We start from the raw sequence: 57,671 nt of genomic DNA on the forward strand, positions 1-57,671 counted from the left end.
GTGGTCGTCAGGAACGCGGGCGGCGGGGTCGAGGTGTCGGTCGTCAACGAGGCGCCGCGCGCGGAGGCGCGCTCGCAGGGCGGGACCAGCAGCGGGCTGGTGGGCTGCCAGGAGCGGGTCTCGCTGCTCGGCGGGACCTTCGAGGCGGGGGCGCTGCCCGGCGGCGGGTTCCGGGTGGCGGCATGGCTGCCCGCGGAGGGCACACGGACGCCCGTCGAGCCGGGCGGCGGCCAGGGGACATGGGCCCCGGCGCCGGACCAGGTGCTGACCTGGCCCCGCGTCCTGGGCTCGGGGTGCCTGGCGGTGACGGTGGTGCTGCCGACCGTGGCGTTCCTGGTGATCCTGCTCGTGGCCGAGGTCGTCAGGTGAGCGCCAACTCCCTTCCACCGCACGGGTTCTCCTAGACTGAGCCGATGATCCGAGTCCTGATCGCCGACGACGAGGCGCTGATGCGGGCCGGCATCCGGCTGATCCTGGAGAACGCCGACGACGTCAAGGTCGTCGCCGAGGCCGGTGACGGCCGCGAGGCCGCCGAGGCGTGCCGCGTCCAGGAGATCGACGTGGCCCTCCTCGACATCCAGATGCCGGGCCGCGACGGCATCGCTGCGGCCGAGGACATCGTCCGCCTCTCGCCCCGCACCCACGTCGTCATGCTGACCGCGTTCGGCGAGGAGGCGAGCGTCACCCGCGCCCTGCGGGCCGGCGCGAGCGGCTTCCTCCTCAAGGACACCGGCCCCGCCGACCTGATCCGCGCGGTGCAGCTCGCGGCGCGCGGCGAACCCGTCCTGGCGCCCCGCATCACCCGCCGGCTCCTCGACCGGCACGTCCGCACGGGCCGCGACACCGAGGCCGCCCGGCGCCGCCTCGCCGGCCTGACACCCGCCGAACTCGACGTCCTGCGCCTGCTCGCCGAGGGCCTGTCCAACGCCGAGATCGCCGGCCGGCTCCACCTCAGCGCCGGCACCGTCAAGGCCCACATCAGCCGCATCCTCACCCGCACCGACTGCGCGAACCGCGTCCAGGCGGCCGTCCTCGCCCACGACGCGGGCCTGGTCGACGAGGACTGAACCCAGAACGCTGCCGAGAAAGCTATCCACCGAGCGATGGTCTACAGTGCGGAGGGTGACGACGACACCCGACCCCGTGGACACCTGGATCGACGGATGGCGCACGGAACTGCCCGAGTCCGTGTTCGCCTCGACGGAACTCACGAAACGCATCCTGTTCCTCTCCGCCGAACTGGAGTCGGCCATGCGGCGCAGGCTCGCCGACTTCCAGCTCACGCCCGCCGAGTTCGACGTCCTCACCGCGCTGCGCCGCACCGGTGACCCCTACCGGATGAAGCCCAACCGCCTCGCCCGCGCCCTCATGCTCTCCAGCGGCGGCACCACCAACGTCACCCACCGCCTCGTCGCCCGCGGCCTCGTCGTGCGCGAGGCCGACCCCGAGGACGCCCGCAGCACCTGGCTGCGCCTGACCCCCGAGGGCGTCGACACCGCCGAACGCGCCGTCGTCAGCGTCGGCGAGGCCACCCAGAGCGACCTCTTCGACGGCGCCCCGACCGACCTGGTCGAGAAGACCACCGCCGCCCTGCGCGAACTGTTCGCCGCCGCCCCGCGCCTGCGCAGATAGCTCACACCCGCCACCCGTACCGCCGCTCCGGCCGCCCCGTCACCCCGTACCGCAGGGACACGGTGGCGCTGCCCGCCGTGTGGAAGTACTCCAGGTAGCGCCGCGCGCTCACCCGGGAGATCCCCGTCAGGGCCGCGCACTCCGAGGCCGACAGCACCCCGTCGGCCTCCCGCAGGGTCCGCTCCACCAGCTCGGCCGTCTCCACGCTCATCCCCTTCGGCAGCGTGGCGCTGCCGGCCGCGCCGGTCCCCGCGAGGACCCGGTCCACGTCCGCCTGACCGCGCACGACGGTCGCGAGGAGCCGGGAGCGCCGGGCCGCGTACCGCTCCAGGCGGGCCCGCAGGTCCTCGTACTCGAACGGCTTGAGCAGGTAGTCCACCACCCCCTGCCGCACCGCCCCGCGCACCGTGTCCGCCTCCCGGGCCGCGCTGATGACCAGCACGTCGCAGTCGTGCCCCGCCGCCCGCAGCCGCGAGACGACGTCCAGGCCGAACACGTCCGGCAGATACAGATCCAGCAGCACCAGGTCCGGGCGCAGCCGGGCCACCGCGCGGATCGCCTCCTCCCCGCTGCCGACCGCGCCGACCACCCGGAACGGCCCGACCCGCTCGACGAACGTGCGGTGGACCTTCGCCACCATGAAGTCGTCGTCCACCACGAGAACATCGATGTCCCGGCTCACCGGCCCGCTCCCTTCGCCGCCCTGACCGTCATACGGGCCGTGAACACCGCCCCGTCGACCTGGATCTCACCGCCGTGCCGCTCGCACACCAGCCGCGTCAGCGCGAGCCCGATCCCGCGCTCGCCGCCCTCGGCGGCCTTCGTCGTGAACCCGTGCGTGAACACCTCGCGCGCCAGCTCCGGCGCCACCCCGGGCCCCGAGTCACGCACCACGATCTCCACCCCGGTCGCGTCCTGCCGCACCTCGACCTCCACCCACGCCCCGTCACCGCCCGAGGCCGCCGCGTCCACCGCGTTGTCCACGAGATTCCCGACGACCGTGGCGACATCCGCCGCGTCCTCCGGCGCCAGCCGCTCCAGCGAGGTCCGCTCCGACACCCGCAGCGTCACCTTCCGTTCGGCCGCCAGCGACGCCTTCGCCGTCAGCAGCGCCGCGACGGCCGTGTCCCGCACCCGCCGGCTCAACGTCACGTCCAGCGACTGCCGGCGCTTGTTGAGCGCCCGGATGTAGTGGACGACCTCCTCCTGCTCCCCGATCTGGATCAGCCCCGAGATGGTGTGCAACTGGTTCGCGAACTCGTGGGCCTGCGCCCGCAGCAGCTCCGACGTACTGCGGAACGCCCCGATCTCCCGCTCCAGGCGCGCCAGTTCCGTCCGGTCCCGCAGCGTCGTCACCGACCCCAGCAGCCGCCCGTCCTTCGCGACCGCCATCCGGTTCAGCACCAGCACCCGCCCCCGGCGCACCACGACCTCGTCGCGCCGCTCGGCGCCCTCCGCGAGGACGTCCCGCAGCCGCCCCTCCACGCCCAGCTCGGCCAGGCTCTGGCCCACACAGTCCTCCGGGAGGTCCAGCAGCCGCCGCCCCACCTCGTTGACCAGCGTCAGCCGGGCCTGCGGATCCAGCGCCACGACGCCCTCCGCGATCCCGTACAGCATCGCCTCCCGGTGCTCGGCGAGCCCCGCGATCTCCCGGGGTTCGAGCCCCAGCGTCTGTCGCTTGACGCGCCGCGCCAGCAGCCACGACCCGGCGAGCCCCAGCACCCCGGCGACCCCCAGATAGGCCAGCAGGTACGACGACGCGCCGCTCAGGCGCTGCCACACCGTCGGCGACACCTCCCCGATCATGACCGTCCCCACCTGCTCGCCGACACTGCCGCTCGCCTCCGACAGCACCGGCGCCCGCGCCACCAGCTCCCGGCTGCCGTCCAGCGTCACCGAACCCGACCAGCCCCGCCCCTGCCCGCCGCCCCGCGGCAGCGGCCGGCCCACCAGCGTCGGGTTCGTCGCGGCGACGACCCGCCCGCCCGCGTCGGCGACCGTCACCGACGACACCCCCGACTGCGCCTGCGTCGAGTGCACCAGCGGCGCCAGCGCCTCCTGCGGCGCGGGCCGCGTGAGCCGGCTGCGCACCAGCGGGTTCGCGGCCAGCTGCTCGGCGAGCGCGCCGACCCGGCGGCCCTCCACCCGGTGGAACGTCACCTCCGACTGGCGCAGCGAGATCGCGGCCACCGCCACCAGCACGACCACCACGATCGCCGTCTGGAGCACCAGCATCTCGCCCGCGAGGGTGTGGCGACGAAACGTGGTACCCACCGTCCACTCGATCTCCGCGGCTGCTGTGGCGCACAATCATGGCGCCCACCGGGCGGTTTGCGGAAGAGAGGTGCCATGAGGAATCGGCTGCGGCTGGCCCTGCCCGCGCTCCTGCTGGCGGGCGCCTGCGCGGACGGTTCCCGCGACGGGCTGCGGATCATGGTCCCCAACACGCCGGGCGGCGGCTACGACACCACCGCCCGCGTCATGGCCCGCGTCATGGACAGGGCCGGCATCGCCGCCGACGTCCAGGTCTTCAACCTGCCCGGCGCGGGCGGCACCGTCGGACTGCGGCGCACTGTCAATGAGCACGGCAACGGGCGCCTCGCCCTCCAGATGGGCCTCGGCGTCGTCGGCGCCTCCCACCTCACCCGGCCCGAGGCGACCGTCGCCGACACCACCCCGCTCGCCCGCCTCATGGCGGAGGCCAGCGCCGTCGTCGTCCCCGGCGCCTCGCCCTACCGGAGCGTCGGCGACCTCGTCGACGCCTGGCGCGCCGACCCCGACCGGGTCACCGTCGGCGGCGGCTCCTCGCCCGGCGGCCCCGACCACCTGCTGCCGATGCGCCTCGCGAAGACGGTCGGGATCGTGCCCCGCCGGGTGCGGTACGTGGCCTACGACGGAGGCGGCGGCGAACTCCTGCCCGCCCTGCTCGACGGCAAGGTGACGTTCGCAACCAGCGGGTTCGGGGAGTTCGTCGACCAGATCGACGCCGGACAACTGCGGGTCCTCGCGGTCACCGGCTCCGCGCCCGTCCCGGCCCTGCCCGGCGTCCCCACCCTCACCTCCGCGGGGATCGACCTGGAGTTCACCAACTGGCGCGGCGTCGTCGCCCCGCCCGGCATCAGCACCGCCGACCGTGAGCGCTGGACGAAAGCGCTGACCGCGCTGCACGAGACACCCCAGTGGCGGACGGAACTGGCCCGCCGGGGATGGACCGACGCGTTCCTGACCGGGGACGCGTTCGGGGAGTTCCTGGAGGAGCAGGACGCGTTCGTCGCCGGGCTGGTGACCCAACTCGACCTGGCCCGACCACAAAGACCGAAACCTCCACTGCTTCCGCAAGCGCGACACACCCCCGGCACGCGGGCACCCTGAGGGCACTCCCGCACCCCGCACACATCGGACAGGTGGTGGCACCCGTGCGCCTGCGCACCCCGCTCGCCCTGCTCGGCGCGGCGATCCTGCTGCTCCTCGGCCCACCGCTGCTGGCCACCGGCAGCGGCGCCGAGACCGGCACCCAGATCCCCGGCCTGCGCTTCATGGTCCCCAACACCCCCGGCGGCGGCTACGACATCACCGCCCGCACCGCCGCCCGCAACGCCGAGGACACCGAACTCACCCGCAACATCGAGGTGTTCAACCTCCCCGGCGCCGGCGGCACCGTCGGCCTCGCCCGCCTGGTCAGCGAACACGGCAACGGCAGGCTCGCCATGTCCATGGGCCTCGGCGTCGTCGGCGCCGTCCGCTCCAACCACGCGCCCAAGACCCTCGCCGACACGACCCCCGTCGCCCGCCTCACCGAGGAACAGGACGTCGTCGTGGTCGCCGCCGACTCCCCGTACAAAACCATCGGCGACCTCATCGACGCCTGGCGCGAGCACCCCGCCAAACTCCCCGTCGGCGGCGGCTCCGCGCCCGGCGGACCCGACCACCTCGCCCCGATGCTGATGGCCCGGGCCGCCGGCATCACCCCCAAGCAGGTCAACTACATCCCCTTCGACGGCGGCGGCGAACTCCTCGCCTCCATCCTCGGCAGCAAGGTCGCCTTCGGCGTCTCCGGCGTCGGCGAATACCTCGACCAGATCACGTCCGGCGAACTGCGCCTCCTCGCCGTCACCGGCACAAAACGCGTCCCCGGCCTCGACGCCCCCACCCTCAAAGAGGCCGGCTACGACGTCGAGTTCACCAACTGGCGCGGCATCGTCGCCCCGCCCGGCCTCGACGACGACGAACGCGACCGGCTCATCGCCCTCTTCGAGGAACTGCACGCCTCCCCCGCATGGCAGGACTCCCTCGAGCGCAACGGCTGGGACGACGCCTTCCTCACCGGCGACGCCTTCGGGACCTTCCTCGACGAGCAGGACGCGCGCGTCGTGTCCGTACTGAAGGAGCTGGGCCTGTGAACCGCACCTGGCTGCGCGAACACTCCGAACTCGGCGTCTGCGCCCTCCTGCTGGCGCTCGGTGTCCTCGTCCTCACCGACGCCGTCACCATGGACGTCGCCATCGCCCAGCGCGGACCCGTCGGCCCGCGCACCGTGCCGATCGCCGTCGGCGCCGGACTGCTGCTGATCGCCGTCCTGCTCGCCGTCGACGTGCTGCGCGGCGGACGCGGCGAGGCGGAGTCCGGCGAGGACATCGACCTGACCGAACCCGCCGACTGGCGCACCGTGCTGGGCCTGGCCGGGGTGTTCCTCGCCGCCGCCGTCCTCATCGACCCCGTCGGATTCCCGATCGCCGGGGCCCTGCTGTTCTGGGGAGCCGCGTTCGTCCTCGGCAGCAGGCGCTTCGACCGCGACCCGCTGATCGCCGCCGGACTCTCCTTCGCCACCTACGTCCTCTTCGACCACCTGCTCGGCGTGCCGCTGCCCGGCGGCCCCCTCATGGGAGTGCTGTGACATGGATTCCCTCACCTCCCTCATGGACGGCTTCGGCACCGCCCTCACCCCCGTCAACCTCCTGTGGGCCGCCCTCGGCGTGCTGCTGGGCACCGCGATCGGCGTCCTGCCCGGCATCGGCCCCGCGATGGCCGTCGCCCTGCTCCTGCCGGTGACGTACGGGCTGGAGCCGACCGGCGCGTTCATCATGTTCGCCGGGATCTACTACGGCGCGATGTTCGGCGGCTCCACGACCTCCATCCTCCTCAACACGCCCGGCGAGAGCGCCGCCGTCGTCGCCGCCATGGAAGGCAACCCCATGGCCAAGTCAGGGCGCGGCGCCCAGGCCCTCGCCGCCGCCGCGGTCGGCCACTTCGCGGGCGGCATGATCGGCACGATCCTCCTCGTGGTCCTCGCGCCCACGGTCGCCGACCTCGCCGTCGACATCGGCGCGCCCGACTACTTCGCCCTCATGGTCCTTGCGTTCATCGCCGTGACCTCCGTCCTCGGCGCCTCCCGGCTGCGCGGCCTCGCCTCCCTCCTCATCGGCCTCACCCTCGGCCTCGTCGGCCTCGACCAGATGACCGGCCAGCAGCGTCTCACCTTCGGCTCCCTGCAACTGGCCGACGGCATCGACGTCGTCATCGTCGCCGTCGGCCTCTTCGCCATCGGCGAGGCCCTGTGGGTCGCCGCCCACCTCAGACGCACGACCGGCAAGGCCATCCCCGTCGGACGGCCCTGGCTCGGCCGCGACGACGTCAAGCGGACCTGGAAGTCCTGGCTGCGCGGGCCGTTCATCGGGTTCCCCTTCGGCGCGATCCCCGCCGGCGGCGCCGAGATCCCGACCTTCCTGTCCTACGTCACCGAGAAACGCCTCTCCAAGCACCAGGACGAGTGGGGCAAGGGCGCCATCGAGGGCGTCGCCGGGCCCGAGTCGGCGGCGTCCGCGTCGGCGGCCGGGACGCTGGTGTCCATGCTGACGCTGGGGCTGCCGACCACCGCCGTCGCGGCCGTCATGCTCGCCGCGTTCCAGCAGTACGGCATCCAGCCGGGGCCCCTGCTCTTCGAGAACGAACCCGACCTCGTCTGGGGGCTCATCGCGTCCCTGTTCGTCGGGATGGTGCTCCTGCTCGCCCTGAACCTGCCGCTCGCACCGGTGTGGGCCAAGCTCCTGCAGATCCCCCGGCCCTACCTCTACGCGGGCATCCTCTTCTTCGCCGCCGTCGGCGCGTACGCGGTCGGCGGGGAGGTCGTCGACCTCGTGATCCTGCTGGTCATCGGGCTGATCGGGTTCGGGATGCGGCGCTACGGGCTGCCGGTGCTGCCCGCCGTGATCGGCGTGATCCTCGGGCCCAACGCCGAGCAACAGCTGCGGCGGGCGCTGCAGATCAGCGACGGGAGCGTGTCCGGGCTGGTGAACACGCCGTTCTCGGTGACCGTGTACGCGGTCGTGCTGGGCGTGCTGCTGTGGCCGGTGCTCAAGAGGGTGCGGCGTTAGCCGAACCGGCGGGCAGGGCTTTCACGGCCCTGCCCGCCGCAGGCGTCAGCGCTTCGTGTAGATGAAGCCGACCTTGTCCAGCTCGTCGTCCGCGCGGCCGTGGAAGCCGGCGATCTGCCAGCCCGCCGGGGCGGTGCGGGTCACGCAGTCGGAGGTGGTGGTGCCGCCCGCGAGGGTACGGCCGAGGCTGGTGGTGAACTTCAGGGAGAAGACCCGGGTGTGGTCGTCCTTCGACCCCTGGCAGACGACCGCCGACGCCACGTACTCGCCGGACGCCAGGGTGAGGGAGGACGCCGTGCCGCCCGTACCGCCGTGCGTCAGGGTCGTGCCGTCCGAGAGGGTGAGGCCGACCTGGTCCACGCGGGTACCGGCGCGCAGGGAGATCGCGGTGGCGCGGGCGCCCGCCGCGACCTTCGGGAGGTCCTGGTAGTAGTCCCCGTGCGGGCCGCCGAACTGCTCACTGAGCTGGAAGTCGGGGTTCTGCGACCAGGAGAAGCCGACGGCGATCGGGTCGTGGTCGGAGAGCATCTTGCCGTCCGAGGTGAGGAACTTGGCGTGCTCGTTGTTGTACGACGTCGCGTTGAGGGTCACCAGCTTGCTGCCCCGGTACAGGACCTTGTCGACGACCTCGCACGTGTTCGGGACGGTCGTGCCGGTCTGGTCGCACACCAGCGCGTCGCTGCCCTTCGCCGGCGGGGTGCCGCCGCGCACGAGCTTCACCCACGCGTCGGTGAGGCCGTTGGCGGTGGCGAACTCGCGGATCGTGTCGGCGGCGCGCGTGTACCGGGTGTTCGTGTCGCCCATCACGACGACCGCGTTGCCCGCGGAGTGGCTGTTGATGAACGAGGTGAGCTGGCTCAGGTTGTCCGCGCGGGACGCCTGGTCACCGTCGTTGGTGCCCGCGTTGGTGTGCAGGTTGTAGAAGTCGACGTACACCCCCTCGGCGAGCCGCTCCCGCATGAAGGTGAAGCCCTTCGGGGTCAGGCAGTCACCCGAGTCGAGCTGGCAGGAGTTCCACCGGCCCCGCTCGAAGTCGTCGCCGTCCCACGCGAAGTTCGAGACGGTGTTCAGCCCGCTGCCGATGCCGGCGCCCCCGCTGGTCGCCGTGCGGAACGGGTGCGTGTCCGTCTCGTACAGGCGGGCGTGGTAGTTGAAGTCCTCCTGCACGTTCACGATGTCGTACGGCGCGATCCGCCGGCCGATCTCGGCCGTGCTCGGGTCACGCGGCGTCGGGGCGCTGGACAGCGACTCCGGGAGCCCGGCGACGTTGTACGTGAGCACGCTGAAGCTGCCCGAAGCGGCGGCCGACGCCGGGGTGGTGGTCGCCGTGAGCGCGCCCACGGCCGCGGCGGCGGTCGCGAGACAGGCGAGGAGTCTGCGCATGGGGAAAAGCCTCCTGGGGGGGTGATCGACTGCGACAGTGTCGAGGTCATGTCAGAACGGGGGGTGTCGTGCAGGTCTGATGTCCGTGAAGCGGAGGTTTCCGGATGGACGGCTGTGACGGAAGAGGCACGGCACACCAATATGGAGAAGCGGCACGCCAATGCGGAGAAAAGAAGGGGCCCGCCCCCTCCACGGGGGCGGGCCAGGCGGTGTGAGGAAGTGTCAGCCGACCGTGTAGGCGTACGGGATCCCGGCCAGCACGGACCCGGTCTTCTCACCGGACGCCGGCGTGTACGTCTCGACGTACAGCGTGCCCCGCACCACCGCGCCGACCGGCGCGGACGGCGTGACCGTCGCCGTGAGGGTGACGCTCCCGCCCGCCGCGACGAACACCGGGGTGACGGTGGAGCCGGGCTGCCAGAAGTCACCGGTCGTGGAGGACACGGCGGTGTCGAAGGACTTGGTGCGCGCCGTGAGGGTGACGTGCCCGGTGCCCGTGGGAGCTGGCGCGGCACCGAACGGCCCGGCGGGCGTCAGCTCGGTGTACCAGTCGCCCGGCGTGACCCCGGCCGCCGACAGCGAGGCCGTCACGGTGTTCCCGGCCCGCGCGAACCCGACGACGTCCGGGGCGACCGTGGTGTGCGCCATCTCCAGGTCGACCGGCGAATCGGCGGTGCCGACGGCGGTCAGCACACTGGTGTGCCGGGGCACCCGCCAGGTCGCCGAATCGGGGAAGGGCAACTGAGCGGTGGCCGAGCCGCCCGTCGGCGTCAGCGCGAGGTCGGTGTCCGTGGCGAGCCGGGGATCGAGGAACAGGTAACGCCCGGCGGGACCGGTGTTGCGCACCCGCACCGTGACCTCCTGTTTGGCGCCGCGCGCCAGCCGGTGCGCCTGCTCGGCGGGCAGCCCCGACGCCGTCACGTCGACCGTGTCGTAGCGGACGTGCCCGGTGACCTGGTCGGCGAAGTCCTTGCCGCTGACCGGGTTCGGCAGGACCACCAGCACACGCCAGCGCCCGGCGGCGGGGGAGACGGCGGTGAGGCTCGCGACGCCCGTGGGCGTCTTGCCGTCCGTGCCGGTGAGGTTGGTGTCGCTCGCGGCGATCTGCCCCTGCGGGTCGACGAGGTAGAACGCGAGCGTGGTGCCGGGGTCCTGGGCGGCGAGGTCGACGCTCAGGTCACGGTGGCCCGCGGGCACGTCGAGGTCGTAGCCGGTGACCTGGCCGACGAGCCGGCCCACGCCCCCGGTGACCGTCGTGGTGAACGAGTCGCCGAGCAGCGTCCGCCGGGCGACGGGCACCGACAGGTGGGTGCCGTCCGCCGCGTCGAACTGGAGGGACGCGGGCGCGTCACCGGCCTCGGCCGGCAGCGGCACCTGGACGTCGAAGTCGGCCGTGGCACCCGGCGCGATGGTGCGGGTGCGCTGCGGCACCCCGGCGGAGGCGAACGCGTGCCCGGTGAACCGGAGCTTCACCGGGCCCCGGTAGGAGCCGGGCTTGATGGGCGGGTCCGCGAGGTGGGCGCGCCCGTTGTTCCACACGACCTTCGCCGTCCAGGTCCCGGCGACCGGGTGGTGGACGCCGACGTGCTGGTAGTCGGTGTAGTTGCCGTACCCGTCGTAGTCGTACGACATCTGCGTGAGCCGGCCCTCGGGGTCGACGAGGAACAGGGACAGCGTCCCGGAGTCCTTGGTGCCGGGCCACACCATCTCGGCGTCCAGCAGCGGCGTGCCGGACGGCACGTCGAAGGTGACCGGCGCCGCCGCGAGCGCGCCCTCGGGGGCACCGGTGTCCAGGGGGTCGCCGACGGTGGCGGTGCGGTCGGTGCGGAACGTCTCGGCGCCGACCGCGCGCGAGGTCATGGTGACCTGACGGGCCTGGGAACCGGTGTTGGTGAGGGAGACCGTGGCGGCCTGGACACCGCCGCCCGTACCGGTGACGTTCACCTGGCTCACGGAGGGCACCAGCCCGCCGTCGCCCTGCGCGGCCCGCACCGCGGCCTCGGTGTCGAGGAGCCCGGCACCCTGTTCGTCGGCGGGGGAGTCCAGGTCGGTGGCGGTCCCGGTGAGGAGCCGCTTGACGAGACCGGGCGCGGGGCGCGCGCCGCCGTGGGCGTGCTCGTACGCCTCGATCACCAGCGCCGCCGCGCCCGCGACGAACGGGCCCGCCTGACTGGTGCCGCCCCACACGAGGGTGTCGCTCGTGCAGCCCGTGTAGTGCGGATCGACCGTGCACGGCGCCATGCCCGCCTGCGCGGGGGCGACCAGGTCGACGAGCTTGCCGCCCTGCGTGGTCCCGCCGGAGGAGAGCGCCGCGATGTCCCCGCTGGTGTACGCCGGGTAGCCGTACGCCTGGGCGAGCAGCCGGAAGGAGTTGGTGCCGCCGACCGTGATCGCGTCGGGGTCGCTGGCCGGCGCGGAGATGGTGCCGGAGGTCCCGGAGTCGCCGCTGGCGTGCACCACGGTCACCCCGGCGGCGACGGCCGCGCGGATCGCGAGGCGCAGCGGGTCGGCGGCCGTGTCGGGAAGCGCCCCGTAGTCGGTCGACACGTTGATGACGTCGGCCTTCACGTTCCAGACGGCGTCGTCGATGGCCCGCGCCATCTGCGACAGCCAGCCACCGGAGTGCTCGCCCCACACCTTCAGGGCGACCAGATCGGCGTCCGGCGCGAAGCCCCGGATGCGGAACGTGCACCCCTTGGGCAGCCCGGAGTGCGGCAGCTCCGTCGCCAGGTCGTAGGTGCGCGCGCCCTGCGCGGCGATGGCTCCCGCGTCCCCGAACGCCTCACCGCCGTCGGTGTGGTCCTGGGTGCCGTCACCGGTGAAGTCCCGGACGGCGGAGATGACGTGGGAGCCGTCGGGGCGCACGAACTCCGGGTTGGCGACGTCGATGCCGTCGCTGAAGAACGCCACCTTCACGCCCTTGCCGGTGGCGAGCCGCTGCGCCGCATCAGCCCTGGTGAGGTGCAGCGCCTCGGGTTCCACGAGGGGCCGGGCGGGATCCGCCGGGCACAGCCCGGACGCCGCCGCGGCCCTGGGGGCGGCCTCGGCGGCGCTCGCGGCGCGGCGGGGGGCGGGGATCCAGCGGTCCGGGACGACGGAGGCGACGGCGGGATCGGCCGCCAGCCGGGACCGCTCGGCCGGGGACACGGTCGCCGCGACGGCGTTGACCGCGCTGAGCCGGTGCAGGTTCTTCGCGCCGCTGTCCTTCAGGGCGCGCACCAGGGGGAGTTGGTCGTGGTCGAGGGCGTCGGCGCGCCGGGCCGACTCGGCGCGGGGCAGCAGCCCCGCGTGCTGGTCGCGCATCACGACGATGACGCGCTGCGACGGGGTGACGGAGGCGAGCGCCTGCGCCGATGTGGGGGGTATCACGCCGCCTGCCGACAGGCAGGACAAGACGGCAGCCAGAGCGGCGCCGCCGGCGAGTGCGGTTTTCTTGCTCACCTGACGATCTTTGATCGGCAAGGTGAAGATCGTCCCACCGCGGCGTCAGTTTTCCGCAAAGACAGGAAAGGAAGGTGATGGGCATCCTCAGGCGGGCGCCGCCGGACCGGGCACGGCCGCGGCGGAGCGCACCTGAGGAGGCCAGCACCCGGGGACGAGGATGCCCAGCGCGTAGGCGCGCGCGACGAGCGCCGGACGGTTCGGGGCGTTCAGCTTCCGCAGCATGCTGCCGACGTGGTACTCGATGCCGTGGCTGCTCAGCCCCAGCCGCGAGGCGAGCTGCTGGGTGGACAGGCCCGCCGCGAGCCCTTCGAGGACGTGCGAAGGAACCCCGGTGAGCGCCGGGGGCGCCGGAAGCAGCGGGACCGGGACGCCGTACGGGGTGTCGGGGCGGACCGTGGCGACCGCGACGCACTCGGCGCCGGACAGGCGGACGCCCTCGGACAACCTGACGCAGGTGACGAGGCAGTCGACCACCTCTCCGTCGGCGTCCACCATCGGCAGCAGGGCGCTGAACTGCGGCCGGGTACCGGAAAGGAGCCGGTCGAAGTGCTCGCGCAGCGACGGCCGGGCCGCCTCCTGGAACAACAGGGGAAACGGTGTGCCGGCCACGTCCGGCGAGGCGCGCAGGAACCGGTCGCGGAACGCCTCGTCGGCCCCGACGACACACAGCCGGCCGTCGACGTGGACCACGCCCAGCGGGGGACCGGCGGGCGTCGGGCGCGGTGCGGGCAAGGCGGTACCTCTCTCGCGGCGGAGAACACATGTCCGGTGGGCCGGTATGTTCGCACGGCCGACCCGCACGCCAGAAGGTCCGGCAGGCGATCCCCGGCTGGTCTTTTCACTGAGTGGAATGAACTTCCCGAAAACGCTCCCCGCCCGCGCGACACCGCACAAGCGGAACGGCCACCAGGCAGCCGGCACACGGCCGGCCCGCAACTGACGCGTTCCCCTCTCACCCGAACGTCCCCGACCGGTGCGAGAGTTGGCCCGTCACCGCGCAGGGACCGGGGGTTGCCGATGCTCGACGAGCTGCTGCGCGGTCACCGGCGCAGACTGGGCCTGTCCCAGGAGGAACTGGCACAGTGGTCGGGCGTCAGCGTCCGCACGATCAGCCACGTCGAGACCGGCCGCATCACCAGGCCACGCCCCGCGACGGTACGGCAGCTCGCCGACGCGCTGGGCCTGCGAGGACAGCCCCGCGAGGAGTTCCGTGCGGCCGCGACCGGAACCGCCCCGGCACCCGTACCGAGCCAGCTCCCGCCCCCACCGCCCGCGTTCACCGGCCGCACCCGGCACCTGCGGCAGCTCGACGCGCTCCTCGACGACGCGGACCACCCGGGAACGGTTTCGGCCATCGTCGGCACAGCCGGCGTCGGCAAGACCGCCCTCGCCGTGCACTGGGCCCACAGCGTCACCGCCCGCTTCCCCGACGGCCGGCTGTACGTGAACCTGCGGGGCTTCCACCCGACGGCCCCCGCCGTGACCCCCGAGGAGGCGGTCCGGGGATTCCTGACCGCCCTCGGCATCCCCGCCGAACGCGTCGACCGCGACCCCGGCGCCCGCACCGGCCTCTACCGCAGCCTCCTCGCCGGCCGCCGCGTCCTCGTCCTGCTGGACAACGCCCGCGACGCCGAACAGGTCAGACCGCTCCTGCCGGGCGCCCCGGGCTGCCTCACCCTCGTCACCAGCCGCGACCGCCTCACCGGACTCGTCGCCGCCGACGGCGCCCGCCCCCTCGTCCTCGGGCTGCCCGCCGAGGACGAGGCCCGCCACCTCCTCGCCCGCCGCCTCGGCGCCGCCCGGGTGCTGGACGCGCCCGACGCGCTGGGGGAGATCGTCACCCGGTGCGCCCGCCTCCCGCTGGCGCTCGCGGTCGTCGCCGCCCGCGCCGCGATGACCCCGCAGTTCCCGCTCGCCGCCTACGCCCGCGAACTGCGCGAGGCGGGCGCCCGCCTGGACCCGTTCACCGCGGACGACCCCGCGACCGACGTCCGCGCGGTCCTGTCCTGGTCGTACCGCAGGATCAGCCCCGAAGCCGCCCGCCTGTTCCGCCTCTTCGGCCTGCACCCCGGCCCCGACCTGTCCGCGCCCGCCGCCGCGAGCCTGGCCGGCACCCGCCCCGACACCGCCCGCGCCCTGCTCGCCGAACTGACCCGCGCCCACCTCCTCGACCAGCCCGCCCCCGACCGCTGCACCGCCCACGACCTGCTGCGCGCCTACGCGGCCGAACTGACCCGCGCCCACGACCCGGACGACGACACACGCGCGGCGCTGCACCGGCTCCTCGACCACTACCTGCGCAGCGCGACCACCGCCTCCGAAGCGATCAGCTGGTACCGCGACCCCGCCCCCCTGCCCGCCCCCGACCCGGCCGTCACCCCCGAGACCTTCACCGGACACAGTCAGGCGCTCGCCTGGTTCACGACGGAACTGCCGAACCTGACGGCCGCCGTCCACACCGCCGCCCGCACCGGCTTCGAGACCCACGCCTGGCAGCTCGCCTGGGCCCTGGTCGCCTTCTTCGACCTCGCCGGACACTGGACCGAATGGGCCGCCACCCACGAGACGGCCCTGCGGGCGGCCCACGCGATCGGCGACACCGTCGGCGAGGCCCGCACCTGCCGCAACCTCGGCCGCGTCCGCTCCCGCCAGGGCCGGCACGAGGAGGCCGTCACCCGGCTCAACCGCTCCCTGCGGCTGTTCCGCGACCTCGACGACCCGGTGGGCCAGGCCCACGCCCTGCGCAACCTCGCCGTCGTCCAAGGCCGCCTGAACCGCCCCGCCCAGGCGCTCGACCACGCCTGGCAGGCCCTGCCCCTGTACCGGGCCGCCGGCCACCGGGTGGGGGAGGGCCGGGCCCTCAACCAGATCGCCTGGTGGCTGTCGCTGCGCGGCGAGCACCGCGAGGCCGTCGCGTACGGACGCCAGGCCCTGGAACTCCTCCAGCACCTCGGCGACCGCGACGGCGAGGGCGCCACCTGGGACACCCTGGGCCACGCCCACCACCTCCTCGGCGACCACCAGGAGGCCGCCCGCAGCTACCGGCACGCCCTGCGCCTGCGCCGCGAACGTGGCGACCTCGCCGAAGTCGCCGACACCCTCGACCACCTGGCCGCCACCCACCGCAGCGCGGGCGACCCCGCCGGCGCCGCCCTGCGCTGGCAGGAGGCCCTGGACATCCTCGACCACCTCGGCCACCCCGACGCCGACCGCGTCCGCGCCCGACTCCACGAGACCACCGAACCGGTACCCGACCCCCACCACCGCTGACCCGCTCCCGGACGCCCCGGGGTGCTCGGCAGGGCCACGGCCACCGCGCCCGACGAGGACGCCCCTGCACGCGAGTTCACGCGAGCGCCCCCGGAAGCCCGCCCACCGCCCCCGACCCATTCAGCCCCGATCCGCCCCGCTCCACGCCAGACCGCTCAGCCCCGAGCCGGACACCTCACCGCGACGGCCTCCCCCGCACAGCCTCCGTCAGGGCGAACCACTCGACCGTCCGCTTCAGCCCCTCCGCCAGCGCGACCCGCGGCTCCCAGCCCAGCCGGCTGCGGGCCCGCCCGATGTCCGGCCTGCGCCGCCGCGGATCGTCCGGATGGGGCGCGACATGCGCCAGCGGGGAGCGGCTGCCGGTGATCTCCACGATCAGCCCGGCGAGTTCGAGGACGGTGACCTCGTGCGGGTTGCCCAGGTTGACCGGGCCCGCCTCGGCGCTGTCCAGCAGCGTGATCAGGCCGTCGACGGTGTCGTCCACGTAGCACAGGGACCGCGTCTGACGGCCGTCGCTCATCACCGGCAGCGGCTCGCCGCGCAGCGCCCGGGTGATGAACGTGGGCACGACCCGCCCGTCGTCGGCGCGCATCGACGGGCCGTAGGAGTTGAAGATGCGGGCGATCCCCGTGTCGAGGCCGAACTCCTGGCGGAACGCGACCGTCATCGCCTCCGAGAACCGCTTCGACTCGTCGTACACCGCGCGCGGCCCGACCGGGTTGACGTTGCCCCAGTACTCCTCGGTCTGCGGATGCACCAGCGGATCCCCGTACACCTCGGACGTGGACGCCAGGAGGAACCGCGCGCCCTTCTCGCGGGCCAGCTCCAGCATGTTGTACGTCCCGTGGCCGCCCGCGCGCAGCGTCGCGACCGGCAGCTCGAAGTAGTCGACGGGCGAGGCGGCGCACGCCAGATGCGCGACCGCGCTCACCGGGCCCCCGACGGCCAGCGGCTCGGTGACGTCCGCCTCGACGAACCGGAACCCGGGATATTCGGCCAGGTCGGCGACGTTCGCCAGGCGGCCGGTGCACAGGTTGTCGACGCACACCACCTCACGGCCCGCGCCGAGCAGGGCCCGGCACAGGTGCGAGCCCAGGAAACCGGCACCGCCGGTCACCACGACCCGGCCGGCCCCGGACGGGGCGGCTGTCGGTCTCGGAACGTCACTCATGGTCGACTCCCTGGGATCCCCCGGCGGCGGCCGGACCGGCACGGCCGCCTCTCCACGTCCAGAGTCTGAGGGATCGTCAGGCACCGGTCCAGACCGCCGCATCGCCGGGCAGCCGCCGCCGGTCCTCCAGTTCGCTGTGAGTACCCGATCGGTGCGCTGGGGGACAACCACCGCCACCCGGACCCGGTGATCATTCCGACCGTGGAGACCACCCGAGAGAAAAGACCCCCCATGCACACCCTCCGCAGACGAGGCACGCTCACCGCGCTGCTCGCCGCACTCTTACTGACGTTCGGCCTCGCCACCCCCGCCTCCGCCGACGAAGGCCGGTGGTTCAACCTCGGCGGCGACGCACGGGCCCAGTCCGCGTCCTACTCCGTCGTCATCGGCGGCAACCTCTACGAGGTCGTCCGGGGCAGCGACAACAACATCTGGTTCCGCTACAACAACAACACCTGGCGCCCCCTCGGCGGCTTCGAGACCGCCCGCACCTCCTCCCCGCCCCGCATCATCGAGTTCCCCGCCGGCCGCGCCCTGGTCGTCATCCGGGGCATGGACTCGGAGATCTGGTACGCCCAGGCCAACAGCGGCTCCGCGAACTTCTGGACGAACTGGCGCCAGTTCGCCACCGAGAACTCCGGCGCCTGGGCGATGGGCAGCCCCTGGCTGTCCCTCAGCGTCATCGCCGGCACGACCGGCCTGCGCATCGACGTCCCGCGCTACGACGGCCGCATCAACTACCGCTACATCTACGACTTCAACCTCCCCAGCAGCGGCGACATCGCCCCCACCCAGGGCAGGGGCTGGTACTTCGCCCAGGGCTTCCAGCTCGCCGGCACCTCCCGCGACATCGAGGGCGAGAGCCAGATCGCCCTGTGGGGCTACGGCTACCCGGAGTGGCAGAGCTACTTCACCGGCGGCAACGGCCACGTCTACCGGGCCCGCACCGACCAGCGCAACGGCCAGGTCACCCAGGTCAACGAGGTCCCCGGCGGCGCGGAGTGCGACAGCGGCGTCGGCTCCGGCAGGCTCGGCAACCCCAACCGGGTCGTACGGCCCGGCGACGGCGGCTACCGCGAACAGCAGACCGTCATGCTGTCCTGCGTCGGCAACGACGGCTACGTGTGGATCAACTACTCCACCGACGGCGGCCAGAACTGGGCCGGCTGGCGCCACGCCTCCGACTCGCCCGCCCCCACCACCGCCACCCCGGCCGTGAACTCCACGTTCAGCGAGTTCACCCTGACCATCCGCTGGAACGGCGCCCGCAGCACCCGCTACCCGAACAACGCGATCGTCGGGAAAAAGATCAGCTGACCCCGTCCGAGGGGCGATCATGGAGCGGTGGCTGTGAACACCGAAGGGCACGCGATCGGCCGTGACGCCGAACTCGCCCGCATCCAGGACGCCGTGACCCACGGCCGGACGCTCCTCGTGCTCGGCGAGGCCGGCACCGGCAAGACCCGGCTCCTGACAGCCGCCGCCGGCCTCGCCCGCGATGACGGCAGCACCGCGCTGAGCGCACAGGGCAGCGAGGCGGAGGCCCACCACTCCTTCGCCTCGCTCCACCAACTCCTGCTGCCCCTCCTCGGCCACCTCCCCGCCCTCCCCGCCCACCAACGCGCCGCCCTCGACACCGCGTTCGGCCGCGTCCTCGCCGACACCCCGCCCGACCCCATGCTCCTGCGCATGGCCGTCCTCACCCTCCTCACCGAGGCCGCCCGCCGGCACAGGCTGCTGATCACCGCCGACGACGTCCAGCACATCGACCGCGACTCCCTCGACGTCCTCGCCTTCGTGCTGCGCCGCACCGACGGCATCCCCGCCCTCCTCGCCGCCCGCGGCCACACACCCCCCGACGGCGTCCCCGCCGACCTGCCCACCCTCCTGCTCGGCCCCCTCGGCGAGCGGGCCGCCGCCGAGCTCCTCGACGCCCAGCCCCACGCCCCCACCGGCCGCGCCCGCAGCGAACTCCTGCGCCAGGCCCACGGCAACCCCCTCGCCCTCATCGAACTGTCCCGCGCGGCCGCCACCGGCGTTCTGCCCGGCGGCGGCCTCCCGCAGTCCCAGCGCATCCAGCACCTGTACGCGGCCCGTCTGCCCGCCCTCCCCGACACCACCCGCCGCCTCCTGCTGTACGCGGCGGCCTCCCAGTACGACGACCTCGTCACCGTCATGGACGCCGCCGGCACCGGCCCCGACCTGACGGCCTGGGCGCCCGCCGAGGACGCCGGCCTCGTCACCGTCGCCGACGGCCGCGTCGTCTTCCGCCACCCCCTCGCCCGCGCCGGCTGCTACCACGCCGCCCCCGCCCACCAGCGCCAGCAGGCCCACCGCGACCTCGCCGCCGCCCTCACCGACGACCCTTCCCGCCGCGCCTGGCACCTCGCCGCCGCCTGCCCCGGCCGCGACGAGACCGTCGCCGCCGCCCTGGAGGACACCGCCCGTCTCGCCGAACGCTGCGGCGGCTTCCACGCGGCCGCCCGCGCCCTGCAACGCGCCGCCGAGTGCAGCCCCGACCCCGCCGACCGCGCCCGCCGCTACGCCAAGGCCCTGCACGCCGCCACCAACGCCGCCGACCCCTCCTGGGTGCGGGAGCTGTACGGTCAGGTCACCGCCCTGACCGCCGACCGCGACGTCCTCGGCATGGCCGCCTGCGGCGTCGCCATGGCCCTCTCCCTCTCCGGCCACCAGCGCCAGGCCGCCCAGGTCCTCACCGACGCCCTCGACCCGCCGCCCGCCTCCGGCACCACCGTCCTCGCCCTCACCAGCGTGCTGGGCGCCGTCGCCTACCAGTCGGGCCTGCCCGACCTGCGGCCCCCCGTCACCCGCTTCCTCACCGGCACCGGCGAACGCGACGGCGACACCCCCTACTCCGAACTGTCCAGCCACGACAGCCGGGCCGCCGTCCGCGCCACCACCCTCTCCGCCGCCGACCCCACCCAGGCCCCCGCCCTCCTGCACGGCATCCGCCGCCGCGCCCACACCGGCGAACCCCCCGACCAGGTCGCCGACATGACCTGGACCCTCGGCATCGCCGGCGCCGCCTGGTACGCCGACGAACACGACCTGAGCGTCGAGACGTTCCGCCAGGCGTACGCCCGCCTCAGCGCGTACGGCGCGATGGGCCCCGTCGCCCCCACCCTCACCGCCATGGCCGGCGCCCTCATCGACACCGGCCGCTGGACCGAGGCCGAGGAACACCTGGAGCGCACCGCCACCCTCGCCGCCGTCCACGCCCTGACGTTCCTGCGTGCCGACGTCGAGGCCCTGCACGCCACCCTGCGCGCCCTGCGCGGCGAACCCGCCGACCCCGGCCCCGCCTGGACGGCCGTCGACCTCGACGAGAACCGCGCCACCCACGCCCGCCTCCTGCGCGCCGCCGCCACCGCCGCGACCGCGGCCGGCGACCACGAGAGCGCCCACCGGCACCTGCGCCGCCTCTTCGACGACGACGGCACACCGCTGCACTACTTCCTCTCGCCCCGCTCGATCGCCGACCTCGCCGCGGCGGCCCACCGCACCGGCCGCCAGGAGGAGACGGCGCCCCTCGTCGACGCCGTCCGCGCCGCCCTCGGCCCGCGCCCCACCACCCGCACCACCCTCCTCCTGCACCACGCCGCCGCCCTCACCGGCGACCCCGCGCACACCGAGCACCACTTCCGGCTCGCCACCGTCAACCCGGCCGCCGACCAGTGGCCCCTGGCCCGCGCCCAGGCCCGCCTCCACTACGCGCAGTGGCTGCGCCGGCGCCGCCGCCCCCTCGACGCCCGCCCCCTGCTGGCCGTCGCCCTGGAGACCTTCACCCGCCTCGGCGCCGCCCCCCTCGCCGAGGAGGCCCGCGTCGAACTGCGCGCCAGCGGCGTCGCCACCGCCCCCGCCCGCACCGACCCCCTCGCCGGACTCACCGCCCAGCAGCGCGAGATCGTCCGCCTCGCCGCCCGCGGCTTACGCAACCGGGAGATCGCCGAACAGCTCATGCTGTCCCCGCGCACCGTCAGTTCCCACCTGTACCAGGTGTATCCGAAACTGGGCGTGAGCAGCCGCAACCAACTCCGGGACCTCGTCCAGGATCCGTGAAGCTCGTCCAGGAGCCGTGAAGGAGGCGCGTGAACCCGGACCGCCCTGTCCTCGACCCCCTCGTCCGCCGGTTCGTCGACGCCTCGGCGGGCCCGCCGCACCTGCACCGCATCGGCCCCGCCGACGGCCGCGAGGCCCTGCTGGAGATGCAGGGCCACCCGGCCGACGACGGGGGAGCGGACGCCGAGTTCGCCGTCGCGCCCGTCGGCCCCGCCGGCCTCGTCGGCTTCTGGCTCTTCCGCCCCCGCCGCGCCACCGGCCCCCTGCCCGTCGTCGTCTACCTCCACGGCGGCCGGTGGATGCTCGGCGACGCCCGCACCCACGCCCGCCTCGTCACCGAACTCGCCGACGCGAGCGGCGCCGCCTTCCTCGTCCCCGAGTACACCCGCACCCCCGAAGCCCGCTACCCCGTCGCCCTGGAGGAGGCGTACGCCACCCTGACCTGGGCCGTCGACAACGCCGGCGCGCTCGGACTCGACGGCCGGCGCCTCGCCGTCGCCGGGGACTGCGCCGGCGCGACCCTGGCGACCGCCCTCACCCTGACCGCGAAACAGCGCGGCGGCCCCCGCATCCGCGCCCAGCTCCTGTACTGCCCGCTCACCGACCCCGACGCCGACACCGACTCGGCGGCCCGGTTCGCCACCGGCTACTTCCTCACCCGCGACGCCGTCGCCTGGTACTGGCAGGAGTACGCCGACGCACCCCACGACCTCACCGAACCGACCGCCGCCCCGGCCCGCGCCAGCGCCGCCGACCTCGCCGGACTCCCGCCCGCCCTGATCGTCTCCGCCGAGGCCGACGTCGTCCGCGACGAGGGCGAGCAGTACGCGCGGCTGCTGCGGCGGGCGGGCGTCGCGGTGACCGCCGTGCGCTACCTGGGGACTGTGCACGACTTCGTGTCCCTGAACGCCCTGCGCGACAGCCCGCCCAGCCGGGCGGCCGTCTCACAGGGGGCCAGGTTTCTGGCGTCCGCGCTTCGACAGTCGACTTACTGATGCGTGCGGCGCGGACCGTCGGCAGGGTGGAGGCAGCAGCCGCCCGCCCGCCTCCGGAGGTCAGGACCTTGCCGACCAGGCACGTCGAACTCGTACCGTCCCCACCGCAGGCGCCCGGTGGAGACTTCCTCCACCTGGCGCTGACCGGCGGGCACCTGACCTTCTGGGACGGCACCCGCCCGCCCGACGGGACGACCCTCTTCCGCGTCCCCCGCCGCCACCTCGCCCTCACCACGGCGGACCTCGACCGCCTCACCGGCACCTCCTTGCGCGGCGGCCTCGCGGACCTCGTCGCCGGCTGCCTCACCGTCCTCGCCGCCGAGACCGGACGCCCCGGCTCGCCGGTCGCCGGACGCCTCGCCCGCAGCGCCGCCGACCTGCTCGCCATCCTCGCCCTCGACCTCGCCGGCCCGGACGAGCCCGGCGGCGCGCTGCTGCCCCGCATCCGCGCCTTCATCGAGGACCACCTCACCGACCCCGCCCTCGGCCCCGAGTCCATCGCGCGCGCCCACCACATCTCCGTGCGCTACCTGCACAAGCTGTTCCAGAGCGACGGCACCACAGTCGGCCGCTGGATCCGGCGGCGCCGGCTCGACTCCTGCCGCCACGAACTCGCGAGCCGCACGGTCACCGTCGCCGCCGTCGCCCACCGCTGGGGCTTCACCAGCCCCTCCCACTTCAGCCGCACCTTCCGCGACGCGTACGGCATGTCACCGCGCGAGTGGCGGGTGCGTGCGCGCTGAGAACGACGCCCGTGCGCCGGCGGGCAACTCCCCGGCGCACCCCGCACCTACCGTGAAACCACCTCAGGAAAGAGAGAACCCCATGTCAGACCCCATCGAGCCGGTCCTCGAACCCGCCGCCCGCGCCTTCGCCGAGGCCACCGCGAACCCGCCCTACCTCTTCCAACTCCCCCCGGCCGAGGGCCGCAAGGCCGTCGACGACGTCCAGTCCGGGGACATCGTGAAGCCCGACGTCGACGAGGAGTGGGTGACCGTCCCCGGCGGACCGACCGGCAGCGTCCGCGCCCGCATCGTCCGGCCGGCCGGGGCCGAGGGCGCCCTGCCGGTGATCGTCTACATCCACGGCGCCGGGTGGGTCTTCGGTAACGCCCACACCCACGACCGCCTCGTGCGCGAACTCGCCACCGGCTCGGACGCCGCCGTCGTCTTCCCCGAGTACGACCTCTCGCCCGAAGCCCGCTACCCGGTCGCCGTCGAGCAGAACTACACCGTCGCCCGCTGGGTCGTCGAACACGGCGCCGGGCACGGCCTGGACGCCTCGCGCATCGCGGTCGCCGGGGACTCCGTCGGCGGCAACATGGCCGCCGCGCTCACCCTCCTCGCGAAGGAACGCGGCGACCTGCCGCTGGTCCAGCAGGTGCTGTTCTACCCGGTGACCGACGCCCGCTTCGACACCGGCTCCTACGACCAGTTCGCCACCGGGTACTTCCTGCGCCGCGACGGCATGCAGTGGTTCTGGGACCAGTACACGACCGACGAGGCCGACCGCGCGCAGATCACCGCCTCCCCCCTGCGCGCCACCCCCGACCAGCTCACCGGCCTGCCCCCGGCCCTCGTCATCACCGCCGAGGCCGACGTCCTGCGCGACGAGGGCGAGGCATACGCCGCGAAGCTCCGCGCGGCCGACGTCCCCGTCACCGCCGTCCGCTTCCAGGGCGTCATCCACGACTTCGTCATGCTGAACGCCCTGCGCGAGACCCACGCGGCGGAGGCCGCCATCACACTGGCCACGGACACACTGCGCACGGCTCTGCACGCCTGAGGACACCTCCGGCACCGGCTCAGGCCGGCTCCGGTCCATGCTCAGGTCGGCTCCGGCAGCTCGCCCCCGGAGCTGAGACGCCCTCGCCCTTGGAGCGACCCGAGACGCCCCTGCCCCCGGAGCGCTGAGACGCCCTCGCCACGCCTTGAGGATCCCGGTTGCGGCCGCCCGCCCAAGACACCTCCGGCACCCCGGGGAGCCCCGGTGTCCTGGGAACCCCGGCAACCTGGAGAACCCCAGTACCCCGGGAAGCCCCGGCACCCCGGAAACCTCCGCACCCCTGAGAGCAACCCCGGCCCTCCCGGGCCACCCGACAACACCTTACGGAGACCCCGTCATGCCCACGCCCACCGCCGTCCTCGTCCACGGCGCCTTCGCCGACGCCGCGAGCTGGTCCGGCGTCATCGCCGCGCTGCGCGCGGAGGACATCCCGGTGCTCGCCCCGCCCAACCCCCTGCGGGGCCTCGCCGCCGACGCCGCGTACATCGCGTCCGTGGCCGCGCAGACCGACGGCCCGGTCGTCCTCGTCGGGCACTCCTACGGAGGCGCCGTCATCACCGTCGCGGGCGCCGCCGAGAACGTCGTCGGCCTCGTCTACGTCGCCGCGTACGTCCCCGACGAGGGCGAGAGCCTTGGCGAACTCCAGGGCCGCTACCCGCTCGCGCCACTGGCGAGCAACCTGCGCGAGTGGTCGTACCCCACCGAGGCCGGCACCGCGACCGAGTTCACCATCGAGACCGGCGCGTTCCCGCAGGTCTTCGCGGCCGACGTGCCCGCCGACACCACCAAGATCCTCGCCCTGTCCCAACGCCCCCTCGCCGCAAGCGCGTTCACGGAGAAAGCCGCCATCGCAGCCTGGCGCACAAAGCCGTCGTGGGCCGTCATCGCCGACGCCGACCAGGCCATCAACCTCGACGTCCAGCGCTTCGGCGCCACCCGCGCGAACGCCCGCCCCACAGAACTCCCCGGCGCCTCACACGCCGTCGCCGTGTCACGACCGAAGGAGGTCGCGGGGGTGATCGCGGAGGCGGTACGAACGACGGGCTGACGGGGCGGCCGGGACCGAGCGCATCCCCCGCAAGCACGCCCCCGTTGACGGGCCTGGTCCGTGGCCCGGAATCGCGGTTGGCGACCAGATCACTCCGTTGCGGTCAGGCACTCGGCGAGCAGGCCGACGACATCGTGCCAGGCGCGCTCCGCGTGCTGTGGGTGGTAGCCGACGCCGGGGACTGTGGGGTGATCGACCGGCGGATGGTGGAAGGCGTGCAAGGCGCCGCCGTAGACCACGAGGCGCCAGTCGACGCCCGCGGCCCGCATCTCGGCGGTGAACGCGTCCCGTTGCGCGGGCGGCATGATCGGATCTTCCGACCCGACCCCGGCCCACACCGGGCAGCGAATGCGCGCCGCCTCGCCCGGCCGGCCCGTGGTGAGCGCGTTGACTGTCCCGATCGCGCACAGGTCGACGCCGTCGCGCCCGAGTTCCAGCGCGACGGCGCCCCCGGTGCCGTAGCCGACGGCGGCGATCCGGTCCGGGTCGGTCCGAGGCTCGGCGCGCAGCACGTCGAGCGCCGCATGACCGATGCCCCGCATCCGGTCGGGATCGGCGAGCAGCGGCATGCAACGGGCCAGCATCTCCTCGGGATCACCCAGATAACGCCCGCCGTGAAGATCGAAGGCCAGCGCCACGTATCCCAGCCCGGCGAGAGCATCGGCCCGGCGCCGCTCGACATCGCTGAGCCCCATGCCCTCCGGCCCGAGCAACACCGCGGGCCGGCGACCGACTCCAGCCGGGAGCGCGAGGTACCCGATCATCGTCAGCCCGTCGGCCTGGTACTCGACCGTGCGCGTCGTCATCGTCGTCATGCGCCTGGACAGTAGTGATCGCCGAGTCCGATCGGGCCGTTGTTCTGCCGCGGGCAGAACAACGCGGGTGTTCCTCTGAACTGAGGCGCACTCACAACCCCGTCCCCGCGGCAGCGACCTCCACACCACCTGCACTGTCTCCCCACCATGACAGCAACCTTCACCACCCTCGCGGCCACCCGCTTGCGACCCCGCACCGGCCGCCTGATCGCCCTCTGCGTAGGGTCAACGGCATGGGGGACGGGGTGGAAGCAGTCGACTGGGCGCGCCTGAAGCACAACTACGGCTCCGCCGAGGACATACCGGACCTGCTGAGACGGTGCGCGGGCCCGGAATCCGAGGAAGCGGCGGACGAACTCCTGAATCTCCTCTTCCATCAGGGCGGCTGGATCTGCCCGGCGGCCCCGGCCGCCCTCCCCTTCCTGCTCCGACTGGCGGCCGACCCGCACGTAACCGCCCGCCGCACGCTCCTGGAACTGGTGACGCTGCTCGCGGCCGAGGCCGGCCGGCTCACCGCGAAAGTGGACCCGGCCTGGCCCCGGGCCTGGCGACTGGCGCTCCCCGACGTCCTCGCCCTCCTGGACGCCCCCGAGCCGGAGATCCGCCGTGCCGCAGCCAACATCACCGCCGCCTGCGCCACCCCCGGCGCCGACCTCCTCCCGCCGCTGCTGACCCGCTGGCAGGCGGAGGACGACCTGCCCACCCGCCTCGACCTGATCCTCGCCCTCGGCCGCGCCGCCCACCGCGCACCGGCGGGCGACCGGTACGACGAGGCCCGCACCGTCCTGCACGCCCAGCTCGACGCCCCGCACCTCCAACTCCGCCTGGCGGCCCTGCACGCCCTCGCTCCCGTCACCCCCGGCCTCGCGGAGAACCACCTGCCCCAGGCGCTGGCCGCGATCCGCGACTCCGGCGTGGAACTGTGGCGCCACACCGGCACGGTCGGCAACGGCGCCCAAGCGGTCCAGCACTGGACCGCCGACCTGTTCCCCGGCCCGTCCCCCGCCTACGTCCTCGGCCTGCTCGCCGACCACCCCGACGACGAGCAGCGCATCGGCGCCCTCTCCCGGGCGGGCACCCTCCTGTCCTCATGGCGCTCGCCGGCCAGGGCCCTTCTCCCGCTCCTCGCGGAACGCCTCACCGACCCCGTCCCCGAAGTCCGCTACCGGGCCGTCGAGTTGCTGGCCTGCCTCGGTCCGGCGGCCACCGCCTACGCCGACGACGTCGCCGCGCTCCTCGACGACACCGCGACGCGCACGACATACCAAGGGGAGTCCGTCGCCGACGCGGCCGTCTGGGCGCTGGCCCGGATGAACGATCCGCGCTGCCTGCCGGCTCTGACCGCGTGCGTGGCCGCAACCCGCCCCGGCTTCGGAGCGGGCACGGGCTACCTCGGCACCGGTCTCGCCCACTGCCCGGGCCTCCCGGCCCTCCCCGAGATACTGCTCCGACTCCCCGACCACGCACAGCGGTTGCTCCCCGCGATCATCACCACGGACGACGACCGACTCCTGCGCCTGTGCGCCACCCTCGCCGTCTGGGGCCCGACGGCACACCAGGCCGTACCCCGCCTCCTGACCCTCCTGGCCGACGACCGGCACTGGATCCCGGCGGCCGAAGCCCTGGCCGGGATCGGAACAGCCGCCCACGAGGCAAGCGTCCCCCTGCTGGCCCGGACCCGCTCCGGCGACGCCCCCCGACTCGCCGCATGGGCCCACTGGAAAGTCGGCGGCGACCCCGGCCCGCTGCTCGAAACGGCCGGCACCGAAACCCCCGCCGACCTCCGCAGACTCGCCGATCTGGGCCCGCACGCCGCCCCCTTCACCGCCGCCCTCCGCACGGCCATGGCCACCCCCGACCCCTGGACCCAGGTCGAGGCCGCCCATGCCCTCTGGTCCGCGACCGGCGACACCGAGACCACGGCCCCGGTCCTCACAGCAGCCCTGCGAGCCCTGGCCGCCGGAACCTACCGCCCGGTCATGCTCCCCGCCCTGCGCTACCTGACCCGCATGGGCCGCACCCCGGCCTTCCTGAAGGACGTCCCCTCGGACGACCGCCGCCTGCGTTACTTCGGCGGCTGGCGTGCGTTCACCGAGGACGAGGCCATCCGCGCGGCACTGTAGAAACCCCCGGCACCACGGAAACCCCCGGCGTGGGCAAGCCGCTCACCGCAATGGCCGAGCATCCCCCAGCGAAGTCGGCCCGATTCTGACCATGTTTCACGTGAAACAAGGCTTTTCATCGCTGATGAGGCATCACCAGGGCGCTACTGTGCGGATCCGCCGCCCCCACCCGCCCATCCCAGGACCCCGCATGCGCCGCCGCACCCTCCTCACCACCGCCCTCGCCCTCGGCGCCGTCGCCGCAGGACACGCCCCCGCCCACCGCCCCGACCCCGCCCACAACGACGTCCTCTTCATCGGCGCCCACCCCGACGACGAGGCCCAGAACCTCGCCACGTTCGGCCAGTGGCACGAACACCACGGACTCACCACCGGCATCATCACCGTCACCAGGGGAGAGGGCGGCGGCAACGCGACGGGCCCTGAGGAGGGCGCCGCACTCGGGCTGATCCGGGAGACCGAGGAACGCGCGGCGACCGCCTACGCGGGCATCGAGAACATCTACTACCTAGACAAGCCCGACTTCTGGTACACACTCTCCGCCCCGCTGACCGCCCGGATCTGGGACGAGGACGACACCCTGGAACGCATCGTCCACCTGATCCGCCGGACCACCCCGCACACCGTCGTCACCATGGACCCCCGCCCCGCCGGCCAGCACGGCGCCCACCAGCTCTCCGCACGGCTGGCCATCGAGGCGTTCTGGAAGGCCGCCGACCCGACAGCGTTCCCCGCACCGGGCCTCGCCCCCTGGCGCGCCGTCCGACTCCTCGCCCAGAACCCCCACTTCACGCACCTCCTGGGCCCCGACGAGTCGAGGAAACCCCGCACCGACCCCCACACCGGCCTCCCCGTCCTCGGCGTCTGGTCCGGCACCCCCTCCCGCGTCCACCGCACGACCTGGGCCCAGGCCGAACGCACCGCCTCCCGCGCCTACCGCACCCAGGGCTGGACATCCCTGCACCCCCACGTCCCCACGGACCCCGCCCGGCTGGACTCCGACTGGTTCACCCTCCTCGCCGACGACTCCCGCCCGATCGAGGCCCCCGTACGGGACAGCGCCCGACTCCGCCCCCGCTACGCGGAGTTCCACGCCTGGGCCCACCGCACCGGCCTGCCCTGGCTCGCCAACGGCGCCCAGCCCGACCACCCGCGACGCCCGTCGACCACGATCCCCGCGGTGTCCCGCCCACCGGCCGGCCCGGACGCCTACCCCGGCCCCGAACTCCCGCTCACCCACTGGGAAGGCGACACCCCCACCCCCGCCGACTGCTCGGCCACCGCCCGCCTCGCCCGCCACGGCGACGACCTGTACGTCCTCGTCCACGTGACCGACGACCGTCCGGGCGCCGCCCTCGCCCCCGGCGACGTCAAACGCCACTGGCGCACCGACGCCGTCGAGATCGCCCTCGACCCGCGCGGCGACTCGGACGACACCTCGACGACGTTCAAGACCGGCATCGTCCCGCGCACCGCGCCCCACGGCGGCCCCGCCGCAGAGCGCGACGCCGACCACCACCAGGGCCCGGCACCCGCATCCATGCGCGTGACGGCCACCGTCACCGACCCCTACCGGGGCTACACGATCGAGGCGAGGATCCCCCTGTCCGCCCTCCCCGCCCCCGCCGACCCCGACCGCTTCGCCCTCAACATCCTCGTCTACGACTCCGACACGAACGACCACACCGGCCAGACCCGCCTCGCCTGGTCCCCACACGGCACCCCCCAGGCCGACCCCTACGTCTGGGGCACAGCCCACCTCCCCGGCCACACCCCCGCCCCGCCCACCCCCACGACCCCCCCGATCATCCCGACCGAGGCCGCCACCAGCGCCACCTCCCCAGCAGCCCTCACCCAGGCCCACCGCACAGGCATCCCGATCCCCGCACCCCCGAGGCCCCACTCCTCCGGCTCCCCCTCCTGAACAGCGAAAACCGGCCGTAGAGACCGCCCTCCGGCAACACCCCCGGCGCCGCCCCCACCGCGAGCTGCGCGTCATACGTGTGGACGGCCATCAGAACCCCCTCTCCACAGCACTAGTTGGGCGCCCCCGGCGGCACCCGAGGCGCCGGCTCCAGCCGCACCGCAGCAGGATCCGCCAGATACGAGACGACCAACTCACCTCCCGCGCGCCGATGCCCGTCCCCGAGCCGCACCTCCTCGGCGAACCGCCGCAACGCGTCCCGGAGTTCGGCACGGACCACGGCATGCACCCCGTCCCCCTCCAGCACGCGCAGCGCATGATGCAGCACGGTCCAGTCACCCGTCCGCTGCACGACCACCCCCGCCGGCACGTCCGCCGCGACCGCGTCCTCCCGCAGCCACGACGCCCCCAGTACCGCGCCGACGACCTCCGCCACCCCCGGCACCGAGGGATCCGCCGCATGCTGCCAGGCCACCCGGTTGAGCCGGGCCGGATCCAGCAGGGCCTCCGTCACCAGCGTCGCGGCGACCCGGACGGCGCTGAAGGGGTCGAAGACCCGCCCGGCGGCCGTGTCGTAGTACTGATCGCTCCTCTCGTACCGGATCGCGGGCGGCGTCAGAGCGCCCAGCACACTCCGCGGCAGCGCGAGTTCCTCGGCCCGCAGCAGCGCGGCGAGCCGGAACAGCGCCTTCCGCTGCACACCCGCGTCCACCGCGACGACCCCCGCCCCCGCGTCCCCCGCCACGCCGTACCGGTACCGCACCCCGCCGACCAGCCGCGCGACAGCCGTCACCTCGTGCCGGTGCAGCAGATGCAGCAGCACGGCCCGCTCCTCCAGCTCCCCGGTCTGCCGGTCCGGCGGCAGCACCCCGCGCGAGAACCCGCCCAGCGCGACCCGCCGCACCTGGAGGATCCGCTCCAGCGCGGGGAGCGCGTCCCCGGAGGTCACCCACGGCACCCCGTCCGCGTGGGCCGCGCCGGCCCCGTGCCCGTCCTCGTCCGTGACATACGCGAGATGCCCGAACTCGGCTCGCAGCTCGGCGAGTTGATCTTCCGTCAGATCCTCGTACGCGTGCCGCACGAGGAAGTGGTCCCAGGGCCCGAGCCCCACCGCGTAGGCGCCGGACATCTCGATCTCCCCGTCCGGCGTGACCCCGATACGGGCGTGCGGATAGTCCATCACGGACGGATGCGCGTGCCGCGTACTCGCGTAGTTGTGCATGAACCCCAGCGCGTGCCCGATCTCGTGCGCGGCGAGCTGCCGGATCCGCGCGAGCACCAACTCCTCGACGGCCGCGAGCCGTTCGGCCTCCCGGGGATGCCCGTACGGGGCGAGCAGCGCCTCACCGAGCGCCCTCACCTGCTCGACCCGCTGCGACCCGAGCCGCACCCGCGCGTGCAGCACCTCCCCGGTCCGGGGATCGGTGAGCCCCTGCCCGAGCGACCACCCGCGCCCGGCCCGGTGCACCCACACCACCCCGTTCACCCCGGGCTCGTACGGATCGAAGTCCGCACCCCCGGCCTCCACCCGGTACGCCTCCGGCAACCCGATCCCGGCGAACCCCTCCCGCCACCAGTTCCCGCCCTCCACGACCGCCGACCGCAACGGCTCCGGCACGGCGGGATCCACCTGGAACACGACCGCCGGAGCGCCACCCCCCACCCGGAACCGGGGCTGGAACCTGACCTGCCGCCCACCGAGCCCGTGATCCACGTACCCGACCCCGTACCCGCCGGACCCGGGGTGATACGCCCGGGGCGTGAGCGCCACCGAGGGCAACGGCACGAGATTCAGCTGCTGGACGACCGTCACGGCACGCGGATCGGCCGCCACCGCCCGCACCGCGGCCCCCTGCCCCGGCCCCCGGAACGTGAGGAGCGCGGGCAACCGCACCCCACCCGGCGACACACTCCCCGCCAGCGGCACACTCGCCGACGCGTCGAGGACGTACTCACCCTGCCCCCGCTCGGCCAGATGCTCGGCGATGCGGTCGTGGTCGTACAGCGCGAGCCCCGTCGCGTCCACGACGACCAGCCCGCCCTCCTCCCGCAGCACCGGCCCGCCCCACACCACCGACACCGCGAACGACTCCGCCCCGGCCCGCACGGCGGCGGCCTCCCCCGTACTGAGGAAATGCTTGTTGCGGACGACGAACAGCACCCGCTCCCCGACCCGCCGGAACTCCGCGAGCCGCGCCTTGCCCGCCCGCCCCCGGTCCAGCCACAACTCACTGGAACCGAGCCCCTGGGACAGTGAGACGGTCAGCAGGAACGGCTCCCCGAAACGACGCACCCCCAGCAGGGGACGCCCCTCGGGATCCGGGACGACTTCGAGGAAACCGGGCACGACAGAACCTTTCCTTCCCGGCGCGCACCGTGCTCACCGCGCCGACCGGCCGGAAACCCCATGCGCACGGCTGAGTCCACCCACCCTATCCAGGCACCCGCTTGTGCCCGCGCGGGTCCACACCCACGATGAACCCCATGAGCCCTGACCGGCGGACCACCCCGAACCCCCAGGAAACGGTCGACCTGCTGTCCGCGCTGATCCGCAACGCTTGCGTCAACGACGGCACCCCCACCCCGGAGTCCGGCGGCGAGGCCCGCAACGCCGACACCCTGGACGACTACTTCTCCGCCACCTCCGTGGAGACCGAACGGCTCGAACCCGTCCCCGGCCGCGTCACCACCCTCTACCGGGTCCCCGGCCACGACCCGAAGGCCCCCGCGCTCACCCTCCTCGGCCACACCGACGTCGTCCCGGCCGACCCCCGCACCTGGAGCCGCGCCCCGTTCTCCGGCGAGGTGAGCGACGGGATCGTGTGGGGGAGAGGCGCCATCGACATGCTCAACCTCACCTCCGCGATGGCCGTCGTCACCGCGGCCGCCGCCCGCTCACCCCGCAGACTCGCCGGCGACCTGGTCTTCGCCGCCGTCGCCGACGAGGAGGCCGGCAGCCGCCATGGCGTCGGCTGGATCGCCGAACACAGCCCCGGCCTGCTGCCCTGGGACCACGCCCTCACCGAGACCGCCGGCGCCCATGTCGGCCCCCGCGCCGTCACCGTCACCGTCGGCGAGAAGGGCGCCTTCCCGCGCCGCCTGCACATCCGCGGCAGCTCGGGCCACGGCTCGATGCCCTGGGGCAGCGACAACGCCGCCCTCCTCGCCGCCGAGGCCGCCCTCAGGATCGCCCGCCACCGCACCCCCGCCCACCCCGACGAACGCTGGCCCGACTTCGTCCACGCCGCCCACCTCCCCGCCGACGTCACCACCGGCCTCCTCGATCCCGACACCCTCGACGACCACCTCGCCCACCTCGGCGACAGCGCCCGCTTCGCCCACGCCCTCACCCACCTCACCTTCGCCCCGACCGTCCTGAAGTCCGGCGACACACTCAACGTCATCCCCTCCACCGCCGTCGTCGACATCGACGTCCGCTCCCTCCCCGGCCAGGACGACGACGACATCGACGCCGAACTCCGCCGCGCGCTCGGCGACCTGTCCGCCCGCGTCGAGATCGAACACCTCGACCGCCGCACCGCCTCCGCGTCCCCCGCGAGCCGCCTCTACGACGTGGTCGCCGACGCCGTCCGCCACCAGCTCCCCGGCACCGAGGTACTGCCCACCCTCACCACCGGCGGCACCGACGCCCGCTTCGTCCGCGACGCCGGCGGAGTCGCCTACGGCTTCGGCGTCTACGCCCCCGGCTGGGACGTCGGCAAGACCCGCAGACTCTTCCACGGCGACGACGAACACATCGACACCGAGAGCCTGCACCTCACCACCCACGCCCTCGACGAGGTCATCCACACCTTCCTGAACAACACCCCCTGACAAGAGAACGACCCCCGTCGGCACACGGCCCCCGCCCCGCTCACCGGCCCGGCGCGGCCAGCGCACGGCGGCGGACATCCTCCGGCGCCGCCGCGATGACCCGGTCCAACGCCCCCAGCGACGCCTCCAGCTCGGCGATCGACCCCGCGATGCGCTGCCGCTCGCGATGCAGGTCGGCCACCAGATCCGAACACGTCGGCACCAGCCCGTCCGCCGTGTCCCGCAGGCACGGCAGGACCGCGGCGATGGTCGCCGTGCTCAGCCCGGCCGCCAGCAGCGAACGGATCCGGCGGACCGCGTCGACGTCGTCGTCCGCGTACTCCCGGTACCCGCTGGGCCGCCGCTGCGGACACAGCAACCCCTGCTCCTCGTAGTACCGCAGCAGCCGCTCGTGCACCCCGGTCCTCCGCGCCAACTCCCCGATCCGCACAGCCTGTTCGCCTTCCGCTTGACTCTCACACCGATGTCAGAGTCTAGCGTCGGTGATCAGCGACGACCCCGAGGAGACAGACATGCGCGCAGTACGGATCGACCAGCACGGCGGCCCCGAAGTCCTCACCGTCCGTGAGATCCCCGACCCCGTCCCCGCCCCCGGCGAAGTCCTGATCAGGGCGGCCGCCAGCAGCCTCAACCCGGTCGACTGGAAGACCCGCGCCCGCGACGTCGGCCCCGACCTCCCCGCCACCCTCGGCTGGGACCTCTCCGGCACGGTCGTCACCGCGAACGACGCCCCCTTCCACCCCGGCGACCAGGTCATCGCCATGTCCGCCCAGATCGCCACCGGCCGCGGCACCTGGTCCGAACTCGTCGCCCTCCCCGCCCACCTGATCACCCACGCCCCCACCACCATCCCCCTCACCGACGCCGCCGCCCTCCCGCTCGCCGGCGTCACCGCCGTCCAGGCCCTCGACAAGACCGGCGTCACCCGCGACTCCCGCCTCCTGGTCATCGGCGCGACCGGAGCCGTGGGCGGCATCGCCGTCCAGCTCGCCCGCCACACCGGCGCCACGATCGACGCCCTGGTCTCCCGCCCCGCCCACATCGCCGAGGCCCGCGAACTCGGCGCCACCCACGCGACCCACACCCTCACCGACCTGTGCCCCGCCACCTACGACGCCGTCCTCGACACCGTCGGCCTGGACGCCGGCCACCTCCTCACCCCCGGCGGACGCTACGTCTCCATCGCCGACGAACCCCTCCCCGACGTCCCCGGCGCCCTCAAGAGCTACGTCCAGGAGAACGCCGCCCACCTCGCCCACCTCACCACCCTCATCGACAAGAACGAACTCCACCTCCGCATCGCCACCCGCCACCCCCTCGACGAAATCCGCACCGCCCACGAGAAGTTCGAGGCCGGGGGAGTACTGGGCAAAATCCTCCTCACCTTCTGACCCCGCACCCCTGAGGCCGCCTCCAGCCCCGTCGGCGCGCTAAAAGGCACATGCCCCGAACGCGCCTGTTACCCGCCCTCGCCGGCTGCTCGGCACCCCCGGCCGACCCAACCCCCACCGGAGACTTCGGCGCGCTCGCCCAAGCGGTCGTCGAACGCCGCACACCTGACGGCGAACAGACCGGAGCCCCACACCACCGCCACCACCACGACCACCGTCGACTCGGTGAGCGGAGACGGCGACACCGTGACCGTCCTGCTCACCGAGGACACCACCCTCACCCACGAACAAGCCGACGTCACCACCGAGTTCCAGACCCACCACCGCTTCGTCCAGACCAACCCCTCAGGAACCCCCTTCCCGCACCCGCACATACCCCTCCAACTCCGCCGCCCCACCCAGCAACGCCCGCCCCCGCACCGTGAGCCTTGCCCGCCACTCACCCAGCACGGCCTGCAACGGCTCCACCCCGCCCGCCTCCCGCACCCGCGACACCACCGGTGCGATCCGCTCCAGCAGATAACCCCCGCGCCGGAGCTGACGCACCAGCAGCGCATCGCGCACCGCCACCTCGCCGTACACGCGATACCCCGTCACCGGATCCCGCTCCGGCCGCACCAGCCCGGCCCGCTCCCACTTCCGCAACGTCGCCGCCCGCACCCCGAGCCGCGCCGCCAGCACCCCGACGAACACCCCGCCCGGCTCGGACAACGGCACCGGCGTGAGATCACGCACCGCGCCCTCCACCGCCTCCAGCGTCCGCCGGTCCTCCAGCAACTGCGCATGACTCCCGTCGACGAGCCGCAACGCCCCCTCGACGTCCCCCGAGTTCACCGCCCGCATGATCGCCGCCGCCGTGGCGTGACCGTGCCCCGGCACCAGCGCGAGAAACGCCCCGAGCGCCCGCGCGTGCACCGGCGTGTAGACGCGGTACCCACTCGCCGTCCGCTCGGCGACCGGCAGGATCCCGTCCCGCTCGTAATTGCGCACCGCCTGAGCCGACAACCCGTGCGCCCGCGCCAGATCGACAGGCCGAAGCCGCACACCGCTTTGAAGGTCACGCCCCATATCCCCACCACCTCAAGTCCAAAGCCTAAACCGGAAGTTCAACGATACCGTTGAACCCATGCCCACCCAGCCCGAGCACACCCTCGACGCCGCAGCCCTCCTCGCCCTCCTCCCCACCCGCCCGAGAATCCTCGCCCTCGGCGAACCCGTCCACGGCGAGGAAACCCTCCTCGAACTCCGCAACGACGTCTTCCGCCAGCTCGTGGAAGACCACGGCTACCGCACCATCGCCCTGGAGAGCGACTGCCTGCGCGCCCTCCTCGTCGACGACCACATCACCACCGGCACCGGCACCCTCGACGACGTCATGACCCACGGCTTCAGCCACGACCACGGCACCTCCCCGGCCAACCGCGCCCTCGTCCGCTGGATGCGCGCCCACAACGAGACCCGCCCCGCCACCGACCACGTCCACTTCGCCGGCCTGGACGCCCCCTGGGAGATCACCCACGCCGAAAGCCCCCGCGCCCCCCTCACCGCACTCCACACCCACCTCGCCGGCCTGACCGACCTCCCCTGCACCGCCGAAACCCTCGACGACCTCCTGGGCCCCGACGACGAGTGGACCGACCCGGCGGCGATGACCGACCCCACCCGCTCCAAAGGCCGCTCACCCGAAGCCCGGCACCTACGCCTCCTCACCGACGACCTGACCACCCTCCTCGCCCAACACCCCCACTCCGCCCGCCCCCACCTCCACGCCCGCACCGCCACCGCCCTCCTGCGCTACCACCACTGGATGGCCGACCCCACCCCCGCCCGCATGACCCGCCTCTGCGCCCTGCGCGACGCCACCATGGCCGACAACCTCCACACCCTCGCCACCCAGGCCCCCGTCCTCGTCCACGCCCACAACTCCCACCTCCAACGCGACAAAAGCACCATGCGGATGTGGCAGGGCCCCGTCGAATGGTGGAGCGCCGGCGCCCTCACCACCACCTCCTACGCCTTCATCGCCACAGCCATCGGCACCCTCCCCCACCGAGGCATCACCACCCCACCCCCGGACACCCTGGAAGGCACCCTCTACACCACCCCCCACCCCCACCACTTCCTCACCCCCGCCCACCTCCCCACCACCCTCACCCCCCGAACCTCCCCCTGGTTCGGCTACGCCCCCCTCGCCCCGTCCCACCTCCCCGGCATCGACGCCCTCCTGTACGTGAAAGACGTCCACCAGAAACAGCACCCCACCCCTCTAGGACACAACCTGACCTAGAAGCCCCCTACCGTCACTCCCGAAGCCCACCGAACCCACCCCCGGGAGTCCCCATGCTGCGCGGCGTCACCACAGTCCGCTTCCACACCCCCGACCTCGAAGCCGCCAAGCACTGGTACACCGAACTCCTCGGCACACCCCCCTACTTCGACCGCCCCGGCTACGCCGAGTTCCGCATCGGCGACTACGAACACGAACTCGGCCTCCTGGACACCGCGTTCACCGCGACCCTCGGCGCCCACACCCACACCCCCGCCTCCGGCACGGTCACCTACTGGCACGTCGACGACGTCACCTCCGCCCTCGACCGCCTCCTGGCCCTCGGCGCCACCCTCCACGAACCCCTCCGCGAGTTCGGCGAAGGCTTCACCGGCGCCGCCGTCGTCGACCCCTTCGGCAACCTCCTCGGCATCATGAACAACCGCCACTACACGGACATCCTCACCTCACGCCGGCAGCCGTGACATCACGTCCCTCGGTAACGAGGGATTGGCGGCGGCCGCCCGCACCACCGCCTCGTCCCCGTCCTGAACCAACCCCACCAGCACCTCCACCGGCAGAGCCGGATGCGCCGCCGCGACCACCCGCGCCCGCACATCCCCCAGACACGCGACCAGAGCCGCCCCGCGCGCATCCGCCCGCCCCGCCACCACCCGCACCCCGAAGATGAGATCCACACACGGACAACCACCCGAAGGAAGACCCATGAAACTCCACACCCACACCTGGGGAACCGGCCCCCGAACCGCCGCCCTCATCCACGGCATCATGTCCGACCACCGCACCTGGCACCGAGTGGGCCCCGCCCTCGCCGCCCAGGGCTACCAGGTCACCGCCGTCGACCTCCGAGGCCACGGCGCAAGCCCCCGAGGCGACTACAGCGCCGAAGCCTGGGCCGACGACCTCGTCGACACCCTCCCACCCACCCTCGACCTGGCCATAGGCCACTCCCTCGGCGGCATGGCCCTCGCCCTCGCCGCAGCCCGCCTCACCCCCGCGAAAGCCGTCTACGCGGACCCCGCCTGGCCCCTCCACCAGGCGAAGAACGTGGACGCCGCCGTCTTCACCAGCCTCAAACAGGCGACCCGGGACGACATCGCCACCCTCAACCCCCGCTGGTCCGAGGACGACATACGCACCGAACTCGCCACCCTCGCCGCCTGGGACCCCGCATCCGCCCACGCCGTCTTCGGCACCCACGCCATCGACCACACCCCCACCCACCCCACGGTCCCCTCCCTGGTCCTCACCGCCGACCCGAGCCCCCTCATCCCACCCGCACTCGCCACCCGCCTCAAAGAACAGGGCTTCGACGTCAGACCCGTCCCCGGCGCCGGCCACACCCTCCACCGCGACGACTTCGACGCCTTCATGGACGCCCTCCACGGCTGGATCTGACACCTGAACAGACAACGAGATCACGATCACAGTTCAACCGAGGGAAAGATCACAGCCAGGCCCTCTGCTGCCCCATCCCGCCCGTGACCTAGCATCCGAGCATGACGGTCCTGCCTGACGACGGGCTAGAACTTGCCGGCGAATTCCCCGACGTGCCCCATGAGCAGTGGCAGCGCCTGGTGGCGGATGTCCTGCGCAAGACGGGCAAGGACGTCGAGGGAGACGCCGCCGAGGACGCCCTGTCCACCGCGCTGGAGGACGGGTTGCGCACCCGCCCCCTCTACACCGCGCGCGACACAGCCCCCGCGCCCGGCCTGCCCGGCTTCGCCCCCTACACCAGAGGCTCCCGCGCCGAGGGCAACACCAACGGCGGCTGGGACGTACGGCAGTGCCACACCGTCCCCGACAAGGACGCGGTCCTCACCGACCTGGAGAACGGCGTCACGTCCCTGTGGCTGTCGGGCATCCCGGTGGCGGACCTCGCCGCGACCCTGGACGGCGTGTACCTGGACCTGGCCCCGGTCATCCTGGACGCGGGCGCGGAAACAGCCCCCGCCGCCCGGGAGTTGCTGCACCTGTACGACGCCCGGGGCGTGGCGAAGAACGCCGTCCGCGGCAACCTGGGCGCCGACCCCCTGGCCCACGAGGCCCGCACCGGCGCGAGCGCCGACATCCCGGCAGCGTCCCTGGCCCGCCTGTGCGCCGAGGAGTACCCGGGCCTGCGCGCGCTGACGGTGGACGCCCTTCCCTACCACGAGGCGGGCGGCTCGGCGGCACAAGAACTCGGCACCTCCCTCGCCACAGCCGTCGCCTACCTGCGCGACCTCACCGAAGCGGGCCTCAGCGCCGAACAGGCCGCCGCCCAACTGGAGTTCCGCTACGCCGCCACCGCCGACCAGTTCCTGACGATGGCGAAACTGCGCGCGGCACGGCGCCTGTGGTCGCGAGTCACGGAAGTGTGCGGCGCATCCGGCGCGGGCGGCCAGGTCCAGCACGCGGTGACGTCATCGGTGATGATGACCCGCCGTGACCCATGGGTGAACATGCTGCGGACGACAGTAGCAGCACTGGCCGCCGGCACAGCCGGCGCCGACGCCGTGACGGTCCTCCCCTTCGACCACGCCCTGGGCCTGCCGGACGCCTTCTCACGCCGCATCGCCCGCAACACCTCCACGGTATTGATCGAGGAGTCGTACCTGGCCCGTGTGGTCGACCCTGCGGGCGGCTCCTGGTACGTGGAGCGCCTGACGGACGAACTCGCCCACGCCGCCTGGGAGTTCTTCCAGGGAATCGAGCGGGACGGCGGCATGGCGACGGCGCTGCGCTCGGGCCGCCTCGCCGACGACCTGGCCGCGACGTGGGAGGCCCGTTCGAAGAGACTCGCGCACCGCCGCGAACCGGTCACCGGCGTGAGCGAGTTCCCCCACCTCACGGAGAAGCCCGTCACCCGCACCCCGGCCCCCGCACCCCTGTCGGGCGGCCTGCCGCGCGTACGGCGGGACGAAGCGTTCGAGGCACTGCGGGCCCGTTCGGATGCCCACCTCGCGGAGACGGGTTCCCGCCCCCGGGTGTACCTCGCGGCGCTGGGCCCGGCGTCCGCGCACTCCGCGCGCCTCGTCTTCGCCGCGGGCCTGTTCGAGGCGGGCGGCATCGAGGTGGTGTCGGAGGGGTCGTTCCAGGAGAGCGGCACCACCGAGGCATGTCTGTGCTCCAGCGACGCCGTCTACGGGGAAAAGGCCGCGAGCACGGCGGAAGCCCTCAGGTCCGAGGGCGCCGCACATGTGTCCCTGGCCGGCCGGGGCGAGTACCCCGGCATCGATTCGTATGTCTTCGCGGGCTGTGACGCCGTGGGCGTGCTGTCCGCGGCCCTCGACCGTTTGGGAGTGTCGTGATGGGGATCCCCGACTTCTCGGGCATCGGGCTGGGCGTGCCGGAGCCCGACGCGGCCCTGGCGGACTGGGAAGCGGCCGTGAAGAACGCCGCAGACGGCGCGGGCCGGCTGTGGGAGACCCCGGAGGGCATCCCGGTCAAACCGCTGTATACGGGCCGTGACCTGGAGGGCCTGGACTTCCTGGCGACATATCCGGGTGCGGCGCCGTTCCTGCGAGGCCCGTACCCGACGATGTACGTCAACCAGCCCTGGACGATCCGCCAGTACGCGGGTTTCTCGACGGCGGAGGAATCGAACGCGTTCTACCGCCGCAATCTCGCGGCGGGCCAGAAGGGCCTGTCGGTCGCGTTCGACCTGCCGACGCACCGGGGGTACGACAGCGACCACCCGCGCGTCACAGGCGACGTCGGCATGGCGGGCGTGGCGATCGACTCGATCGAGGACATGCGCCGGCTGTTCGAGGGCATTCCGCTGGACCGCATGACGGTGTCGATGACGATGAACGGTGCCGTGCTGCCGGTGCTGGCCCTCTACATCGTCGCGGCGGAGGAACAGGGCGTGCCGGCGGAGAAGCTGGCGGGGACCATCCAGAACGACATCCTCAAGGAGTTCATGGTCCGCAACACCTACATCTATCCGCCGGGCCCGTCGATGCGGATCATCTCCGACATCTTCGCGTTCACCTCGCAGCGGATGCCGCGCTACAACTCGATCTCGATCTCCGGCTACCACATCCAGGAGGCCGGTGCGACGGCCGATCTGGAGCTGGCCTACACCCTCGCGGACGGTGTCGAGTACATCCGCGCGGGCCGTGCGGCGGGCCTGGACGTGGACGCGTTCGCACCGCGCCTGTCGTTCTTCTGGGCGATCGGCATGAACTACTTCATGGAGATCGCGAAGCTGCGCGCGGCCCGCCTGCTGTGGGCGAAACTGGTGCGCGAGTTCGGTCCGAACAACCCCAAGTCGCTGTCCCTGCGGACCCATTCGCAGACGTCGGGCTGGTCACTGACCGCGCAGGACGTGTTCAACAACGTCACCCGTACCTGTGTGGAGGCGATGGCGGCGACACAGGGCCACACCCAGTCGCTGCACACCAACGCCCTGGACGAGGCGCTGGCACTGCCGACGGATTTCTCGGCCCGCATCGCGCGAAACACGCAGTTGCTGATCCAGCAGGAATCAGGCACGACCCGTGTCATCGATCCCTGGGGCGGCAGCGCCTACGTGGAACGCCTCACCCACGACCTGGCCCGGCGTGCCTGGCAGCACATCCAGGAGGTCGAGCGGGCGGGAGGCATGGCACGGGCCATCGACGCGGGCATCCCGAAACTCCGCGTGGAGGAGGCCGCCGCGCGCGTCCAGGCGCGGATCGACTCGGGCCGCCAGCCGGTGATCGGGGTGAACAAGTACCGGGTGGGGTCGGACGAGGACATCGAGGTCCTGCGCGTGGACAACTCGTCCGTGCGCACCCGGCAGATCGACGGGCTGCGCCGCCTGCGCGCCGGACGCGACCAGCAGGCGTGCCAGGACGCGCTGGACGCGCTGACCCGCGGCGCGTCGGACGGGGGGAATCTCCTGGAACTGGCGGTCCGCGCGGCGCGTGCGCGGGCGACGGTGGGGGAGATCTCGGACGCTCTGGAGAAGGTGTTCGGGCGGTACGCGGGCCAGGTCCGTACGATCTCCGGTGTGTATCGCAACGAGGCGGGGGAGTCCGTGAACGTGGAGCGCACCCGCGCCCTGGTGGAGGCATTCGCGCAGGCCGAGGGCCGCCGTCCGCGGATCCTGGTGGCGAAGATGGGCCAGGACGGCCACGACCGGGGCCAGAAGGTCATCGCGACCGCGTTCGCCGACCTCGGTTTCGACGTCGACGTCGGCCCCCTGTTCCAGACCCCGGCCGAGGTCGCCCGCCAGGCCGTCGAGGCGGACGTCCACATCGTCGGCGTGTCCTCCCTCGCCGCCGGCCACCTCACCCTGGTGCCGGCGCTGCGGGAGGAACTGGCGGCGGAGGACCGCGGGGACATCATGGTCGTCGTCGGCGGAGTGATCCCCCCGCAGGACGTCCCCGTCCTGCGGGAGATGGGCGCGGCGGCGGTGTTCCCGCCGGGCACGGTGATCCCCGATGCGGCGCGCGATCTGGTGGAGCGTCTGGCGGCGGGCCTGGGGCACGAGCTGTGACGGACGTCGGCGCCTACGTCGAGGGCGTGCTGGCCGGGAAGCGGGGGGTGATCGCGCGTGCGGTGACGCTGGTGGAGTCGGCGAGTGCGCGTGATCGCGAGGCGGCACGGGAACTGGTGTCGGCGCTTCTTCCCCACAGTGGCCGCGCGCGCCGCATCGGCGTGAGCGGGGTCCCCGGTGTCGGGAAGTCGACGTTCATCGACGCGTTCGGCACGATGCTGACGGGTCTCGGCCACCGCGTCGCGGTCCTGGCGGTGGACCCCTCCTCCGCCCGCACCGGCGGGTCGGTCCTGGGCGACAAGACGCGCATGGGGCGGCTGGCGGTGGACCCGGCGGCGTTCGTGCGTCCGTCTCCGTCGTCGGGCCTGCTGGGCGGGGTGGCGCGGGCGACGCGCGAGTCGGTGGTGGTGATGGAGGCGGCCGGCTATGACGTGGTGCTGGTGGAGACGGTGGGGGTGGGTCAGTCGGAGACGGTGGTCGCGGAGATGACGGACTCGTTCCTGCTGCTGTCCCTGGCCCGTACGGGTGATCAGCTACAGGGCATCAAGAAGGGGGTCCTGGAGCTGGCCGACGTGGTCGCGGTGAACAAGGCGGACGGCCCGCACGAGAGAGAGGCCCGCGCGGCGGCCCGCGAGCTGGCGGGGGCGCTGCGTCTGATGCACGGCCGCGACGCGGCCTGGACGCCACCGGTGCTGAGCTGCAGTGCCCTTGAGTCGCGGGGACTCGGCGAGGTGTGGGAGTCTCTGGAACGCCATCGCGGCCTGCTGGCCTCCACGGGCCGCCTGGCCGCTCGCCGCGAGGAGCAGCAGGTGGCGTGGATGTGGTCGGCGGTCCGTGACACCCTCCTGTCCCGGCTGCGGACCGATCCCGCGGTCCGTGCGCTGGCCCCGGCTCTGGAGGAGCAGGTCCGTGCGGGCGTCCTGCCCGCGGGCGCGGCGGCGGACCGCATCGCGGAGGCTTTCGGCAACCCACCGCCGACGTGACGCATGCCCGGCGTGCACGCTCCCCCGTGGTGCGGCAGCGACCAGGGAGGTGCCAGGCCGGCGTGCGCCGACGACGCGCCGACGCACGCCGTATCCGGCCCCTCCGGTGCCCGCCCGACTGACACCGCTCACGGCCGACCACCCGGAGTCGGACCGGTGCGCGCCGGGTCAGGAGGCGGTGCGCGGGCGGCGGTTCAACACGTTCCTGGCCGAGGCGCCGCGCGGTCGAAGATCGAGGAGAGGCGGGAGGGCCGACCGCCGGATGTCCGTCCCGACTGCTCCGCACTGCTCCGCCTGCGGCGAAGGGAAGCTCACCGGCGGGCACAAGTCGTTCCGGCACGAGATCCTTCGCAGGATGCCGCTCAGCCAGAGCCCGGGCCTCTTCGCGACCGGCCGCACGGGCCATCGCCGTCGGCGACGTCGTACCGGTGCACTCCGAGGCGCTGGGCGGCGTGCGGCTGTCGGGGCGACCTGGGCACGCCCACTTCGGCAGCGCCCCTGAACCAGGTGCCTCGGCTGCGAGCGTTCACCGTCGATGACCTGTCCGGGACGGCGCCTGCGCCTGTCTCCTGCCCCGCCAAGTCCCGGAGGCGGGAGGTGTGGCTGTACGGCATTACCGAGAGGGCGTCGAACGGGAGGAACTGTTCGACGCCCTCGGCTTCTTGGGCCGGACGAAGCGCGGACAACGGCCGGGCTCAAGGAGCCGTGGGGTCCCCGAGCAGGCCCGCCGTGGTGACCTCCCAGTCGACATCGGCGAGTTCCGCACCGGAGGGAACGAGCTGACAGGTGCGCTCCAGCCATTCCGCCAGCGGGGGGATGGGCACCTCGAACAGAGCCGCCATGTCGCCGGAAGCCAGCTGGAGCCGGGCGGTGGAGCGGTCGTGGAAGGGGGACGGCCACAGCTGGACGTCGCCGAGACCGCTCATCGAGTACAGCCCCTGGTGCAGAAGGTCCCGGCCGATGCGCCACTGGACACAGGGCCCGCCTTCGGCACGGAGCTCCACGCACACGATCAAGGGACTGCGCGGGTCGAACCGGAACTCTGCCCTGATGGCCTGCCGGGCGGAGACATCCAGTACCCGCTCGATGTCCAGGACCAGCTGGAGCTGACCGTACGGCACGGCTCGACGCGCGGGCACACCTGGTCGGTTGCCGCTCATGACGGGGCGATCCTTCCCTCGGACGGAAGCTGGCCCGACCCACTGTCGTCTCCGCGGAACCCCCGTGCATAAGTAACTTGACCGTCCGCCACCACGAACCACGGGGCCTCGACGTCAAGTCATTCGACGGTCGCCCGGCGCCCGGCCCTGGCCCGTTCGGCCCAGGGAAGCGCGCCGAGGCGTTCGAAGGCATCGGCGGCCGGGGCCAGGAGAGTGCGAAGGGCCCGGCGCGCGTACGGCCGGAAGGCGGCAGGGGATGTGATGCCGACGCCGTGGGGGCGGGCCCGGTGTCATGCCGACCGCCGCGGCCCCCGCCCCCCCGGTCCACGGAAGGCAGCCTCTCGAACGCCCGCCGATCGACTCCACCGTCCCCCACCCCCTTCCCCGCCCTGGGGTTCACGATGCCGTTCCCGACGGGCCGTCGGGCGGGACGCGTCATCCTGCGCCCGGGCCGCGGTCAGCCCTGGCTCTCTGCTTCGAGCTCGGAGAGGGCGTCCCTCAGGGCGGCCCGTGAGGTGATGCCCAGCTTGGGATAGATCTGATACAGGTGCGTGCCGATGGTCCGGTGGGACAAGAGCAGGCGCTCGGCGATCTGCTTGTTGGTCAGCCCCGTCGCCGCGAGCGTGGCGATCTGCATTTCCTGGGCGGTCAGCGTCCTGCCCCCGGGCCGGGCGTCGGCCGGCGTGGACCGGCCGCCGGCCCGCAGTTCCGCCGCGGCACGGGCCGCCCAGGGCTTGCTGCCCAGACGCTGGAAGATCTCCAGAGCCCGGGTCAGCTGCTCCCGGGCCTCCGTCGTGGCGCGCATGCGCCGCAGACGCTCGCCGTGGAAGAGGAACACCCGCGCGACGTCGAAGGGCCAACGCTCCGGACCGGGCAGCGACAACGCCTGCTCGAAGAGGGCAAGCCCCTCTTTCCCGGGCGTGGTGAGGGCTTCGCAGGCCAGGACCAGCAGCTCCAGCCGGGGTGACAGCTCCGCCATGGAGGAGGCGCGCATCGCGGCCGAGTGGGCCGCGGCCTCCCGCTGCCGGCCGGTCCGGACGGCAGCCTCGACCAGATCCATCGTGCCCCACATCGCGATCGGGACGTACGGGGCCACGGTCCCGGGCGGGCTGAGCGCGCAGGCGTGCTGGTAGGCCGTCTCGAAGTCGCCGCGGCCGAGGGCGGCCAGCGCCCTGGCATGGCAGGCGAAGAACCGTGCGCCGTGGGTCCCACGGGGCGTCGCCCACCGGACGATCTCCTCGGTCAGCGCGTCGCTGGCCTCCCCGTCGCCCCGCACGGCGGCCGCGACCGCCTGGATGTACTGGAAGTACCAGGCGAAGAACCGGTAGTCGTGGTCCTCGCAGAGCGTGAGCCCTTCGCGCGCGAACTCCGCCGCGTCGTCCCAGCGGCCCAGATGGAAGTAGTCCAGACCCAGGTGCATCAACGCGCCGAGGTGGCGGCGGACCGGTGCGGTGCCGGCACGGCCCTGCTCCACCAGCTGGCGCGTGGCCCACCGGAAGTCCCCGAGCCGGTCGGGGAAGACGGAGGCCGTACCGACACGGATCACCCGCGTGGGGTCGTCGCCCACGGCGGCGATCAGCTTCGTCAGCCGGGGGAGTGCCGCGGCACCGGTGCGGGCCGGATCGCCGAAGGTCTGGGTGATCACCCAGAGCAGTTCCGGCGGTTCGGGGCTCAGCCGCGCCACGAACCCCGACAGCGGTTCCCACAGCTTCGGGTCACCGCCGTACCAGCACAGCAGCACCAGCAGGTGCAGCGCTTCGACAAGGGCCTCGTCCGAGGCGTCGTAGCCGTGCTCCCCGGACTCGATCGCGCCGACCAGCAGCCGGTACGCGGTGTCGATGTCGCCGTCCTTGTTGATCAGCAGGAATGCGGAAGCGGCCGCCGCGTGCAGCGACTGCTGTCCGGAGGGGTGGGCCTGGGCGCCGGCGAGCAGCCGCGAGGCGTCTTCCAGCTCGCCGCTGGAGTCCACGCCGATGTAGGCGGCCTCGGCCATACGGCGGCTTTCGTCGGACGCCGCGGGGCTGAGCCCGGCGGCGCGGGTCAGCGCCGCCACCGCGCCGAGCGCGTCCCCGCGCCGCAGCCGGCGGCGCGCGGCCTCCTCCAGCAGTGCCGCGACCTTCTCGTCCCGGCCCACGGTCGCCTCACCCAAGTGCCAGGCACGGCGCTCCGGTTGGTCGCCGAGCACGCCGGCGAGGGCTTGGTGGGCTCGTCTGCGCTCCGCGGCGGTCGCCAGCTTCACCACCGCGGAACCGATCAGCGGATGCCGGAAGGACAGCCGTCGATTGTCGGTCGAGACCGACACCAGCCGGTTGCGCTCGGCGGGTGCCAGATCGTCGACGCCGGCCCGGTCGGCCGCCGCCACGATGGACGGCAGGTCACCGGTTCCGTCGAGGGCGGCGATCAGCAGCAACTCCCGGCTGCCGGCGGGCAGTTCGGCCACACGCGAGGCGAACATGGCCTGAAGCCGCTCGCTCAGGGGCAGCACCGGTGGCACCGCAGCGAGGGCCGCGCGCTGCTCGGCGGAGAGCGCCGACGGCAGCTCCACCAGCGCCAGCGGGTTGCCCCGGGCCTCGGCCGCGATACGGCGCCGTACGGCGGGGGAGACGTCGGGGTGTGCGAGGGCGAGCAGTTCGGCCGACGAGGCGTCGTCCAGCGGGCGCAGGTGGTGCTCGGGCAGGCCGCTCGTTTCGAAGAAGCTCTCCGAGCCCTCACGGGACGCCCCGAGGAAGCCGATCCGGCTGCCCACGAGCCGTCGTGCCACGAAGCCGAGCACCGCGTTGGTGGCCCGGTCCAGCCACGGCAGGTCGTCGACCACCAGCAGCAGCGGCGTTCGGAGGGACAACTGCCGCAGCAGCAGAAGAACCGCCGTGGAGGTGAGGAGACGGTCGGGAGCGGGCCCACCCCCGATGCCGACCGCGACCCGCAGGGCGTCACGGTGGACGTCGTCGAGGAGGTCGAAGTCGTCGAAGAGCGGTACGAGCAGTTGGTTGAGACCGGCGTAGCCGATGTCGGCCTCGAACTGCACCCCCGCCGCGCGCAGGACCCGGACACCATTGCGCACGGCGTCGGCGGCGACCGCGTCGAGCACCGCGGTCTTGCCCACCCCTGCCTCGCCCGAGAGCAGCAGGGCCGCGCCTCGGACATCGGCGTCGGTCAGGAAGGAGGTGATGAAGGCGAGGTCCTTGTCGCGACCGACCAGCCGTGTCGAGGGCGGGCGCCCGCGCGGGTCCAGGTCATCCATCGGGTTGCCTCCAACTGCCGATGTACGGACGCCCGGTGAGGGGGTCGGCCTGGTGGTGCCCGCACCCGGCTCCGTGCGGCTCATCGACACCGAAGTGTAAAGGACTTCCCCGTCCCACCTGGCCTTCCTCCGGGCACGGCCCCAGGACTGTCCGGATCTTGCCCACGCCCGCCGGACGGCGGTCCGCGGCGGACGCCGGGGTGGACGCGGCGCTTGCGGAGAACCGGATGGTGTCTGCCGGGCCGGGCTGCCGGACGTGGGCAAGACCGTCGGACGTTCCCCAGAGCCGCCGCGGCCGGCCAGGTGCGGAAGTCCTCGTCGCGGGCGGTCAGTTCGCCGACGAGACGGGCGAGGGCCGGATCGTCCGGACCGACGGCAGCCTCCCTGCGCAGGGCGGAGCCGGTCGTCGTCGCGGCGCAGGGCGCGGACCAGGGTGGCGAGCACGGGTTCGGAGGCAGGGACGCGGCCCTGTTCGAGCCGGATGCCGTAGGCGAGGCTGCGAGGAAGTCTCCCAGGGCTCGGTAGCCGGAGCACGGGGCATGGCTGCTTCCGGGGCGATGCTCACACGTGTGAGCGTGCCTGGTCGCACCCCGGCCGGGGCGGCGGGCGTCGTGGCCCGCCGCCCGCGCGGCGAGGTCGGTCAGCGGACGGTCGCGCGGGCGGCCCGCTCGATGACGTCGGCGACGAGGTGGGGGTGGGAGACCGCGACCGAGTGGGAGGCGGCGACCTCGACGGTGCGCGCGTGGGCACGCTCGGCCATGAAGCACTGGACGGCGGCGGGGATGTTGAGGTCGCGGGTGGTGACGATGTCCCAGCTGGGCTTGGTCTTCCAGGCCGCGGTGGTGGCCTTCTCCTCCAGGGCGGCCTGGGCGATGGGCCGCTGCGCGGCGGCCATGAGGGCGGCCTCCCCGGCCGGGACGTCGGCGGCGAACTGCTGACGGAACTTGTCCTGCTGGATGTACAGGTCGATGGCGGTCGAGCCGTCGGCCTGCTGGTAGGTGACCGGGTCGAGGGCACCGGGCAGAGTCGAGCCCGGGTACTTGCCGGTCAGTTCCAGGGCGCTCTCGCCGGGGGCGGGCAGGAAGCCGGCGACGTAGACGAGCGCCTTGACCTGGGGGTCGTCGGTGGCGGCCTGGCTGATGACATTGCCGCCGTAGGAGTGGCCCACGAGAATCTTCGGGCCGTCGACATGGCCGAGCACGGTCCGCAGGGCGGCGTCGGAGGCCGGGCCGCGCAGCGGGTTGGCGGCGGCGATGACGGGGTAGCCGTCGGCCTTCAGCTCGGCGGTGACACGGTTCCAGCTGGAGCCGTCGGCGAAGGCGCCGTGTTCCAGAACGATGGTGGGCCTGCGGTGTTTGCCAGTGCCGTCGGCCGCGTCGCCCTCGGTGGCCCCGGTCGCGGTGCCGCTGAGGGCGAACGCGCCGACCACGAGCCCTGCCGTGACCGCCGCGAGCCCGCCTGTCACCAGTCGGCTGCGCACACCCTTGATGTTTCCCACGACAAACCCCTCTCGGGCTGATTCTGTAGCGGATATCCGGTTGGACGGTTCGGGGCGCGTCGACCTCGTCACCACTCCGGGTGGTAATGAAGGGGAGGGCGCGCACGTCACCTGTGCGGGTGTCTCCGGACGCCGGCTCAGAGGCGGTCGGCGTCGACGACGGCCTGGGCGAAGGCGGTGGGCGCTTCCTGCGGCAGGTTGTGGCCGACGCCGGCGATGGCGCGGTGCTGGTAGGGCCCGGTGAAGCGGTCGCGGTAGAAGACGTCGTCGCCCGGTGCGGTGAAGGGGTCCAGGGCGGCGTCGAGGGTGATGGTGGGAACGGCGATCGAAGGTCGCGCGGCGAGCTGCCGCTCGTATCGGTCGTAGCGCCGTTCACCCTCGATCAGGCCGATGCGCCAGCGGTAGTTGTAGAGGACGACGGCGGCGTAGTCGGGGTTCTTGAAGGCCTCGGCGGTGCGCTGGAACGTGGCCTCGTCGAAGTTCCAGCCGGGGGAGACGAGGGTCCACACGTAGCGGCACAGGGCGATGCGGTCGTCGACGTTCTCCATGGCCTTCTTGCCGCGGTCGCCGGCGAAGTACCACTGGTACCACCAGTTGCGCTCGACGGCCGGAGCGGCGGGCTCCAGCTGGGCCTTGCGGTCGGTGATGAGGTAGCCGCTGGTGGAGACGAGGGCCTTGACGCGGTCGGGCCACAGGGCGGCGATGATGTCGGCGGTCCGCGTACCCCAGTCGAAGCCGGCGAGGACGGCCTTGTGGATCTTGAGGGCGTCCATGAAGGCGATGATGTCGAGTGCGATGGCGGACTGCTCGGCGGTGCGCGGGGTGCGGCGGGACAGGAACCGGGTGCTGCCGTGCCCGCGCAGGTGGGGAACGAGGACGCGATACCCCAGATCGGCGAGGAGCGGGGCGACGTCGACGAAGCTGTGGATGTCGTAGGGCCAGCCGTGCAGGCAGATGACGACGGGCCCGTGGGCCGGTCCGAGCTCGGCGTAACCGATGTCGAGGACACCCGCCTTGATGTGCCTGAGCGGGCCGAAACCGGCGTGGGTGCCGGGGGCGACGGTCGGCACCGTCGGCGCCGGCACCCCGCTCGCGCTGCCCGTGGTGACCGAGGCGGCGGACGCGGTCGGCGGGGCCCCGGGCAGCGGGACCGCAGCCGCGCCGGTGCCCAGGCCCACGGCCTTGGTGAAGGTGCGCCTGTTGATCATGAGAACCCCTTCGTCGTGTGTTTCCGGTGACCGTCCGGGAGCCGAGCCGCGACGACCCTGGCACAGCATTCGTCACCTGTCAAAGGGGTGACGCAAGATGGCTCGGCAGAGTAGGCGGTGTGCCCTTTCCGTGATCGTCGGACTGGTGTCACACACTCTCGTCCGCGCTGGAGCCGGACGCATCAGTCGTATGACGGTGTGTTGCCCGTCGTGGTGACCGATCTGACTCACACGTGTGCTGGGTGACGCCCAGCGCCCCTGACACCCTGATCGACCTGTAGCTGGTACAGCGGCGATCCGGAGAAGTGGCCGCCCCTCTTCCAGGCCCTCGATCGGCTGACCCCCGGTCCTCTCGACGTGCTGTGGGCCTGCGCCCTGTCCTTCGCCGACCCCGCTCGAAACCGGACCGCGGGCCCTGGAACTGCTCGACGCGCTGCCGGCCGGCATCGGCGAGGATCCCACCCATGTCGTTCGCGTCGGCATGTGCGTCGCCCAACTGGACCGGCGCGCCGTCACCTGGCCGCGCTGATGCATGTGTGCCTCGACGACCACACCGCGGGCCGGTGGGACCAGGCTCTGGCCCTGGCCGGTGAGGGGCTCGCCCTGTGCGAGGAGTACGGCTACCGCTTCTTCGCCTGCAAGCTCCAGTTCGTCCAGGCACTCGTGGCGGTGGCCAGGGGCGACACCGAGACGAACGCCGCCCTGGCGCAGGAGATCGTCCGCTGGGCCGCCCCCCGCGGTGCCCACGGGGCGCACGTGCTCGCCTTCCATACCCGAGGGCTCGCGGCCCTCGGCGCGGGCGACTACGAGGCCGCCTACCGCCATGCCGCCGCCCTGAGCCCGCCCGGAACCCTCCCCGCGTACCTCTTCCCCACGCCATGGCCGGTGCCATGGACCTGGTGGAAGCGGCGGTCAGAGCCGGACGGACCGCGAAGGCCACGGCACATGCGGCAGCGATGCGGCAATCCGCTGTTCGAACAGGCGCTCTCCCCGGCCCCGCCCGGCGCCTGGCCCTGCGACGACGAGAGAGGCCAGACAGCAGCTCGCCCGGGCCCTGGAGATGTTCGAACAGCTGGGAGCGGCACCCTGGGCGGCACGAACGAGGGCCGAACTCCGCGCCGGCGGCCGGGTGTCCGAGGCCGCCCCCCCCGGCCGGGGACGCTGACCGCTCAGGAACAGGAGATCGCGACGCTGGCCGCGACCGGGCTGACCGACAAGCAGATCGCCGAACGGCTGTTCCTGACGCACCGCACCGTCAGCACCCACCTGTACCGGATCTATCCCAAGCTCGGCATCAACTCCCGGGCCGCGCTGCGCGACGCCCTCGGCCCGGTGCACTCCGGCTGACGTCTCCCGACGACCGCGCAGTCGGATGACGGATGGGAAACCGCGCGGCCGACCGCACACTGAGAGCGTCCCTGCCGGAGCCGGTCAGCAGCGCGAAAGAGACCTCCGATGCATGACACCCCCGACAGCCGTACGGACATCCACTGGCCGTCCGGTTTCTCGCCCGCCGACGCCCACAGCCACCACCGGACGCGGGCCGTCGTACCGGGCTCTCCGGAGCGGACCTTCGCGCTGCTCACCGACGTGGCGGCCTGGCCGACCTGGATCCCCGCCTGCGAGGAGGTGAGCACCGACGCCTTCACCGAGACCTTCGAGGTGCGCTGGGCCGGATACCGGTTCGAGATCTTCGTGGGGGAACATGCGCCACCCCGCAGACTGGGCTGGCTGGGTGTCGGCGCCGGCGTGCAGATCTACCAGGCATGGCTGTTCACCGAGGTCGAGGGCGGCACGGAGGTGGTCGTGGAGAACGCCGTCCGGGCCGCCCTGCCCAAGGCGGTCGACACCCTGTCCCGAGCGTGGGGCCGACGCGTGGACGACCTGTGGCGCGCCCGGCTCGCAAGGCTGTCCAAAGGCCTCCCGGGCCCGCCTCCCTCAACACGTGTGAGTGCCGGCCGTCGACACTGCGCGGGCATCCGGAATTCCTGGACTCGATGGTCCAAAAAATGCTCCCTACGCTCGCAGCCGAACCATCGCCGAAGCAGATCCACGGGCTCGCGCTGCCCGGCGGCAGGATCGAAGCCCGGCGCGACTGCGCCGGCCTCACCCGCGCCCTCCTGCGTGGCTGAGCGAACCCCTGACACATATGCCGGTCGGCGCCGGCGACCGTGACGACAGAAGGAGACGAGGCACTGTGCGTGCTGTCGTGGTGGAAGAGCTGGGCGGGCCGGAAGTCCTGCGGCTGAGGGAGTGGCCCGACCCCGAACCCGAGCCCGGTGAGGTGGTGGTGGACATCGAATTCAGCGGTGTCAACTTCATGGACACCGGCACACGCTCGGGGTTCTCGACTCCCGGACGGCCGCCGTTCGTCCCCGGCGTCGAGGGCGCGGGCCGGATCACCGCCCTCGGTGAGGGCGTCAGCGGCTTCGCGACCGGCGACCGGGTCGCCTGGGTCTTCGCTTACGGCAGTTACGCCGAGAGGATCGCGATCCCGGCCGACCGGATCGTCCCGATCCCGGACGACATTCCGAGCGACATCGCCGCCGCGACGATGATGCAGGGGCTCACCGCGCACCACTTCGTCACCGAGTCCGCACCCCTGCCCGAGGGCGCGACCGCGCTCGTGCACTCCGTCGCCGGCGGCGTGGGGCGCATCGTCGTCCAACTGCTCGCACGGCGCGGTGTCCGCGTGATCGGTCTGGTCTCCCGCGAGGAGAAGGTACCGGTCGCGAAGAAGGCGGGGGCGGACGAGGTACTCGTCTCCTCCGGCGGCGATTTCGTGGACCGCGTCAAGGCCCTGACCGGCGGTGAAGGTGTGCACGCCGTCTTCGACGGCGGCGGCGCCGCCACCTTCTGGCGCTCGATCGAGGTCCTGCGGCGAGCCGGCACGCTGGTCTTCTACGGCCCGCTGCTCGGCGACATCCCCACGGTGCGCATGCTCGACCTGCCCAGGAGCGTGAAGGTCACCTACGCGGTGTTCGCGGACCACATCCACACCCGGGAACTGCTGCATCAGCACACCGCCGATCTCTTCGACAAGATCCGCGAGGGAGAGCTGCACATCGACATCAGCAGGCGTTACCCCCTGGGTGCGGCCGAGCAGGCACACACGGACATCGAATCGAGGCGCACGTCGGGCAAGTTGCTGCTCGACCCGCGCCTCTGAGCGCACACAGGATGTTCGTCACCACCTTGACCGGTGACGATGGCACTGCCATGATTCCATCACCATCTCAACCGGTGACGGATGGAGGGGGTCCTGATGGGCAGGTGCCCGTGGCCCTCTCCGGCCGTCAACCCACACGGGGAGCATCAGCCATGGCAGTCAGCTACACCGCCGTTGTCGACGTCGAGGGGGAGGGCCGTAACGGCGGTCACGCCCGTTCCTCCGACGGCCTGCTGGAGACCGGCCTCGCCCTGCCGAAGGAGCTGGGTGGCGCCGGCACCGCGACCAATCCCGAACAGCTCCTGGCCGCCGGGTGGGCCGCCTGTTTCCTCGGTGCCCTCCGACGCGCCGCCACCGCCCGCGGGATCCGGCTGACCAGCACCGCCATCACCGCCGAACTCACCCTCGCGCACGGCGACGACGGTGAGTTCTCCCTCTCGGCGGTGCTCAGCCCGGTGCTCGGAGGTGTCGACCAGGCCACCGCTCAGGAGCTCGCGCAGGCCGCCCACCGGATCTGCCCCTACTCCAAGGCCATGCGGGACAGCATTCCTGTCACCCTCAACGCCGATGCCGCGGCCTGACCAGCCCCTCCCCGGGGCGGAGACCCCGAAGGAACGTGACTGGCCCGAGGGCACGCGGATGTGGAACTGGTCGGAGAGTGTGATGCGGCTGGGCTACGGTCCGCCCGCGTCAAGTTTCCTGAACGGGCGTTGCCTCCAGGGGGTCACCGAGTACGCCTCCGGTCGCTGACTCCGGTCCCCGTGTGGCTCACCTGCCCCGGCAGACGTCACAGCGGAGAGCGAACCGGCCGGCGGCGAGCATACGTGTGAGCAGTGGCTCGCCCCGGTGCTCAGCCGTCCGCCCCGCTCGTGTTCTTCCGGTGGGGCGTCACGGGGGTGTACAGCACGGACCGCTGCTGCTTGTGACGCTGGATGCGGCCCTTGGCGACCAGGGCTTCGAGGGTGTTGCGCACCACCTGCGGTGTCGGGTTGCGGTCCGGGTGCTTCTCCAGAAGTTCCTCTCGCAACTCCTTCGCCAGGCGCGGCTCGTCATGCCGGTCGAGCAGCTCCGTCAGGAGGTCGCCGAGCAGGGGGCGGTGCGCCTTCCCCGCCGCACCAGCCTTCGTCGCGTCGTCCTTGGGCGCGCTCCTGGCGGGGGCCGGGCGCCGCGAGCCGGCTGTGCCGGGCGCCCGCTTCGTCTTCGCCACGACGGGCTCGTCCTGCGACTGCTCGGGCAGGCGTGAGGAGTCGGCGAAGCCCTCGTACTGCTCGGCGAGCTTCAGGATGTCCAGCAGAAGGGCCTCCTCCTGCTTCAGCACCGCGAGCCTGTGGGTCAGTTCGCGCTGACGCTCGCGGTTCTCCTCCAGGTCCGACGCGGCCTGATCCACGTACCGCGACCGGAGGGTGGCGGCTGACTGGCTGGTCACAACCGTTCACTCCCTCGATATGGATGACGCTGCGCATGCTACTCACGCCTCGCACCCCGTGCGGGCAGGTGTGGACGCCTGCCGCCTCGTCGGGCGTGTTCACTCCTCACGACAGGCGCCACTGCGGCCGTGTGTGGGGGAGCGGTGTGTGTGAGCGCCACTCCTGAGGACACCCGCGTCTGCCGGCAGCGGGAACCGGTCGACGCGGGGGGATCAGCGCGCGGGCGCGGCGGGCGCGGTCTTCTTGCGCGCGCGGTACGCGGCGGCCTTGATCTTGTTGCCGCAGGACTCCATGCCGCACCACTGGCGCCGCATGCCCCGGGAACGGTCGATGTAGACACGCGTGCACTCCGGGTTGCCGCACTCCTTGAGCAGGGGCACGTCCGGGCCGCTGAGCAGTTCGACGGCCTGCCGGGCGACGGTGGAGAGGGCCTGCTCGGGCGTCGCCTCGGTGTACCGGCCGGCCATGGTGAGCTGGGGCGTCACGGGGGTCTTGCGGGCCGTGGAGTTGACCACGGCGAGCGCTTCCCGGTGGAACTCCTCGCCGAGGCGCCGGTTCGTGATGAGCCGGTAGATGGCCTCGCGCACGGCCGTCGCGTCGCGGACGTCGTCCTCCTGGCCGGGTGTGATCGTGTCGACCAGCCCGGACTCCAGGTACCAGGCGTTGAGCCGCTCCGGGGTCACGAGCATCTCGAACCGGGTCGAGCGCCGGGCGCGGAGAGTGGCCGCGAAGTCGAGGGCCGGGTGCCCACACACAAAGACATGGTCAAGGTTCACATCACCATCTTGACAGGTGATAACTCCGGAAGGCAAGAGTTGTCACCGCTTCAGGTGGTGCCCGGTCTGCCGGGCGCGCTCGCGATCGTACGACAGGGTGCGGGGCGGGGGGGGGAAGGCGGTTCGTCGGCTCGTCGAGCGGCAGCTGCGGTGGGCGGGCCGGCAACAGGGCGAGCGTGAGTCGCCTGTGCTGGTCCACGGAGAGTCGCCCGACCGGTGTGTCCAGATCCCGCTCGGGCATCAGGCCGAGCGAATGCAGGGGCACCCGCCCCGCGCCCGCGGACAGCGCGTAGACGCCCCGGCCCGCCCGCTCCGGCCGCTGGAACACGGTGTCCTGGGCCGGCAGCCGGTCGGCGAGGACCGACAGCAACGGCGGCTTGCCCCCGCCGTTGCCGCCCGTCACCAGCAGCCGGTCCGCCGCCGGCACCTCGGCTCCTCCGGTGCGAGCGGACCCGGCACACGCACGTTCCGCAAGGACGTCGACGGCCGCGCGCTCCAGCTCCGCCGGCCGCCGGAAGGCGTCGCGCACCCGGCGGGAGATCCGGCTCCGCACGTGGCCGGCCCGGTGGCCCTGCCCTCCTCTTCCCGCTGCCGCGCCGCCCCTCTGCCGGGCGCGAGGTGATGCGCGATCCCCCACCGACTGGCGCACCCGCGTCAACTGCCCCGCATACCCGAATGTGAGCACAATTCTTTCGTCACCGGTTAAACTGGTGATAACTTCCCGCGCCTTCGACCGCTTCAACTGCTGCAACCGCTTCGACCGCACACATGTCGCTGCGGTCAGGCGCACAACCACTTCTTGATGGGAAACCGATGAGAAAGATCCTGGCCGTCCTCGCAGCCGGTGTGCCGCTCATGGCGGCGGTGTGTCTGCCGACCGCGTCGGCCGACACGCAGGGCACCGCTGCCGCCACACCTTCGCCCTGTTCATCCATGGCCGTGAAAGCCCCCGCCGGCACCGAAGTGGAATCGGTGACGGCGGTGCGCCGACCGGGCGGCACCATCGAGGGTGACGGCCTGCTGGGCGGCACGGTCAGCGGCGTTCCGGCCTTCTGCGAGGTGACGGTCACCCTCACCCACCCGGGCGACGGCGATCACGCGAGGGTGCAGACCTGGCTGCCCGAACAGCGCTGGAACGGCCGCTTCCAGGCGATCGGCGGCAGCGCCTACCGGGCCGGGGACAACGGCGTCG

49 protein-coding genes (2 of these 49 cut by a window edge) are annotated in these 57,671 nt (G+C 73.1%); 29 read left to right on the forward strand and 20 right to left on the reverse strand.

Features of this window, described 5'->3' with window-relative positions:
* The 3 genes in view from IAG44_RS42515 to IAG44_RS42525 are tightly spaced (at most 55 nt apart) and all read left to right on the forward strand, a layout consistent with a single transcriptional unit that may run on beyond the window.
* On the forward strand, window positions 1-369 hold the end of the coding sequence (locus IAG44_RS42515) for a sensor histidine kinase (RefSeq protein ID WP_187752347.1). 993 nt of this gene lie to the left of the window's left edge; only the last 369 of its 1,362 coding nucleotides appear in the window; the start codon falls outside the window, past its left edge; it ends in the stop codon at window positions 367-369.
* Window positions 370-413: 44 nt separating this feature from the next.
* Window positions 414-1,067 (forward strand): response regulator, encoded by a 654-nt coding sequence (locus IAG44_RS42520; RefSeq protein WP_187752348.1) that lies wholly within the window; start codon window positions 414-416, stop codon window positions 1,065-1,067.
* A 55-nt stretch (window positions 1,068-1,122) separates the two neighbouring features.
* Window positions 1,123-1,632 (forward strand): MarR family winged helix-turn-helix transcriptional regulator, encoded by a 510-nt coding sequence (locus IAG44_RS42525; protein ID WP_246563222.1) that lies wholly within the window; start codon window positions 1,123-1,125, stop codon window positions 1,630-1,632.
* 1 nt (window position 1,633) lies between these two features.
* Here the strand turns inward: IAG44_RS42525 and IAG44_RS42530 are convergent, their stop codons facing one another.
* Window positions 1,634-2,314 (reverse strand): response regulator, encoded by a 681-nt coding sequence (locus IAG44_RS42530; protein ID WP_187752349.1) that lies wholly within the window; start codon window positions 2,312-2,314, stop codon window positions 1,634-1,636.
* Window positions 2,311-3,867, reverse strand: coding sequence for a sensor histidine kinase (locus tag IAG44_RS42535; protein ID WP_425508553.1), 1,557 nt, complete (start codon window positions 3,865-3,867; stop codon window positions 2,311-2,313). The genes IAG44_RS42530 and IAG44_RS42535 overlap by 4 nt, the downstream gene beginning before the upstream one ends.
* Before the next feature lie 114 nt (window positions 3,868-3,981).
* Between IAG44_RS42535 and IAG44_RS42540 the strand changes: the two genes are divergently transcribed.
* From IAG44_RS42540 to IAG44_RS42555, 4 genes are read left to right on the forward strand one after another with little or no spacing between them, the layout of a single operon-like run.
* Window positions 3,982-5,004, forward strand: a complete 1,023-nt coding sequence (locus IAG44_RS42540; RefSeq protein WP_187752351.1) for a Bug family tripartite tricarboxylate transporter substrate binding protein — start codon at window positions 3,982-3,984, stop codon at window positions 5,002-5,004.
* 44 nt (window positions 5,005-5,048) lie between these two features.
* Window positions 5,049-6,032, forward strand: coding sequence for a Bug family tripartite tricarboxylate transporter substrate binding protein (locus tag IAG44_RS42545; RefSeq protein ID WP_187752352.1), 984 nt, complete (start codon window positions 5,049-5,051; stop codon window positions 6,030-6,032).
* A complete protein-coding gene (locus IAG44_RS42550; protein WP_187752353.1) occupies window positions 6,029-6,526 on the forward strand; it encodes a tripartite tricarboxylate transporter TctB family protein in 498 nt (165 codons plus the stop codon). Before IAG44_RS42545 ends, IAG44_RS42550 begins: the two co-directional genes overlap by 4 nt.
* A 1-nt stretch (window position 6,527) precedes the next feature.
* Entirely contained in the window at window positions 6,528-8,003 is a 1,476-nt protein-coding gene (locus IAG44_RS42555) for a tripartite tricarboxylate transporter permease (RefSeq protein ID WP_187752354.1), read from the forward strand.
* A gap of 45 nt (window positions 8,004-8,048) precedes the next feature.
* Here IAG44_RS42555 and IAG44_RS42560 read toward each other — a convergent pair whose 3' ends face one another.
* The 3 genes from IAG44_RS42560 to IAG44_RS44085 all read right to left on the reverse strand — a co-directional run bounded on the left by IAG44_RS42560 (window position 8,049) and on the right by IAG44_RS44085 (window position 13,562).
* Window positions 8,049-9,386: a jacalin-like lectin gene (locus IAG44_RS42560; protein ID WP_187752355.1), complete on the reverse strand. Its 1,338-nt coding sequence runs from the start codon at window positions 9,384-9,386 to the stop codon at window positions 8,049-8,051.
* Between the two features lie 222 nt (window positions 9,387-9,608).
* On the reverse strand, window positions 9,609-12,827 hold the full coding sequence (locus tag IAG44_RS42565; RefSeq protein WP_187752356.1) for a S8 family serine peptidase: 3,219 nt from the start codon (window positions 12,825-12,827) through the stop codon (window positions 9,609-9,611).
* A gap of 87 nt (window positions 12,828-12,914) precedes the next feature.
* Window positions 12,915-13,562 carry a helix-turn-helix transcriptional regulator gene (locus IAG44_RS44085; protein ID WP_246563233.1) on the reverse strand — a complete coding sequence of 216 codons (648 nt, stop codon included), beginning with the start codon at window positions 13,560-13,562 and terminating at the stop codon, window positions 12,915-12,917.
* Window positions 13,563-13,847: 285 nt separating this feature from the next.
* Between IAG44_RS44085 and IAG44_RS44445 the strand changes: the two genes are divergently transcribed.
* The gene (locus tag IAG44_RS44445; RefSeq protein WP_281404344.1) at window positions 13,848-16,100 is read left to right on the forward strand and encodes an ATP-binding protein; all 2,253 of its coding nucleotides are present in this window, start codon (window positions 13,848-13,850) and stop codon (window positions 16,098-16,100) included.
* 175 nt (window positions 16,101-16,275) lie between these two features.
* On the opposite strand, the gene IAG44_RS42580 is transcribed toward IAG44_RS44445, so the two are convergent.
* Window positions 16,276-17,271, reverse strand: a complete 996-nt coding sequence (locus IAG44_RS42580) for an NAD-dependent epimerase/dehydratase family protein (protein WP_187752358.1) — start codon at window positions 17,269-17,271, stop codon at window positions 16,276-16,278.
* Between the two features lie 231 nt (window positions 17,272-17,502).
* Between IAG44_RS42580 and IAG44_RS42585 the strand changes: the two genes are divergently transcribed.
* From IAG44_RS42585 to IAG44_RS42610, 6 genes are all read left to right on the forward strand, one after another.
* Window positions 17,503-18,588 (forward strand): DUF8189 domain-containing protein, encoded by a 1,086-nt coding sequence (locus tag IAG44_RS42585; RefSeq protein WP_187752359.1) that lies wholly within the window; start codon window positions 17,503-17,505, stop codon window positions 18,586-18,588.
* Window positions 18,589-18,615: 27 nt separating this feature from the next.
* Window positions 18,616-21,351 carry an AAA family ATPase gene (locus IAG44_RS44450; RefSeq protein WP_281404331.1) on the forward strand — a complete coding sequence of 912 codons (2,736 nt, stop codon included), beginning with the start codon at window positions 18,616-18,618 and terminating at the stop codon, window positions 21,349-21,351.
* Between the two features lie 29 nt (window positions 21,352-21,380).
* Complete coding sequence (locus IAG44_RS42595) at window positions 21,381-22,346, forward strand: alpha/beta hydrolase (protein ID WP_187752360.1); 966 nt, start codon at window positions 21,381-21,383, stop codon at window positions 22,344-22,346.
* A 68-nt stretch (window positions 22,347-22,414) separates the two neighbouring features.
* Complete coding sequence (locus tag IAG44_RS42600) at window positions 22,415-23,089, forward strand: helix-turn-helix domain-containing protein (protein ID WP_187752361.1); 675 nt, start codon at window positions 22,415-22,417, stop codon at window positions 23,087-23,089.
* An 82-nt stretch (window positions 23,090-23,171) separates the two neighbouring features.
* Window positions 23,172-24,131: an alpha/beta hydrolase gene (locus tag IAG44_RS42605; RefSeq protein ID WP_187752362.1), complete on the forward strand. Its 960-nt coding sequence runs from the start codon at window positions 23,172-23,174 to the stop codon at window positions 24,129-24,131.
* Window positions 24,132-24,468: 337 nt separating this feature from the next.
* A complete protein-coding gene (locus IAG44_RS42610; protein WP_187752363.1) occupies window positions 24,469-25,179 on the forward strand; it encodes an alpha/beta fold hydrolase in 711 nt (236 codons plus the stop codon).
* Window positions 25,180-25,268: 89 nt separating this feature from the next.
* On the opposite strand, the gene IAG44_RS42615 is transcribed toward IAG44_RS42610, so the two are convergent.
* Window positions 25,269-25,994 carry a dienelactone hydrolase family protein gene (locus tag IAG44_RS42615; RefSeq protein ID WP_187752364.1) on the reverse strand — a complete coding sequence of 242 codons (726 nt, stop codon included), beginning with the start codon at window positions 25,992-25,994 and terminating at the stop codon, window positions 25,269-25,271.
* A 233-nt stretch (window positions 25,995-26,227) separates the two neighbouring features.
* Here IAG44_RS42615 and IAG44_RS42620 point away from each other — a divergent pair, with 233 nt between their 5' ends.
* Both IAG44_RS42620 and IAG44_RS42625 read left to right on the forward strand, forming a co-directional pair.
* Entirely contained in the window at window positions 26,228-28,117 is a 1,890-nt protein-coding gene (locus tag IAG44_RS42620) for a hypothetical protein (RefSeq protein ID WP_187752365.1), read from the forward strand.
* A 190-nt stretch (window positions 28,118-28,307) separates the two neighbouring features.
* The gene (locus IAG44_RS42625) at window positions 28,308-30,041 is read left to right on the forward strand and encodes a sugar-binding protein (protein ID WP_187752366.1); all 1,734 of its coding nucleotides are present in this window, start codon (window positions 28,308-28,310) and stop codon (window positions 30,039-30,041) included.
* A 112-nt stretch (window positions 30,042-30,153) separates the two neighbouring features.
* On the opposite strand, the gene IAG44_RS42630 is transcribed toward IAG44_RS42625, so the two are convergent.
* Window positions 30,154-32,388 (reverse strand): zinc-dependent metalloprotease, encoded by a 2,235-nt coding sequence (locus IAG44_RS42630; protein WP_187752367.1) that lies wholly within the window; start codon window positions 32,386-32,388, stop codon window positions 30,154-30,156.
* A 137-nt stretch (window positions 32,389-32,525) separates the two neighbouring features.
* Between IAG44_RS42630 and IAG44_RS42635 the strand changes: the two genes are divergently transcribed.
* Window positions 32,526-33,875 (forward strand): M20/M25/M40 family metallo-hydrolase, encoded by a 1,350-nt coding sequence (locus tag IAG44_RS42635; RefSeq protein WP_187752368.1) that lies wholly within the window; start codon window positions 32,526-32,528, stop codon window positions 33,873-33,875.
* 40 nt (window positions 33,876-33,915) lie between these two features.
* On the opposite strand, the gene IAG44_RS42640 is transcribed toward IAG44_RS42635, so the two are convergent.
* Window positions 33,916-34,305 (reverse strand): MerR family transcriptional regulator, encoded by a 390-nt coding sequence (locus IAG44_RS42640; protein ID WP_187752369.1) that lies wholly within the window; start codon window positions 34,303-34,305, stop codon window positions 33,916-33,918.
* A gap of 82 nt (window positions 34,306-34,387) precedes the next feature.
* Between IAG44_RS42640 and IAG44_RS44455 the strand changes: the two genes are divergently transcribed.
* A complete protein-coding gene (locus IAG44_RS44455; protein ID WP_187752370.1) occupies window positions 34,388-35,266 on the forward strand; it encodes an NADP-dependent oxidoreductase in 879 nt (292 codons plus the stop codon).
* A 68-nt stretch (window positions 35,267-35,334) separates the two neighbouring features.
* On the opposite strand, the gene IAG44_RS42650 is transcribed toward IAG44_RS44455, so the two are convergent.
* Both IAG44_RS42650 and IAG44_RS42655 read right to left on the reverse strand, forming a co-directional pair.
* Window positions 35,335-35,529 (reverse strand): hypothetical protein, encoded by a 195-nt coding sequence (locus IAG44_RS42650; RefSeq protein WP_187752371.1) that lies wholly within the window; start codon window positions 35,527-35,529, stop codon window positions 35,335-35,337.
* 82 nt (window positions 35,530-35,611) lie between these two features.
* Window positions 35,612-36,334, reverse strand: coding sequence for a TioE family transcriptional regulator (locus IAG44_RS42655; RefSeq protein ID WP_187752372.1), 723 nt, complete (start codon window positions 36,332-36,334; stop codon window positions 35,612-35,614).
* Between the two features lie 58 nt (window positions 36,335-36,392).
* On the opposite strand from IAG44_RS42655, the gene IAG44_RS42660 reads away from it, so the two are divergent.
* Together IAG44_RS42660 and IAG44_RS42665 are read left to right on the forward strand one after the other, a co-directional pair.
* Window positions 36,393-37,553: an erythromycin esterase family protein gene (locus IAG44_RS42660; protein WP_187752373.1), complete on the forward strand. Its 1,161-nt coding sequence runs from the start codon at window positions 36,393-36,395 to the stop codon at window positions 37,551-37,553.
* Window positions 37,554-37,606: 53 nt separating this feature from the next.
* On the forward strand, window positions 37,607-38,017 hold the full coding sequence (locus IAG44_RS42665) for a VOC family protein (protein WP_187752374.1): 411 nt from the start codon (window positions 37,607-37,609) through the stop codon (window positions 38,015-38,017).
* On the opposite strand, the gene IAG44_RS42670 is transcribed toward IAG44_RS42665, so the two are convergent.
* Complete coding sequence (locus tag IAG44_RS42670) at window positions 38,000-38,230, reverse strand: hypothetical protein (protein ID WP_187752375.1); 231 nt, start codon at window positions 38,228-38,230, stop codon at window positions 38,000-38,002. The genes IAG44_RS42665 and IAG44_RS42670 overlap by 18 nt on opposite strands.
* A 28-nt stretch (window positions 38,231-38,258) precedes the next feature.
* On the opposite strand from IAG44_RS42670, the gene IAG44_RS42675 reads away from it, so the two are divergent.
* The 4 genes from IAG44_RS42675 to meaB all read left to right on the forward strand — a co-directional run bounded on the left by IAG44_RS42675 (window position 38,259) and on the right by meaB (window position 44,000).
* Complete coding sequence (locus IAG44_RS42675) at window positions 38,259-38,951, forward strand: alpha/beta fold hydrolase (RefSeq protein WP_187752376.1); 693 nt, start codon at window positions 38,259-38,261, stop codon at window positions 38,949-38,951.
* A gap of 101 nt (window positions 38,952-39,052) precedes the next feature.
* Window positions 39,053-40,843: a methylmalonyl-CoA mutase family protein gene (locus tag IAG44_RS42680; RefSeq protein WP_187752377.1), complete on the forward strand. Its 1,791-nt coding sequence runs from the start codon at window positions 39,053-39,055 to the stop codon at window positions 40,841-40,843.
* Window positions 40,843-43,017: a methylmalonyl-CoA mutase gene (gene scpA, locus IAG44_RS42685; RefSeq protein WP_187752378.1), complete on the forward strand. Its 2,175-nt coding sequence runs from the start codon at window positions 40,843-40,845 to the stop codon at window positions 43,015-43,017. Before IAG44_RS42680 ends, scpA begins: the two co-directional genes overlap by 1 nt.
* Window positions 43,014-44,000: a methylmalonyl Co-A mutase-associated GTPase MeaB gene (gene meaB / locus IAG44_RS42690; protein WP_187752379.1), complete on the forward strand. Its 987-nt coding sequence runs from the start codon at window positions 43,014-43,016 to the stop codon at window positions 43,998-44,000. Before scpA ends, meaB begins: the two co-directional genes overlap by 4 nt.
* 695 nt (window positions 44,001-44,695) lie before the next feature.
* Here meaB and IAG44_RS42695 read toward each other — a convergent pair.
* From IAG44_RS42695 to IAG44_RS42710, 5 genes are all read right to left on the reverse strand, one after another.
* Entirely contained in the window at window positions 44,696-45,160 is a 465-nt protein-coding gene (locus tag IAG44_RS42695) for an SsgA family sporulation/cell division regulator (RefSeq protein WP_187752380.1), read from the reverse strand.
* Between the two features lie 457 nt (window positions 45,161-45,617).
* On the reverse strand, window positions 45,618-48,401 hold the full coding sequence (locus IAG44_RS42700; RefSeq protein WP_187752381.1) for an ATP-binding protein: 2,784 nt from the start codon (window positions 48,399-48,401) through the stop codon (window positions 45,618-45,620).
* A gap of 80 nt (window positions 48,402-48,481) precedes the next feature.
* Window positions 48,482-49,045 (reverse strand): MmyB family transcriptional regulator, encoded by a 564-nt coding sequence (locus tag IAG44_RS44925; protein ID WP_425508554.1) that lies wholly within the window; start codon window positions 49,043-49,045, stop codon window positions 48,482-48,484.
* Window positions 49,042-49,899, reverse strand: coding sequence for an alpha/beta fold hydrolase (locus IAG44_RS42705; RefSeq protein WP_187752382.1), 858 nt, complete (start codon window positions 49,897-49,899; stop codon window positions 49,042-49,044). The genes IAG44_RS44925 and IAG44_RS42705 overlap by 4 nt, the downstream gene beginning before the upstream one ends.
* Window positions 49,900-50,036: 137 nt before the next feature.
* Window positions 50,037-51,107 carry an alpha/beta fold hydrolase gene (locus tag IAG44_RS42710; protein ID WP_187752383.1) on the reverse strand — a complete coding sequence of 357 codons (1,071 nt, stop codon included), beginning with the start codon at window positions 51,105-51,107 and terminating at the stop codon, window positions 50,037-50,039.
* A 483-nt stretch (window positions 51,108-51,590) separates the two neighbouring features.
* On the opposite strand from IAG44_RS42710, the gene IAG44_RS42715 reads away from it, so the two are divergent.
* The 4 genes from IAG44_RS42715 to IAG44_RS42730 all read left to right on the forward strand — a co-directional run bounded on the left by IAG44_RS42715 (window position 51,591) and on the right by IAG44_RS42730 (window position 54,857).
* Window positions 51,591-52,454 carry a response regulator transcription factor gene (locus IAG44_RS42715; RefSeq protein ID WP_246563242.1) on the forward strand — a complete coding sequence of 288 codons (864 nt, stop codon included), beginning with the start codon at window positions 51,591-51,593 and terminating at the stop codon, window positions 52,452-52,454.
* A 108-nt stretch (window positions 52,455-52,562) separates the two neighbouring features.
* On the forward strand, window positions 52,563-53,282 hold the full coding sequence (locus IAG44_RS42720; protein WP_187752384.1) for an SRPBCC family protein: 720 nt from the start codon (window positions 52,563-52,565) through the stop codon (window positions 53,280-53,282).
* Between the two features lie 22 nt (window positions 53,283-53,304).
* Window positions 53,305-54,276 (forward strand): quinone oxidoreductase family protein, encoded by a 972-nt coding sequence (locus IAG44_RS42725; RefSeq protein WP_223006853.1) that lies wholly within the window; start codon window positions 53,305-53,307, stop codon window positions 54,274-54,276.
* A 152-nt stretch (window positions 54,277-54,428) separates the two neighbouring features.
* Window positions 54,429-54,857, forward strand: coding sequence for an Ohr family peroxiredoxin (locus IAG44_RS42730; RefSeq protein WP_187752386.1), 429 nt, complete (start codon window positions 54,429-54,431; stop codon window positions 54,855-54,857).
* 269 nt (window positions 54,858-55,126) lie between these two features.
* Here IAG44_RS42730 and IAG44_RS42735 read toward each other — a convergent pair whose 3' ends face one another.
* The 3 genes from IAG44_RS42735 to IAG44_RS42745 form a co-directional block, all read right to left on the reverse strand.
* A complete protein-coding gene (locus IAG44_RS42735) occupies window positions 55,127-55,702 on the reverse strand; it encodes a BlaI/MecI/CopY family transcriptional regulator (RefSeq protein ID WP_187752387.1) in 576 nt (191 codons plus the stop codon).
* A gap of 213 nt (window positions 55,703-55,915) precedes the next feature.
* Entirely contained in the window at window positions 55,916-56,479 is a 564-nt protein-coding gene (locus tag IAG44_RS42740; protein ID WP_187752388.1) for a CGNR zinc finger domain-containing protein, read from the reverse strand.
* A 1-nt stretch (window position 56,480) separates the two neighbouring features.
* The gene (locus IAG44_RS42745; RefSeq protein ID WP_187752389.1) at window positions 56,481-56,906 is read right to left on the reverse strand and encodes a hypothetical protein; all 426 of its coding nucleotides are present in this window, start codon (window positions 56,904-56,906) and stop codon (window positions 56,481-56,483) included.
* A 386-nt stretch (window positions 56,907-57,292) separates the two neighbouring features.
* Here IAG44_RS42745 and IAG44_RS42750 point away from each other — a divergent pair, with 386 nt between their 5' ends.
* Window positions 57,293-57,671, forward strand: the beginning of a protein-coding gene (locus IAG44_RS42750; protein ID WP_187752390.1) for a DUF6351 family protein. 1,241 nt of this gene lie beyond the right edge of the window; the window shows 379 of its 1,620 coding nt (coding positions 1-379); its start codon is at window positions 57,293-57,295; its stop codon lies off the right edge, out of view.

This window comes from Streptomyces roseirectus, assembly GCF_014489635.1.
GTDB lineage: Bacteria > Actinomycetota > Actinomycetes > Streptomycetales > Streptomycetaceae > Streptomyces > Streptomyces roseirectus.

Bases quoted from the DNA above. Each gene is read 5' to 3' on its own strand.
- IAG44_RS42720 (WP_187752384.1), top strand. From the start codon at position 52,563: ATGCATGACACCCCCGACAGCCGTACGGACATCCACTGGCCGTCCGGT.
- IAG44_RS42665 (WP_187752374.1), top strand. From the start codon at position 37,607: ATGCTGCGCGGCGTCACCACAGTCCGCTTCCACACCCCCGACCTCGAA.
- IAG44_RS42605 (WP_187752362.1), top strand. From the start codon at position 23,172: ATGTCAGACCCCATCGAGCCGGTCCTCGAACCCGCCGCCCGCGCCTTC.
- IAG44_RS42700 (WP_187752381.1), bottom strand. From the start codon at position 48,401: ATGGATGACCTGGACCCGCGCGGGCGCCCGCCCTCGACACGGCTGGTC.
- IAG44_RS42730 (WP_187752386.1), top strand. From the start codon at position 54,429: ATGGCAGTCAGCTACACCGCCGTTGTCGACGTCGAGGGGGAGGGCCGT.
- IAG44_RS42615 (WP_187752364.1), bottom strand. From the start codon at position 25,994: ATGACGACGATGACGACGCGCACGGTCGAGTACCAGGCCGACGGGCTG.
- IAG44_RS42695 (WP_187752380.1), bottom strand. From the start codon at position 45,160: ATGAGCGGCAACCGACCAGGTGTGCCCGCGCGTCGAGCCGTGCCGTAC.
- IAG44_RS42560 (WP_187752355.1), bottom strand. From the start codon at position 9,386: ATGCGCAGACTCCTCGCCTGTCTCGCGACCGCCGCCGCGGCCGTGGGC.
- IAG44_RS42520 (WP_187752348.1), top strand. From the start codon at position 414: ATGATCCGAGTCCTGATCGCCGACGACGAGGCGCTGATGCGGGCCGGC.
- IAG44_RS42675 (WP_187752376.1), top strand. From the start codon at position 38,259: ATGAAACTCCACACCCACACCTGGGGAACCGGCCCCCGAACCGCCGCC.
- IAG44_RS42660 (WP_187752373.1), top strand. From the start codon at position 36,393: ATGCCCACCCAGCCCGAGCACACCCTCGACGCCGCAGCCCTCCTCGCC.
- IAG44_RS44455 (WP_187752370.1), top strand. From the start codon at position 34,388: ATGCGCGCAGTACGGATCGACCAGCACGGCGGCCCCGAAGTCCTCACC.
- scpA (WP_187752378.1), top strand. From the start codon at position 40,843: ATGGGGATCCCCGACTTCTCGGGCATCGGGCTGGGCGTGCCGGAGCCC.
- IAG44_RS42680 (WP_187752377.1), top strand. From the start codon at position 39,053: ATGACGGTCCTGCCTGACGACGGGCTAGAACTTGCCGGCGAATTCCCC.
- IAG44_RS44445 (WP_281404344.1), top strand. From the start codon at position 13,848: ATGCTCGACGAGCTGCTGCGCGGTCACCGGCGCAGACTGGGCCTGTCC.
- IAG44_RS42625 (WP_187752366.1), top strand. From the start codon at position 28,308: ATGCGCCGCCGCACCCTCCTCACCACCGCCCTCGCCCTCGGCGCCGTC.
- IAG44_RS42555 (WP_187752354.1), top strand. From the start codon at position 6,528: ATGGATTCCCTCACCTCCCTCATGGACGGCTTCGGCACCGCCCTCACC.
- IAG44_RS42655 (WP_187752372.1), bottom strand. From the start codon at position 36,334: ATGGGGCGTGACCTTCAAAGCGGTGTGCGGCTTCGGCCTGTCGATCTG.
- IAG44_RS42585 (WP_187752359.1), top strand. From the start codon at position 17,503: ATGCACACCCTCCGCAGACGAGGCACGCTCACCGCGCTGCTCGCCGCA.
- IAG44_RS42580 (WP_187752358.1), bottom strand. From the start codon at position 17,271: ATGAGTGACGTTCCGAGACCGACAGCCGCCCCGTCCGGGGCCGGCCGG.
- IAG44_RS42710 (WP_187752383.1), bottom strand. From the start codon at position 51,107: ATGATCAACAGGCGCACCTTCACCAAGGCCGTGGGCCTGGGCACCGGC.
- IAG44_RS42535 (WP_425508553.1), bottom strand. From the start codon at position 3,867: ATGCTGGTGCTCCAGACGGCGATCGTGGTGGTCGTGCTGGTGGCGGTG.
- IAG44_RS42620 (WP_187752365.1), top strand. From the start codon at position 26,228: ATGGGGGACGGGGTGGAAGCAGTCGACTGGGCGCGCCTGAAGCACAAC.
- IAG44_RS42635 (WP_187752368.1), top strand. From the start codon at position 32,526: ATGAGCCCTGACCGGCGGACCACCCCGAACCCCCAGGAAACGGTCGAC.
- IAG44_RS42610 (WP_187752363.1), top strand. From the start codon at position 24,469: ATGCCCACGCCCACCGCCGTCCTCGTCCACGGCGCCTTCGCCGACGCC.
- IAG44_RS42540 (WP_187752351.1), top strand. From the start codon at position 3,982: ATGAGGAATCGGCTGCGGCTGGCCCTGCCCGCGCTCCTGCTGGCGGGC.